Source organism: Wolbachia endosymbiont (group A) of Cydia strobilella (assembly GCF_964026745.1).
GTDB classification, from domain to species: domain Bacteria; phylum Pseudomonadota; class Alphaproteobacteria; order Rickettsiales; family Anaplasmataceae; genus Wolbachia; species Wolbachia pipientis.
Genome location: NZ_OZ034694.1, coordinates 288,358 through 346,028 on the forward strand (window position 1 = coordinate 288,358; position 57,671 = coordinate 346,028).

Sequence of the window (57,671 nt, forward strand, 5' to 3'; positions counted from 1 at the left end):
AGTAAAACATCTAATAAGTGAAGGAGCAGATGTTAATGCAGTTAAAGGTTTGCATACTTCTTTATATTGGGCTGCTAAAAATGGTCATGTTAGTATAATAGAAGTTCTATTAGATAATGGAGCAGATGTTGCTCATGTCAATTATTCTATGGAACGTGATGTGTTGACTCTATTACAAGAAAAAGAAGCTGAATATTGCAAGAGCTCTTTACATCTGGCTGCTAGGCTTGGCAACTTGAAAGAAGTAGAAAATCTATTAAGGGAAGGAGCAGATGTTAATGTAAAAAATGATAAAGGAAAGACTCCTTTACACTTTGCTGCTGAAAGTGGTTATCAGCAGGTGGTGCAAGCTCTATTGGATAAAGGGGCAAATGTTAATGCGAAAGATAAAAATGAAAAAACTCCCTTAAATTTAGCTAAGGCAGAAGAAATAAAAACTCTATTGCAAAACGCAGAAAAAACTGATGATGTTAATCCAGTATTGCAAGATGATGAAGAAGAAAGCCAAGTTTCACAAAATGCTGATTTATTTGAGGCTATTAAAGGAGATAATATTAATGAAGTAAAGCGTCTAATAAGCGAAGGAGCAGATGTTAATGCATTAGATGGAAACCGATTTACTCCTTTACGGCATGCTATTGCCAAAGGAAACAAAGATATGGTCTCGCTTTTAATTGATAGCAAAGCAGATGTTAATGCACAGTCTGAAACTGGACGCGCTCTTTTACATGTTGCTGTTGACGAAGCCAACAAAACGCAACCACTCGATACAAGCATAATAGAAGCTCTATTAAAAGTAGAAGGAATCAACGTTAATGCAGTAGATAAAGATGGAAAGACTCCTTTACATGAAGCTGCTAAAAGTTACAATCAGCAAATAGTAACAGTTCTATTAGAAGCAAAAGGAATTTATGTTACTCCACTAGATAATACTCGCAGCACTCCTTTAAATCTTGCCTCTCAACAAGGCAGGCAACATATAGTAAAAATTCTAGAAGAAACGCAAAAGGACATCGAAGCTTTGTATTCAGCCGTTAAAAGTGATAATTATGAGGAAGTTCAAAGTCTATTAAGTAAAAAAGTAAACGTTAATTCAATAGACAACGATGGAAAAACTCTTTTACATTTTGCTGCTAGAAAGGGCAATGTAGAAATAGTAAGAGCTCTAATACAAACAGGGGCAGATGTTAATATAGCAAATAAAGATGGAAGGGTTCCTTTATTTGAAGCTGCTTTCTATGGTCATAAAGATGCAACTGAAGTTTTATTAAATAATGGAGCAAAGGTTGATACAGTAATGGAATCACTTCTTCAGAGTATGATGGAATATAATTACAATAGTAGCCATAAAGATATAGTTAAAGCTTTATTAAACAAGGGAGCAAATGCTGATGCAGTAGATTCATATGGACATACTCTTTTGCATTGGGCTGCTAGAGAAGGTTATACGGATATAGCAGAACTTTTATTAGAAAAAGGAGCGAATGTTAATATACAAGATAACGATCTATGGACTCCTTTACATTTTGCTACAAAAAATAAAGTGTTTATGGGTTATGCAGATCGTCCAGCAAACGCCTCTGCGGAAACAGTAAAATTCTTAATAAAAAAAGGAGCAGATGTTAATATAGAAAATGAAGATGGAAATACTCCTTTCAAATTAGCCACTGATGAAGGAATAAAAACTCTATTGCAACCAGCAGAAAAATCTGATGATAGTTCAGCGGGTGGATCATCGACAGATAGTGAAGGGGGTCAAGAGGAAGAAAAACGAGTAGGTGATGATACTGAACTACAATCAGATAATAGCAAAGAAGGGGAAAAAACCAGCACCACCAGTGCAGAACAAGGAACTGATGTACAAGACAACGATGTAGGTCCTGTTGCTTCCACAGAACCTGCACAAACAGAAGAACAGCCGAGCTCTTTTTTTGGTAGTTTGTTTAGTATACTTATGAGAGGTTGTCCGGAAACAAGTAAAAGGCTATAATATCTGAAATTTTAGTACGGGGTAAAGATGAGAAAAAAGTATCCAACAGATCTAAGCGAAAGGGAATGGGCAAGAATAGAAAAACACTTCAGAGTATCATACAAGAAAGGAGGAAGGCCGCCAAAGTATAGCAAAAGAGAAATATTAGAAGCAATTTTCTATGTATTGCGTACAGGGTGTCAATGGCGGTATTTACCAAATGATTTTCCGCTATGGAAGACTGTGTATGAGCAGTTCAGGCAATGGAAGAAGCAGGGAATTTTTGAGAAAATGAATTATGAAATTACAAAATATAGTAGAAGAAAAATAGGAAGGAATGAGCAGCCGAGTGCCTGTATAGTAGATAGTCAATCTGTAAAGACTACAGAAAAGGGGGGATCAAAGGCTATGATGGAAGTAAAAAAGTAAAGAGTAGAAAAAGGCATATAATTACAGACACTCAGGGTTTTATACTAGGTTGTTACGTAGGCGCTGCTAACGAAAATGATAGAGATGGTATTAAAATAGCATTAAACAATATGAGAACAAAATATACTAAAGTTAAAAAAATGTGGGCTGACATGGGATACCAAGGAAGAAATTTAAAGAATCACATAAAGGAAGAATATGACATAGATATTGAAATTGTTAAAAGGCCTCCATGTAGATTTTGGGTGCACAAAGATACGCCACCTGAGCTACTACCAACAAGAGAACAAGGGTTTAAAGTACAGCCAAGAAGATGGGTTGTAGAAAGGACTTTTGCTTGGGTTAATAGGAATAGAAGGCTATCGAAGGAGTATGATTTACTCACAACATCCACTGAGAATTTCATATACCTAGCTATGAGTAGGGTTATGTTAAAGAGGGAATATGCTTGAATTTACTAGTTTCCGGACAACCTCTAATTTAAATTTAGGTGCACTTAGCCCATTCTGGTGATAACAAATTGGAATAGATAAGATATGATAACTAACTCTTCTGCGAGTATATAGTTTTGCCGGACACAACAGTACGTACTACGTGTCCTTTTACTTTGCGACCATCGAAAGGAGAATTCTTTGATTTACTAGCAAAGTTGTCAGTTTTAATTTCCCATTCATGATTGAGGTCAACTAAAATTAAGTCTGCAGCAAGGTTTTTTTGTATACGACCACGTGGTATGTGTATTATATCTGCAGGCTTATATGTCAATTTTGCAAGCACATCAAGTAGACCCATTTGCCCACTGTGATAGAGTTCAAGTGAAAGGGGCAGCATTGTTTCAAGACCAACAATACCAAATGCAGCATTTTCAAGTGGTAGATCTTTAGAACTACGATCATGCGGAGCGTGATCAGTTGCAATGCAATCAATCACACCTGTCTTTAAACCTTCAACCATAGCTAAACGATCTTCTTCAGTGCGAAGCGGCGGATTCATTTTTGCAATTGCTCCATGTTGTTTTACTATATCTTCAGTCAAAGTGAAGTGATGAGGGGTTACTTCGCACGTAACATTTAATCCCAAATCTTTTGCACGTTTAATAGCATCAAGTGAATCTTTTGAAGAGACATGTAGAATATGGTAGTGCACATTTTCCATATCCTTCATTAGCAGTATATCACGATTTACCATAACCGATTCTGACGCACTCAAGATCCCCTTTACTCCCAATTCTTCAGAAATTTTACCTTCGTTGATTGCGCCACCAGCAGATAAATTTAAATCTTCTGCATGTTGAGCAATAGGAACATTCAGCATACTTGAATAAAGCAGCGCCTGTCTCATAATCATTGGGTTCATAACTGGCATGCCATCATCGGTGAACCCAACCGCACCTGCTTCCTTTAAAAGTGCCATTTCAGTCAGGTGTTCTTCCGAAGTGGTGATTTTAGCGTAAAATTCAACGTTTACATGTGAAGTTTCAAGTGCTCTATATTTCAAATATTTAGCCAAAATAACGCTATCAATTGCTGGAACAGTGTTTGGCTGACAAACTACAGTTGTAACTCCCCCCGCAGCTGCAGATTTGCTGCCTGTATATATAGTTTCTTTATGTTCCTGGCCTGGTTCACGAAAATGTACGTGAATGTCAATAAGGCCTGGCATTAGAACAAGCCCTTTACAGTCTATTGTTTCATCAACTCCACTTGTTGAAAATAATGATTCACCAAAGTCAACAATTTTATCCCCTTCAGTCAATAATGAACCTTTTATATCAAGTTTAGTTTCCGGGTCGATAATACGAGCATTAGTATACGCAATTTTATAGCCTTCCTTTTGCCCTGTTTGCAACAAATCCCAAGTTTGAGTCATTATATTTGAGTATCGATTATAAAATAAATCTAAAGTTTTTTTAATAAAACACAACCAAATTAAAACACAGACTAAGAGCTGTCTTGAATTAAAGTGCTTTCATTATCCTAAAGATTTGGTTCTTATAACCTAGTTAGCTCAGTTTTAACGTTAATGTGTGAAGCTCTGAGTTCTGTTGAAGGATTTTCCAGCTGAATATCTAGCTCATTCTGTATGTTCGATAAACAAATTAAAGCTGAATCAAAAATTTCATCACACTGCTTTGCTTCATGTATATCATCAATTATTTCCTCGAATTCTTCCACATCATCCATTTCTTGCGGCGCACTTTTTAATATCGCTTTTATTTGGTTTAAGTTTTGACGAATTTTCTCCTGATATCCAACAATTCTCTCTTGATATATATCAATCATTTTTTGACATGCGTTGCCTCTAAATGGATGTTCTTTTTTCTCTTTTATGTAAGAATTTTGAAAGTCTTTACAGTTAAGGATTGCTTCTCTATGTTTTTTTATGTCATTAATTGCGCTGATTATCGACTTATCTATTTTCTTTAAATTTTCTTCCCGTTCTTCTCTTTTAATTATACTTTTGGATTCATTTTTTATCTGGTTCATTTTGTCATACAGGTTTCTGCATCCTTTGTAAGATGCCATTGGTTGTAACATTCCTTCTTTTACACCTTTATTGTAAAAATTCTTCAACTCATCACTTGATAGTATTGTTATAGCATCTTCCCTTTTACCTTGTGATTTAGGATACTTTTTATTCAATAAACTAACATGATTTAACAAGAAATCTCTAACTAGCCCTTCTTTTTTTACTTCGGATAATCTTTCTAGTGTTTCTATATATTTCAGAGTTTCCGCAAAGAGCTGTCCACCAGAGGGAGCAAATCCTTGAAGTGATTTACTCTGTGCTTTACAAAAATCGGTTTGTAAAAAATCTTCAGCTTGTTTTTTTATTACTGAAAGTTCATTAAAGGCTTTTTCTGGATTGATTTTTCTCAAAATACTAATAGCTTTTCTAATCGCTTTTTCTCTCTTTTTATTATCTTGCTTTTCATTTAATATGAGATGTTCAGTTTTGGTAAAAGCATTACCTTGATCACTCTTTGCAATGTTACAAACGATGTTTTTTACAACTTCTTCGGTTGCTGCATAATCTATTTCTTTTGCAAAGCAGTCAACAAACGATTGCCAAACTTTTTTATTAACAAGTTTACTTGTCTTATTTTCAAAATCTTCTATATCTTTGAATCCTAAAATAGTATAGAGATTTTTTTCGATTATTGGTTCGGCATGTTGTTTTGCCACTTTACCTTTTATATTGAATGGAAATTTACTAATCTTAGTTGTACCCACAATGTTACCTCAATATTAACGCTATCTATAAAAGTATAAAGATTTAATATTTAATTTTTAATTAATACTAGTACAGCTAACTACGGGAGCATTATGCTAGCATCAATTAACACTTTAACTTCTAACTTGTCATCAGTAATATTGTTTATATAAAAACTATAATTTTTTATGCCTGAACTTGGGAATATATTGCTATTGCTAGCCTGCTTATTGTCTTTGACATATTTGTTTTTACCGCTTAGTTCTTGTCGGTTTATTACCACTGCCATATTTTTTTGTGTATCAGCGTCAATGGCTATTTTGATCTACTGCCACATTACAAATGATTTTTCACTTGAAAACGTATACTACCACTCACACACAACAAAACCTTTGATCTACAAGATTTGTGGTGTTTGGGGAAACAAAGAAGGGTCCATGTTGCTTTGGACCTTAGTGCTTGTCATGTATTTATTACTAATGGATATTTATATACCTTCTGTCATCCCAGTCTCTTCTTCTGTCATCCCAGTGCCCAGACACTGGGATCCAGACAATTTAATTGCAAATGAGTACATCAAATGGCAGTGTAATAAAAACTGGATTCCAGTGTCAAGCACTGGAATGACACCAGAACGAACTAATGGTAGTAAATTAAAAAAAATATCTCTTATCACTCATGGGCTGATTTGCTTTTGTTTTTTGCTGTTCACTTTAATTGAATCCAGCCCCTTCACTAAAATGCCAGGCATTGAAACAGATGGATTGGGTTTTAATCCGATATTGCAGGATATAGGCCTTGCTATTCATCCACCGATATTATATTTGGGGTACCTTGGATTTAGCGTTCCTTTTTCGCTCTCTATAGCTGGATTAATTTTAAATACTGAAGGAAATGTTTGGGCTAAAATTGTCAGGCCTTGGGTACTTATTTCTTGGTCGCTGCTCACTTTGGGCATCAGCTTGGGTAGCTGGTGGGCATATCGCGAACTTGGGTGGGGTGGATTTTGGTTTTGGGATCCAGTGGAAAACGTTTCTTTGATGCCGTGGCTAATTGCAGTAGCGCTGACACATTTGTTGCTCGTGGTACGGAATTTCAATGTTTTAAGGAACTTTGCTATTTTACTTACGCTTACAACTTTTATATTGAGTGTGACTGGAACATTTCTAGTCCGCTCAGGAATACTTACCTCAGTGCACACGTTTGCAGATGACCCAAGATATGGACTATATATATTAGCTCTACTTGGTGTAATTACAGTCAGTAGCTTAGTAATATTTGTAGTATTTACGAGAAAAAATCACACGCCTGCGATGTCATTCCAATGCTTGACACTGGAATCCAGAAAGAAACTTGCTACTCAAGTGACAGAGGGTAGAAGATTCTTTTCACGCTTTACGATGATACTGATGAACAATTTATTATTCATCACTGCCTTTTTCATCGTGTTCGTTGGCACTTTATACCCTACAGTGCTTGAGTATTTAACCGGTGAATTAATTTCAGTTGGAGCACCATATTACAATTCTTTATTTAACTCTATTGCACTAGCTATTCTAGTGCTCACCATGATCGGGCAATACTGCAGTTGGCAGGGAAATAGTCTATTGCCAATATTCCGTGAATATAGATTTTCATTCTGCAGTGCTGCAGCTATTTTGCCGTTTATCTTTCACATGGAGCTAATAATTGTGCTATCAATTACTATCTCCATAGCATTATTAATCTTTGTTTTAGAAGCATACAGTAAAAGAATTCGTTTATTTAAGGTAGCATTTGGTGAATCAATTTTATTAGCAAGAAGAGTTTCTAAGTCCTACTATGCAATGATGCTTGCTCATGCTGGAGTGGCAATTCTAGTGCTTGGTATAGCTTATTCAGTTGGTTGGCAGGAGAAAAAAGAAAATTACTTAAAAATAGGGGATAGCATAACAGTCAATAAATTTAAAGTTACTTTACGCAATATTGAGCTAATAAAAGAAAAAAATTTCCATGCAGTGAGGGGTACAATGGATATCAGGAATTTGCTGAATAATAAGATATTAGGTGAAGTAACTCCTGAATATAGATTTTACCTTGCGGAAGGTCAGAAAAATGTTGAAAGCAGTATCTACCACAATTTGCTTTCTGATATTTATGTTGTAATTGGAGAGATTGATAAGAGTAAGAGCAAAATCGCAGCCAAAGTGCACTATAAACCTGGAATGTCTATAATCTGGCTTGGATCCTTTCTTATCGCTTTTGGTTCGCTCCTTGCTGCTTTTCCTTTTAGTGGACGAGCAAGGATTGTCTAGCTGTCGTGGATTTTATTAACAACGCTCCTAGGTCCAGAGTGCAACGTATGAGAAATTACCGAGCTATAGATACTGATTTGCAAAGGTTAGAACCAAAGAAAGTTATATTTTTTTATTGACAGACCTATATATTACGATATTCACTAAGGGATTAGTGAGTAATGGTTATACAATATGAATGGTGGGGTATCAGGCAAGGAAAAAGTTATACGCACTCCTTTCGATTTTAAGGAGCCTTACAGCGATTGGCGTCAAATTTTTAAACGTCCTAATCAACAGTGTAACCCTTCCAACTATGATTCGTCGAGCGAAATAAATGAACACGATATAGAAACTCAAAAGATTGAAGAAGGTGATGGCCATGATTCAGGTATTAGTTCCGATGATGAGGATGACCGGACAACTTATACAGCAGTACAATTAACTAATGATTCTCTTGATAGCCAAAGATATACAGGAATATGCATTCCAACACCAACTGATGGTTGGGTAGGTGAAAATAATCATCAGACTGGTTTATCAGGTGATTTGCCAGACGTGAGTAATAATCCACAAATTTTTGAAAGTACTGATTCAGTACAGCTAGATAATATTGTTTTTAGCAATCTAATTCAGCTTTCCTTGATTAGTCAAGAGCATAATTCTACCTGCAATGATCATGTAATTTGTGATTCAGGTCACAATTCTGACGATGAGGATCAGATTCCAGAGGACTTTCCTTCAAGGAAACGAGTACGATCGATTGAAATTGATCAGTTTGAACCGTTGTACAAGAAGAGGAAAATAGAAGCACAAAATAATCAAAAATATACAGAAAATGTATGTAATCCAACAAATGGTGGTTTGTTAGGTGAAAGTGATAATCCACAAACTTTTGAAAGCGATCCTTTACAGCATGGTAGTAATGGTTTAGGTTATAACTTCAATGGTTATAGTCAAGCAACTTATAGTAAATTAAGTGCTTCAGATCAAGAAGAGGGTCAAGGCTATTCTTTAGGTGGTTCTTGTGAAAATAAAGAAAATTTGACAAAGGGCGCTGGTGGTAGTAATCAGACTTTTGAAGGTGAACAGAAAAGCTCAGAATTTCCGAAAGTTGACAATTGGTCAGATAGTGATGGGAACTCAGAAGATAGTTCGGACTCAAAAAAGGGTTCGTACTATAGTTCAGGTAATCTTGATTCAATGGAGTTAACAGATGATTTGGATTCAGAAAATGATCGGGACCTAGAAGATGATAATCCTTTTCTAAAAGACTCACTTTTTATGAAACTAAAAATGTCGTTAGAGGTTGTCCGGAAACTAGTAAATTCAAGCATATTCCCTCTTTAACATAACCCTACTCATAGCTAGGTATATGAAATTCTCAGTGGATGTTGTGAGTAAATCATACTCCTTCGATAGCCTTCTATTCCTATTAACCCAAGCAAAAGTCCTTTCTACAACCCATCTTCTTGGCTGTACTTTAAACCCTTGTTCTCTTGTTGGTAGTAGCTCAGGTGGCGTATCTTTGTGCACCCAAAATCTACATGGAGGCCTTTTAACAATTTCAATATCTATGTCATATTCTTCCTTTATGTGATTCTTTAAATTTCTTCCTTGGTATCCCATGTCAGCCCACATTTTTTTAACTTTAGTATATTTTGTTCTCATATTGTTTAATGCTATTTTAATACCATCTCTATCATTTTCGTTAGCAGCACCTACGTAACAACCTAGTATAAAACCCTGAGTGTCTGTAATTATATGCCTTTTTCTACTCTTTACTTTTTTACTTCCATCATAGCCTTTGATCCCCCCTTTTCTGTAGTCTTTACAGATTGACTATCTACTATACAGGCACTCGGCTGCTCATTCCTTCCTATTTTTCTTCTACTATATTTTGTAATTTCATAATTCATTTTCTCAAAAATTCCCTGCTTCTTCCATTGCCTGAACTGCTCATACACAGTCTTCCATAGCGGAAAATCATTTGGTAAATACCGCCATTGACACCCTGTACGCAATACATAGAAAATTGCTTCTAATATTTCTCTTTTGCTATACTTTGGCGGCCTTCCTCCTTTCTTGTATGATACTCTGAAGTGTTTTTCTATTCTTGCCCATTCCCTTTCGCTTAGATCTGTTGGATACTTTTTTCTCATCTTTACCCCGTACTAAAATTTCAGATATTATAGCCTTTTACTTGTTTCCGGACAACCTCTTAACTCAAAGTAAACAGGATCTGATTGATAAATGCTGTGGGGAGGTGAGAGGTATAACAGAACAAAATGAACAAAAAGGTATAAAAAATACTCCAGAAAGTATTAAGTGCATAGTAGCTAAATACTTAGAAAAAGAAGTAATGTTAAATTTAAAATGTAGTTGTTGTAACAAAACTGTAACAAATACAGTATTTGAAGAAATAAAAGATCTTACTAGTGGTAGTCATATAAGTAACAGAAGTAACACTTTTGTATTTGATAACTTTCCCTATCAAAGTAAAGATAAAAACTGTAACAAAGAAAGTAAAGGTCAAAACTGTAACAAAGAAAGTGAAGATCAAAACTGTAACAAAAAAAATGAAGTGTCCGAAGAGGACATTATCAAAAGCATTGTTAGTAATTTATTGTTAGAAGGTGGGAAAGTAAAACGCCATAATTTTTTCGATGGGAATGAGTTTGAGCAGATAGTTACTTGTAATGGATTTGATGATGGTCTTTCTGAGAAATGTAAGGAAATTGAAAGCAAGCTAAAAGGTTTAGCATATGAAAGTATTGTAAACAAAAGCAAGCAGACTCAAAATGTATTAGGAGTAGACAAGGATAATAGATATTTTTGTATAGAGTACTCGCAAGATAGTATTGTTGAAGTTGCAGAAATCCTAAACAATGAAAAAGCCAAAGACTTAAATTTAAGAGTTGGCATACTCAAAATTGGAGAAAGTATAGTAAGAGTTGAAAATGTAGAAGAAATAGGGGGAAAAAGAAATTACATGGATGTCTCAAAAGGTGGTATTGAAATGTCTTTTACTACTGAGGTAGGAGAGATAAGTATTTATCTAAGTCCTAGTGAGAAAGGCAGCAATAAAATAAAAGTGGAGATTGATGGGGAAAACAGAGCAAGGCTTAATGAGTTAAAAAATAGGGGAAAAAGTTTAGGGGAAAACTGTCTTTTAGGAGGAAAAAGTGTTGAGGAAGCTATAGAGCATGAAAGTTTTGAAAGATATGGCAGTGTACCTAACACTGCTATGAAGGAACCTAGCTTAGGTTGCGTTGCTAACATAGCAAAGGGGGGATAAGCTTGCAGAGATAAAATGATGGGCCAAATTGGCAGTATTTCGCTTTTGTAATGTACTTCAAAATGGTAGTATGCAAGCTAGATAGAACTTAATTGACAGACAAGAATTAACTGATGGAAAAATTGACATAATCAAACAATCACAGAATAAACTAGTGAATTTTTTGAAAAGTATATAAAATTCAAGTTTAAGTAAATAGCATGGCACTTAGACTCATTCCAGACAACCTCGATATCAAGTTTAGTAAATATAGGGATTTGACTGCATTAATTAGCATTATTCTTATCATCTTTTCAATATTCACTGTTGTGCTGCGTGGAGTGAACTTAGGCATAGACTTTGCAGGCGGAATTTTGATAGAGATAAAATCTTCAGATGAGAATCACTCTATTCTCGATGCATTAAAAGAAAATGGTTTTACAGTGCAGAGTTCAAAAGCGGGTGATAATTTAGTCATGCGTTTTAAAGATGAAGGAGATGAAGATAAAATCAAAAAGATAAAAAGCATACTAGAAGAAAAGCTGGGGAGCTCAATAAGCTATCGTAAAATAGACTATGTTAGCCCACAAATAAGCTCAACACAAATATTTGAAGGAATGTTATCCATGTTGATCGCGATTGTTGGAATATTTTTTTACGTTTGGTTTAGATTTAATTGGCAATGTGGATTCAGTGGAATAACAGCACTGATTCATGACGTGATTTTAACTGTTGGTTTTATTAGCCTAACTGGCATTGAGTTTAATATTTCATCAGTTGCAGCTCTCCTTACTGTCATTGGTTATTCAATCAATAACTCAGTAATTATATATGATCGGATTCGAGAGTATCGCAGGAGTGGTAAAAGTGGGCGGATGAGTGAGGTAGTAGATGCAAGTATCAACGCTACATTATTTCGCACTATATTAACTTCTGGTACAACCCTTCTTGCTGCTCTTCCTTTGGTATTAATCTGCACAGATGCAGTGAGAGACTTCAGCTTGATCATTTTTTTTGGTATTTTGATTGGCACTTGTTCTGCAATATTTATTTCTGCTCCTATATTGACCTACAGAGCTTTGATAAGTAGATTGTAGAAGTGTTTAGTCGCGGTATAATATCAACTTATTATCTCTTATAGTGAAATGAAAATACCTTAAAAAGCTCATTCCAAGTAGTGAATGAGACATAGAATGAGTGTTAACGCTTGCCTGTACATCATTAATCAAAAAATTTCCTATTTTAACTTGAGGTATTTGAACCACTCCAGCTTTTATTTGACCTTTCGCAGTTTCATATATTTTAAAATCCTGAACATTTTGTAAGTTAATACCAACATGTAATGCGTCTTTTTGTGATAGAACAATATCGGTTGCTCCAGTATCAAGCAAAAACGTTATATTGCGATCATTGACTTGAGCCTGAATATAAAAGTGTCCATCATATGACTTCGTAAATTCAATACTTCCACTATTCTGACCGCTATTTTGAATTCTTCCTTTATATGGTAAAAAAGTACTGAGAAATCTGTCGCTTAGTTTGTCCCTTTGTGAATCAATAAGCATTGCAGTAGTGGCTATTATTAGCAACCAAATAACTAGATTTTTCACCGCGTTCATATTGTTAAAATTTGAAGCTATTAAAATAAATTTTAAAGATCAGCGTTAAAAGTTATTATTAAAAATAAGTAAATTTCATTGTTTTAGTACAATATTTAGTATACACTTTAAGAAGATATGTTTGATTTAATTTCATGTCAGAAGCAAAAAGTTTAATTTTGGCAGCTATCCTTTCCATGTTAATCATGGTGTCTTGGCGTATTATTTATGATAATTTTTTTAGTACAAACCAAAACCAGCCATTGATTGAAAATATTGAACATATCGAATCTTTTAACGACCTTGCTCCTATAATATACCAAAATCGTTCTGAAATTATTAATTCTACTCGAGAACAGAGGGTTAGTTTAACCAATAACATGATTAAAGGATCAATTTCTCTGAAAGGTGCAAGGTTTGATGACTTAATTTTAACTAATTACCACTTAGAACCGAGTTCTTCTTCTCCACAAGTGGTGTTACTGTCACCTGCAGAATCAAAAGATGTATATTTTGCAGAATTTGGGTGGCTCGATCCGAGTAACAAGATTAAAGTTCCAGATTCTAAAGCAGTCTGGCGAGCAGATAAACTTAATCAAAAAGAGGTCAATTTATCTTGGGACAATGAGAATGGCATTTTATTTAGAATGAAAATTAACCTCGACGATAATTACATGTTTAAAGTTGAGCAAGTTGTTGAAAATAATACAAAGGATAATGTAGTTTTGGTTCCTTATGGTAAAATTAACCGTAAACGTGACAATATCAACGAATCTTATTGGATATCCCATGAAGGAGTACTGGGTGCATTTGATAATAAACTAGAGGAGTGGACATATAAGGATATTTCCAAAAAACATTTAATAAAAGCAAGCACGAGTGAAAAAAATTGGTTTGGTTTTGCTGATAAATACTGGCTCACAGCCATCATACCTGAAAAATCTGATAAAATAAATGTAAGCATTAAACACACAAACGTTAATAATACTGATAAATTCCAAGTAGATTTTGTCAAACCTTACAAGAGCATACTTCCTGGTGCAAGCGTTTCTAATGTGAATTATTTTTTTGCTGGAGCAAAAAAGTTGAATTTACTGGATTCTTATAAGGACACTCTCAATATACCCCTGTTTGATAAAGCTGTAGATTTTGGTGTTCTTTACTTTATAACTAAACCAGTGTTTTTACTGCTTGAATATTTTAACTTCGTTTTAAAAAATTTTGGCTTAGCAATATTATTGCTGACTTTAGTAATCAAACTTTTGATGCTTTCCTTATTTAATAGATCATATATTTCGATGTTTAAGGTAAAAAGCCTGCAGCCTGAATTAACTCGTATAAAAGAGTTGTATAAAAATGACAGCTTAAAGCAGCGTAAAGAGACAATTGCATTGTTTAAGAGAAACAACGTAAATCCAATGTCGAGCATTTTTCCCATGCTAATACAAATACCGGTATTTTTTGCTCTATATAAAGTATTATTTGTTACTATAGAGATGAGGCATGCTCCTTTTTTTTTATGGATTAAGGATCTTTCAGCTCCTGACCCAACGAACATCTTTACATTATTTGGGTTGTTTAATTATAACTTTCCTATTTCTATAGGCATTTTACCTATAATTTTCGGTGCCACCATGATAATTCAGCAGAAGCTAAGTGAGAAAGATCAAACCAGTAAAGATGATATTCAAGTAAATGTTATGAAGTTTTTACCTTACATTTCTGTCTTTATTTTTTCTTCTTTTCCTGCCGGCCTGGTAATATATTGGATATTTAGTAATATTATAACTCTAATTCAACAGTCATTAATAAAGTTGTTTTTAACAAAAAAAGTGGTAGTAAATGTCGAGAATACTAATAGTTAATTCGATTTATTATACTGAAATAGCGAACCTTTTGCTTGAAGGTGCAATTGATAAATTAAAAGGCAGTAATGCCAGTTACGATGTAGTTGAGGTTCCTGGTACATTTGAGATACCAGCTACAATTCTTTTTGCAGTCAAGAGTGGGCATACTAATTATGATGGTTATTTAGCTCTTGGGTGCGTAATTCGCGGTGAAACCGATCATTATCAATATGTTTGTAAAGGAGTAATTGAAGGCTTAAATGAGGTTGTTATGCATTATGCAATACCCCTTGGTATGGGTGTAATTACCGCTGACAGCAAAGATAAAGCACTAGTTAGAGCTGATAAAAACAAAAAGAACGTTGGTGGCCATGCAGCCTCAACTGTTTTGCGTATGATAGATTTACACAATAAATTAAAATAATGGAGGAAAAACCAGTAGATAAAAAGTGGCGCATAAAAAGAAGCACGGCAAGATTTCTTGCTGTACAAATTGCTTATTCAAATATTTTCGTAGGTTACAACAAAAGCACTTTTAAACTGGAAAATTGTGAGCTTAAGGACTACATAAATAAGTTGAAAGATATATTTGAATGTGAAGAATTTGAACATCAGTTCTTAGAAAACTTGTTATATAAGGTTATAAAAAGCAGTGAAGAATATGATAAAATAATAGAGTCTTATTTACACCCAAGTTGGTCCCTTTCACGGTTAAATCTTATAAGCTTATCTATTTTGCGTGTTGCAATATGTGAGTTAGCTAATTGTGATACGCCAGTTCCAGTTGTCATTAATGAATATACTAACATTGCATCTGATTTACTTGATAAACCAAGCGAAATTGGTTTTATTAATGGGTTATTGGATAAGGCAAAAGATGCAGTTAAATTAAATAAAAATCCTTAGCAATTATAGCCAGCAAGCACAAGGTGTCATCCGAGTAGCTGCTGTATGAACATTGTCTACCAGATCCCAGTGCTTGACACTGGAATGGCTTTGTTGCATAGCAACTGAAAAAATCTGGTGGCTACTGACAAAATTCATTATAAAATAGCCATTTAACCTTGAAAGAAAAAATATGCCACAAAAAATGAGGGTCAGTAACCATAGCGAATATAACAAATTTCTAGAAAAAAGAGGAAATATTTTTCATTATATCAACGAAGCCATAGAAAAGTGGTACGAGAATGGTCCAAAAATACCAGGTGGCAACAATATTTATAGCGATAAAGTTGTAATTTTGGTGCACATAATAACTTGTTTATTTAGAATAGGCCTGAGGCAAACAGTTGGGTTTATAGCAGGATACCTTGAGCAAATTGGGAAAAATTTGCAAGTTATCAGCTATTCACAATCATCAAGAAGGTTTAAGAAACTCAATATTAAGATCAATGATTGCAGAATTGATAAAAATAATATGGAAGATATCGAAATTGCTATAGACAGTACAGGAATTAGTATATACAACAACACTCCTGGTCATAGCAAAGAAAATAGCGAAGATAGAAAGTATCGCAGCTATGAACAGACAAGAAAATTGCATGTAATGTTGAATACAAACAGCAAAAAAGCCATAGCTGTAAAATACAGTAACGGTGTCTACTCTGATCACTATGGAGCTTGTGATTTGCTAAAAGAAGTCGATTTTCAGTATGTCATAAAAGTACTATATGCAGATAGGGCATGTGATAGGCACAAGTTTTATAAGTTGTGTAACGAATATGATATAAAGACAAAAATTCCACCAATAAACAATGCGGCAGAACATCCAGAAATAGATTATATGTCTGACAGGAATGCTGCTATTAGGTTAATAAAATTATACGGTGAAGATGGCATGAAAGAATGGAAAAAAGAAGTAAATTATGGGAAAAGATCTTATATTGAAGGGTTTTTCTCAAGATTAAAGCAAATATTCGGATTTAGTTTTAGGAATAAATCTGAGATAAATCGAGAAAAAGAACTGCTAATCAAATGCTATTTGCTTAATAAATTCACTGATATTGGTATGGCTAAATTTGAGATAGTTACATGAATTTACCATAAATCACCATCTCATAAAGTGTGATGCAACAAAGCCATCCCAGTGTCAGCTACTTGGATGACAAGAAAGGGAGCACTGGAATGACATTATCTGTTGTGCAATTTACCTTCAAAAATGAATGTTTGTACAGTTATGTGTCAAGCACTGGGATGACAAGAAAGGGAACACTGGAATTTTTGTTTCAGCATTAGCCATGCATCTAAACAGATACGTTGCCTTGAGAATCGCAACATCCATGCAGTTATGCGCGTAACACTAAAAATCAAAAAAAACAAAGAGGCAGACTTAATCTACCTCTTTTATTTCACTTGGCTATACTGTCTGTTGTTGAGAAGCAACTTGTTCAACAATAAGCGAGCCTAAATAAGTGTTAACCTCTTTAGCGCCCTCTTTTTCTAAACCTAATGTTTTATTCCATTCTGTTTTATCTACTGTCTCGAACTTACCTTCTTTGTTTTTCACTTCTAGTGAATCTATCTCGAAGAGTGAAGTATTGCCTAGCTTATTGGTAAACTGATTAATATCAACAATAATACGGTAGTTCTTGCCTTCTAAGCTGAAGTCTATATAATGTTTATCCTTTTCTACCTGACCTTCTTCATCTTTAACTTGGTTATTCCTTGCAATTTCCCTAAATGCGTCTTTTGTTACTAGCAACCCATCCTTAATAACCTTCAGAGCTTTCAACTCAGATATTTCGTTATTTTTGCTGATAGCATATATTGCTAAATAAGTCAGCGCAGCAGCAACAAATGCTAAAACGCCCATTCCAAGTGGTGTAGCTGCAAAAGCTGCTAGCTTGCAAGTTGAAGGCCTCCAAAGCGGTGTTGAAAGTATTGCTAATCCACCTATAACGTATATAGCAGTAAATGCAACAAATACAGTGTTTGCTTTGTGGAGCTGGCCACAATGATTTTTGAAAGTTAGCATAAACGACTTCATTTAATAAAATATTAATATGCTTAAATTGTGTATAAAAGAACTGTCATAGTCAAGCTTTTTCGTAAGCTACCTGCCGCTTGAGCCAAAGCCCCCTGCATTGCGACCGGTTTCTTCTGCGCAGAATTCTTCTCTGTCATCCCAAATTACCTGAGATACAGGAGAAATAAGGATTTGTGCGATTCTATCTCCTCTTTTTATTTCGTATGGCTGATTACTTAGATTAATTAGACAAATTTTAACTTCACCTCGATAATCAGAGTCTATAGTGCCCGGAGAATTTAAGACAGTGATTCCATGTTTTGCAGCAAGACCAGAACGTGGGCGGATTTGCCCCTCAAAACCGTTTGGTATTGCAATCACAATTCCAGTTGGAACAAGTAATCTTTCAAGTGGATTTAAAACAGCAGAATCATTCAATGCAGCATAAAGATCCATGCCAGCACTCTGCGTAGTTGCATAACATGGAAGAGACAAGTCTTCTCCGTGTGATAATCTTTTTATTTCTACTTTAATTTTACTTCTTTGCACTCCAATTTACCATCTATGAAGACTCAATTATAGCATGTAAATTGTATCTGCAAAAGTGATAAATGTTACATCGTAAATGATGTCATTCCAGCGCGTGACGCTAGGCCATAAAATTCCTTGACAAGTTTAGTGCTCCTTTTTTTGTCATCCCAGTGCCTCTATGATGTCATTCCAGTCTGGAATCTAGTCCTTATTATGCAGCCACTTGGTTGAAATTAAGTCTTCTGGATCCCAGTGTCTGGGCACTGGGATGACATCATAAGGGCGCTGGGATGACACCCTGACAACCGTCATCCCGCTACTTGTTAGCGGGATCTAGAGATACCGCGAATGAATCGCGGTATGACGTAGATTGTTGTCATTCCAGTGTCAGCTACTTGAATGACACCCTCTTGGTATTCGTGTAGTTGCAAGCAGTATAGCTATAAATCACTCACAATCGATATGCTTGAATTACTCTCAGTAAATAAATCAAGCATAATGTTAGGTATTCTACCATCAACTATGTGAACAACTCCAGCACATTCCTCCGCCATTTTAACGTATGCCATAAGCCTTTCAATAAATTTTTCCCCTTTAATTTTCCCACAATCAATCGATGCATTTAAATTTTTAACAGATATCTTCCTGCCACCAATTTTATCTATTTCTTCATCTGTGTCACTCAAGATTATCATTTTAGATGCAGAAACTGCGATTGCGATTGCGCTTGCAGTGCTATCGGCATCAATATGATATGCTTCCCCATCTTTTCCATGACCAATTGGTGCAATAACTGGTATAAAATCTGATTCTTCAATAAAAAATAATATATCAGGATTGATTTCAGTGGGTCTACCGATGAACCCCATGTCTAATATCTTTTCGATATTATTTGATCTATCTTCTCTAAGCGTAGCGGTTATTTTTTCGGCTTTAATTAAGTTACCATCTTTTCCACATAATCCAATAGCTGAACCACCAGCAGAATTTATATACTGAACAATTTTTTTATTAACTGAACCACACAGTGCCATTTCAATGATTTTCATAGTGTCTTTGTCTGTAAGTCTGATACCATTCACAAACTTACTGTTCATATCCAGCATTTTTAACACTGAGTTAATTTCATATTCTCCGTCATGAATTATTACCGGATTTATACCAAGCTGCTTCAACAAGACAACATTATGCACAAAAGTATTAAATAGTGTTTCATCTAAGATTATTGTACCACCGCATTTAATGACAAAAGTCTCGCCTACAAAGCTAGGTATGTTAGATAGCACTTCAAGTAATATTTCTGCTTTTTGTTCAAATGATACCTCACCCTTTAAAAATTCACTACTCTTCATTTTTTTATCTTGTAAACTTGAAAAACTCATCTCTTACCTTGGTTATTTTATGCTTAACACGGATGCTCATTTGATGAATTGACACATTCTCATTATTAATCCATTTTTGAATATCTTCTATAACAGCACCTAAGCTTTTTTGACTTACTTTATCTATTTTTGTTAGCACAATGTTAAAGTTAATGTTATTATATATTAACCAATAAATGAAGTCTTTGTCTATTTCTTTTAATCCTACCTTGCTATCTATCAACACAAACACTCTTCTTAGATTTTCTCTTTGAATTAGATAATACTCAATTAAGTTTAAATATTGTATAATTTCCTCCTTGCCTGCATGAGAGTAGCCATACCCTGGTAGATCAACAAGTCTGAACTTATCATCGTACATAGAGTAAAAATTTATTTGTCTAGTGCATCCAGGTTTAGAGGAAACTCTGGCAGCTTTTTTGCTGTTTATCAGTAAGTTGATCAGACTGGATTTTCCTACATTTGATCTACCAGCAAACGCAATCTCTGGAGCCGACTCATTTGGTAATGATTTTATGTCCGAAGCTCCAAATATGAAATTGCAGTTTGATGTTATCTGTTTTGCCATTATATTCAACTAGAAGGTAGTAGGTATATTATAGTGTTATTGCTTGATATAAGAAATTTTTTATTTCAGTATATATTACTTAGCTAGATCTGTGCTATATGGATATGGAAAATAATTTACAAGACTTAAAGAAAAAATTTAATGATATAGAGAGGAATTTGGAAAATCCTACCAATTTAAGTCAAAAAGAATTCATTACCCTTTCAAAGGAATACTCTGAGCTCAGGCCAATAATCAAGATAATTGATGAATATAACACGCTGAAAGAGGAAATTTCAGACTTAGAAGAAATAATGAAAGATGAAAACAGCGAAGGTGATATAAAAGAGTTAGCAAAAGAAGAATTTTTCGAAAAGCACAAGGTATTATTACCAAAAATAAAAGCAAAATTAAAGTTAGCATTATTGCCCAAAGATGAAGATGACTCAAGAAATGCAATATTAGAAATTAGAGCAGGTACAGGCGGAGAAGAAGCAGCATTATTTGCAGCAATGTTATTTCGTATGTATCAAAAATATGCAGAAAGAAGAAATTGGAAGTTCGAGCCAATAAGCATTTCTAATACAGGTATAGGTGGCTATAAGGAAGCTTCTGCACTCATTAATGGAACAGAAGTTTTTGCAAGGTTGAAATTTGAATCAGGGGTGCACAGAGTACAGAGAGTGCCAGAAACTGAATCCTCAGGAAGGTTGCATACCTCTGCCGCTACTGTTGCGATATTACCTGAAGTAGAAGAAGTTGACTTTAAAATAGAAGAAAAAGACTTACGAATAGATGTTTATAGATCCAGTGGTCCTGGAGGGCAATCAGTGAATACAACTGACAGCGCAGTAAGGGTCACCCACTTGCCAACAGGGATAGTTGTGATACAGCAAGATGAAAAATCGCAGCACAAAAATAAAGCTAAAGCGCTCAAAGTATTGAGGGCAAGGCTATACGAAATTGAAAGACAAAAAAAAGAAATGGAAAGGTCAACAATGAGGAAAAGTCAGATTGGCTCTGGTGATCGTTCCGAGCGCATAAGAACATATAATTTTCCACAATCAAGAATAACAGACCACAGAATTAATCTAACTTCACATCGGCTAGAGCAGATTATAAAAGAAGGTGAACTAGATGAATTTATTGAGGCATTAATTTCACGCAATGAAGCAGAAAGATTGGCCGGGGAAAGTTAATCGCTCACATCTGTAAAAAGATCATTAATTATACCGGATCTTTTAAAAACAATAAACAGGCAGTAAAAACAAGTTCTAGTACTATCGCGGATAGAACAAGAACAGCTACACTAATTGTTTGACCATTGTAAACGTAGCTTGTTAAGCCGATAAAAATAGCCATGATAAAAGCTCTAATGAACGAGACTGCAGAAGAAACCGTACCTTTAATTTCAGGGAAAACATTTATTGATGCATTAAAAATCACTGCCTGGCAAATTGCACAACCGATAGAAAAAATAATCATAGACAGTGTTACTAAGTAGAAAGAGTGGGGTACAATTATACTGAATATTACAAGCAATAGAGACCCAATAGCACCCACGCTCGTGCCAGAAATTACACACCATATTTCTCCAAGTTTCTGCAAGATTTTGCCAGCAAATAGACTAATGAGTGAGAAGCACCCAACTATTGCACCTTGATGTAGTGCATAAATAGTGCTAGATAAACCAAAAGTCTTCATATACAGAAAAGGTCCACAAGTAATGAATGACATATAAGCGGCAGAAAAGAGGCTTGACATCAAAGACAACGTAACAAACCTCGGATTAGATAGTAGTTTTCTGTAATCTTTCATCGTTTTTTTCAAACTGAAAATATCGCGGTCCTTTTTTGTTTCTGGTAACGCTAAAAGCAGCAAAACCCAAGAGATCAAACAAAGTATTGCAACAGTTGCATAATTACCACGCCATCCTACAATTTCATTGATGAAACTGCCTAACACTGGCGCAATTGCCATGACAACTGTTAGAACAGAATTCATGATTCCAATAAATTTCACCGCTTCGTCACCTTTATAGCTGTCTGCAACGATTGCAAACACAACTACAGATGTGCTGACACCAATGCCCTGAACAAAGCGAGAGATTAAAAGCCAAAAAATCGACGGTGCAAAAACATAACCAACAGCGCCGATTAATAACAAAGTGTTACCTATGATCATAATTCTCCTTCTGCCGTAGCATTCAGACAATGGACCGAAAAACAACCCTCCTATGCAAAAGCCTAAAAAATTATAAGCAATAGTTAATTGAATTGTTCCTTCTGATACGTTAAAATAGCGCACCATATCAGGAAAACTAGGTACGGAAATGTCAATTTCAATGAACTTGGCAATGAGAGACAGGATTAACAGAAATGGTAGTAACATTTGAGATTTTTAATTAATGAATAAAAATATCACATTTAAAGCGTTGAAAGAAAACATTTTTTACTGTTATTAAAATGGTTAGAAACACCTCATGTGAAGGAATGGTGGATAAATTGGACACTAGGGTTAATTAAAGAAAAATATGACAACTATGTTAAAGCTCTTACTCTCTGTCCTAACTTTACTTATTTCCTCTTACTTTTTCAACAGTCCGTCTAAATTACTACAAGCAGTTTAATTTTTAGTAAATATGTCATTATTCAAAAATATGCAAGAAGCTTTACAGAAACTTAACATAATTTTATCATAAAAATGTCATTCTTAAGTCCTATGTAAAAACAAATTTTGGCACTAATTTAATTAACTATGAGCTGGATAAATTGGAAAATAAATTTTGTTTACTTTTACAATACCTTAAGATCTAATATCACTTTATCAGTCAAAAGTATCACAATAGGCTAGTATGTTCTTTACTCTTTTCTTAAAAATATTACCTATTTATATTACGATATTTATTGGTTATTTAGCAGGAAAATGTCTTAAAATTGATAGAAACACTATATCTCAAATACTCTTTTATATAGCTAATCCAATAGTGATTTTATATGGAGTCTCTCATACAGAAGTTAACTTAAAAGTAATTTCTCTGCCGATTTTGATATGGTTTATAGGTAGCACTATGTCCTTATCAGTGTATTATCTTTCTTCTTTTTTATTTAAGGATAACACAAGAAACATATTAGCATTTAGCTCGGGCAGCACAAGTATGGGTTATTTTGGCCTGCCGATTGCCATGGCTTTATTTGATGAAGATTCAGTATCTGTATATGTTGTTTGTTATATAGGAATGGCGCTATTTGAAAACAGCTTAGGATTTTACATAGCTGCAAATGGTATTTATACCGCAAAAGAATGCATATTAAAGTTGTTCAAACTTCCTTCGCTTTATGCGATGGTTCTGGGCTTCTTTTTAAGTATATACGATATACAAATACCTACTTTTTTAACAGATGTTATGATGAATATTAGAAGTACATTTGTCACATTAGGAATGGTGCTACTTGGAGTGAGCATTGCGAATATTGCAAGCTTTAAAATAGATTGGAAGCTTGCTTTGATCACTATTACAGCAAAGTACGTATTCTGGCCACTGTTTGTTTTAGGAATTGTCCTTTTAGACAAGCATGTTATAGGTATATACGATGAGAGCATATATAAAGCACTGATGTTGCTGGCTATTATTCCAGTTTCTGGGTCCAGTATAATACTTGCTAATATTTTGAATTATCAACCAGATAAAGCTACTCTGTTGCTTCTAATCAGTACTGCAGTGGGACTGTTTTATGTTCCACTAATAATATCATTATTTTTTACTAAACTTGTTCCTTTTTGATCAAAAAATTAAGCGCTTGCACAACCATTATTTGGGTAACAACACAAGACATTGATAAAACTTGAATTTATAGCTAAAGCAACTTCTACAATTTGGTAACCCGTCATCCCGCTACTAGTTAGCGCCGCGGCGGTAAATTGACCTTACCCAGAAAAAGTAGAGAGAAAGTTAAGACGTTTTTGGAGTAAAATAAAACGTTTTTTCAAAATATGACAAATAGAAGAGAATATACAGCAGAATTCAAATTAGAAGCTGTTAAGCTGGTTAAAGAAACAGGTCAAGCAAGTACAAAAATAGCAAAAGATCTAGGTATAGATGGCAGTATGTTAAGTAAGAAAATATGATGGAAAAATGTCTGGAGCATACGCATTTCCAGGCAAAGGCTCCTTATAACAAAGAAAGATTTGATCTAAAAAAAGAACTAACAAGAGAAAGAGACATCTTAAAAAAAGCCCTGGGCAAAGAAAAAGAGTAAAGTATTCTTTTATATAGAAATTGCTATAAAACACAGGAACTATGTAGGGTTTTGTACTGGTGGTATTGGTTGCTAAGGAAAAAAGCAGTAAAGAATTAGCAAAAGAAGGGCTTCTAGCAGATATTCAAAAAATAATCAAGCTTCTAAATGCAGATATGGAGCCCCTAAAATTCACGCTGAATTAAAAGCTTTAGGCAAAAATTAAAACAGTACAAAGTGTTATGCAAGAAAATGGCATTAAAGCCAAGTTTAGACGAAGGTTCAAAAATAAAAAACAGCAAATAAGCAACCGAGTTGTGGCTCCGAACACATTGGATCAAAATTTTACTACTGATCAGCCAAATAAAGTTTGGGATTACCTACATAAAAACTAAAGAAGGTTGTTGGCGGCAATAATTGACCTATATTCACGCATGGTGGTTAATGAGTAACATGATAATTAGTTATAGATTCTTTATTGATGGCCGTTGATAAACGCAAACCCGATAAAAATCTGCTGTTACATAGCGATCAAGGGTCACAGTATACCTCTCAAAATTACCAATTTCTATTGAATACAAAAAACATCATTTCCAGCATGAGCCATAAGGGCTGTTGTTACGATAACTCTGTTGCAGAAAAGTTCACTTAAAAGGGAGCTGCTTATTGATACTTCTCGCTCAACAAACCAGAACTACCATATTTGAATACATAGAAATCTTTTATAACAAATAACGTAGACATTCTACTATTAACTATTGCATTCCTGCACAATTTATTCTCATGATAAAAACGTCTTAACTTTCTCTCTACTTTTTCTGGGTAAGGTCACCTCTTTAGGTGCTCCTTTTTTCTTTCTTATACACACAAAAATCATATAGAATTGTAAATACAGCTTTTTTATTCTGATGCTTTTCAATTCTATAGCTCTGGTTGTCTCTCTATTACTATTTTTCTACATTATCGTAAAAAAACTGAGCGAAAAGAAAGCAAACCTTGAGGGTAATTTATGTAAATTAGAGCAAGAACTTCAAGAAACAAAGCAAACTTTGCTTACGAAGAATGAAGAAATAGTTGATTTAAGGGTCAAAAAAGCAGAACTTGAAGTAACTCTGCAAAAAGAACGTGAGGAAAAGAAAAAGGAAATAGAATTACTAACAAAAGCAGAGGAGAGATTAACAAACACTTTTAAAGCGCTCTCTCTTGATGCTTTGCAGACAAATAACAATAATTTTCTGAACTTAGCAAAGGAAGTAATCGATAGTAAATTAAAAGAAACGGAAAGCGATTTCAAAAAAAGACAAGCAACGATCAACGAAGTTGTAACTCCAATAAAAGAAAAATTAGAAAAATTTGATAATGAAATACGCGAGCTGGAAAAAGAGAGGGTAGGGGCCTATGAAGGTTTAAAGGAGCAAATTGGAGCGCTGATGAACCAAACTTCCAGCCTTGCTAATGCCTTGAGAAAGCCTCACATCAGAGGAAAGTGGGGTGAAATGCAACTCAAAAGGGTGGTAGAAATGGCGGGAATGATTGAATATTGCGATTTTTTTACTCAGCCGTCAGTGGTTGATAAAAACGAGGATAATTTATTGCGTCCTGATTTAATAATCAAAATGCCATCTGGAAAGCAAATAATAATAGATGCTAAAGTGCCGCTTGATTCTTACATGGATGCTATATCACAAAATGATTTGCAAATACAAAAGGAGAAATTAAAGAATCATTCCCTGGCAATAAAAAAACACATAAATGATTTGGGTAAAAAAGAGTATTGGAATCAATTTGAAAATACGCCAGAACTTGTGGTGCTTTTCTTAACAGGGGAGGGGGTTTTTAGCGCAGCACTGGAATATGAGCCTGCTTTGATAGAGATTGGAGTGGAAAAAAAAGTGATCATTGCAACACCGATCACTCTAATTGCGTTGCTGAGAGCAATAGCGTATGGATGGAAGCAAGAGATGATAGCTGAAAACGCAAAGAAAATCAGTGAACTAGGTCATATTTTATATGAGCGCATTTGCACAATGGGTGAAAACTTTGATAATTTGCGCAGGAGCTTAAAAAGTGCTGTTGATCATTATAATAAAACTGCTGGCTCTCTTGAAGCAAGGGTGTTTCCTGCTGCTCGAGAATTCAATAAGCTTGGTATACATGCAAAAAATAAAAGTTTAAGTGCTGCAAAGGAATTAGAGTCTTTACCACGCAGTTTACATACTGAGGAGCTGAAAGTAGATTAGGCATCTTAACAGGGAATGTTCAAAAAAGTGTGTCAAACCAAAAAAAAAGTAATAAATTGATATAAAAAAAATGGAGGTTTGACAATGAGTCAGAAAGTAGTAAACAGAACTACCGGTTTGGTAGATTACAAAGAACTGGAAGCAAATATACTGTCATCAATAAGGGAAGGCAGACCATTAACAGGAAGGGATGGAGCATTTACACCATTTATAAAAAAGCTGCTGGAGGCAAGTTTGGAAGGTGAAATAGAAAATCACTTATTAGCTGAAAGTGAAGAGAGGGTTTGGTTGGAAGAAGTGGAGTAGCGAATGGATATACAAAACGCTGGGTCTATATTCAGACTATAGAATAAGGTATTACAAACCGAAAGCATCACCAGCACAATATGTTATAAACTTTGGTAAAGAATCTGCTAGGAAAGCGTAGTGCGGATGCTGCGTTTGACGAGGCGGGAGCTGGAAACGTTAACATGGGAATTTGGATTGAGGCCTATTGTGAAAACAATGGATCAGCCACCAAACCCTAAAGTAGGCGCGCCAGTTCTTGACCCTACATATTTTTTTGAAGGTTAAATCCAGCTTAGGGTCGAGAAACTTAGATAAAGCCATAGCCAAAGTGTTTAAAAATATTAATAATTATACACACAATTATTCAACCATATTTTTGAAGATAGCTATGCCGCCGCGGTATCTCTTAGCCGCTAACAAGTAGCGGGATGACGATTGTTGGTAAATCTAAGTCAGTTTAGCTATAGGCAGCAATTTTCTGTATTTATTTTAAATTGAAGGAAGCTCAAATGAAAGATCATGTTTTGCTAAAAATCACAGAATGCAGTCTAACAGTGAACGGTTACGCTTTTGATCAAAAATGTTGTATAGTACACAATCAATTTTTCTGGATCCAAGTAGTCAAGGCACTGCCTTTGTGTTTGAGGCAAAATCGGCTATAACACTTAACATACTGCCTTTGCAAACAAATGTTCGTACAGTTATGTGTCAGCTACTTGCATGACGCCATTGCCTGAACGGGTACCAATGATTACCTATCAATCTCACCAAAAACTATATCGAGTGAGCCAATAATTGCTGCAACGTCAGCAAGCATGTGTCCTTTTGCCATAAAGTCTAAGGCTTGTAAATGCGCAAAGCCAGGTGCTCTTATTCGGCACCTATAAGGTCTATTGGTACCATCTGAAACTATATACACTCCAAACTCACCTTTTGGTGCCTCAACAACTGCGTAAGCCTCACCTTCTGGTACGTGATATCCTTCTGAATAGAGCTTAAAATGGTGAATCAGAGCTTCCATAGATTTTTTCATCTCTGCTCTTGACGGTGGAGAAATTTTTCTATCTTCAGTTTTTATTTGCCCTTCAGGCATTTTCTCTATGCACTGCTTCACCAAACTGATAGATTGCCTAATCTCTGCCATTCTAACTAGATAACGGTCATAACAGTCGCCATTTTGGCCGATCGGTATATCAAAATCTAGTTGATCATATATCTCATATGGCTGGCTTTTTCGCAAATCCCAAGCAAGCCCAGCAGCGCGCAACATTGGGCCACTAAAGCCCCAATCAAGTGCCTGTTTAATTGATATTTCACTAATTCCTACAGTGCGTTGCTTCCATATCCTATTTTCTGTTAAAAGTTCATCAACATCGTCTATATATTTTGGAAATTGCTCTATAAACTTTGCAATATCCTCAATCAAATCTTCTGGAACATCTGCTGCAATTCCACCTGGCCTGATGTAAGCTGCGTGAAACCTTGCACCTGAAGCTCTTTCGTAAAATTCCAGTATTTTTTCTCTTTCTTCAAAGAGCCATAAAAGAGGGGTCATTGCTCCAACATCAAGTGCTTGAGAAGAAACGTTCAGTAAATGATTTAGTATTCTCGTCAGTTCACAAAACAAGACACGTAAATACTTTGCCCTAATTGGCACTTCACATTGCAACAATTTCTCCACACAAAGTGAATATGCATGCTCTTGTGACATTGGTGATACGTAATCAAGGCGATCAAAATAAGGCAAAGCTTGAAGATACGTTTTATGTTCTATTAATTTTTCAGTACCGCGGTGCAAAAGCCCAATATGGGGATCTGCCCTCTCGATCACTTCACCATCCATCTCTAAAACAAGACGCAACACTCCATGTGCAGCTGGGTGCTGAGGTCCAAAATTTAACATCATTGTCTTTAGATCGGGCATGTCCAGTAGTTTAAGATATTAAAATTGTATAGGCTAAAGTGCGCTCAAAGTCAATAAACTTCTTGCATAGGCTACAACTATCATTCAATAGAAACAAAAACTTTTACAATGGCTAATAAGTGTTGGTAAAACCAAGTCACTTTAGCTATAGAATGACAAAAAAGGTTTGCATTAGCCAAATTTTTAGTTGAAGTAGCATAAGAGGTTAAAGGAAAAGCTTTGTGTTAATGGATTCATTTCAGGTATAGTATAGATAATACCACAATACTTATAAAATGGATCATGTTGTTAATGCGTATAATAGACTTGACACTCCTATAGTCAGGGGAGAAGGGGCATATCTTTTTGATAAAGATGGTAAAAAATATTTAGATTTTGCTGCAGGTATTTCTACAACTTCTTTAGGGCATTGTCATCCATACATTACAGATAAGCTGAAAGAGCAATCGAGCTCATTATGGCACTGCTCTAACATTTTCACTATTCCCGAGCAAGAAAGGCTTGCCGAGCGTTTAACAACCCTTACTTTTGCAGATAAAGTTTTTTTCTGCTCAAGTGGGCTTGAAGCAACAGAAGCTGCAATGAAGTTTATTCGTCGTTACTTTTATTCAAAAGGGCAAGCAAAACGTAATCGTATTATTACAATTGAAGGAGGCTTTCATGGCCGCAGTATTGCTGCAATTTCTGCTGGAGGCAATGAAAAATCACGCGAAGGTTTTGCTCCGCTCCTTTCTGGTTTTGATAAAGTGCCAAGAAATGACATTAAAGCATTAGAAGAAAAAATCAACAATGAAATAGCTGCTGTATTTTTAGAGCCCATACAAAGCGAAGGTGGAGTATATCCACTAGACGTAGAATATCTTCAAAAAGTAAGGGAAATAACAAAAGCTCAAGGAATAATTTTGTGCTTTGATGAAGTGCAGTGCGGATATGGACGCATCGGTTCTTTATTTCATTATCAAAATGTCGGCATTGAACCTGATATGCTAACCTGTGCGAAGGCTATGGGTAACGGTTTTCCTGTAGCTGCATGTTTAGTGAAAGATTATATAGCAGAAGCAATTACTCCAGGAACTCATGGATCAACCTATGGTGGCAATCCACTTGCCATGACTGTTGGTAATGCAGTGCTCGATATAATGCTAAAAGAAGGCTTTTTTGATCATGTTAAAAGAATTAGTAAATATTTAAAAGAAAAGCTGTTGCTTTTAGCTAAAGAATTTCCTGAGATGATTTTAGAAGTTCGTGGAGAAGGGTTACTAATGGGAATAGAACTAGCAACTCTTGTAGCTGATAAAATTATTAGTCGATCTCTTGATAAAGGTTTAATAATAACTAGGGTTTTAAACAACAAAGTAGTAAGGGTAACCCCACCACTTATCATTGAGGATGAGCATGTGAACGCAGCGTGTAATATGCTTTATGATTTGTTTTTTAAGATTAAAGGTATATAAAATTCGGCAATATAAATTCAGGCTTGCAAATGCCTCTCATAACATGTAAAATTAATTTTATTTTTTATCACAATAACATCGTACTTTAATGGATTGGTTATTGGTCTTAGTATCATCAGCAATTTTTGTTTTGTTAGTTTTATCGTTTTTGTTCTCAGGAGCAGAAATAGGCTTAACCTCAATTAGCCGTTCTCGAGTTAATAAGCTAAAGCTAGACGGTAACAAAAAAGCCAGGGTAATAGATCGCTTATTAAATAGGAAAGAATTGACAATAGGAACGGTATTGCTCGGCAATACAATTATTAATATTACTTGCTCTGCTTTATTTACAGCAATATTTATCAATCTTTTTGGAAATGAGGGCATTCTCCTATCAACAATTATAATGACATTTTGTATTTTATTGTTCTGCGAAGTTCTACCAAAAACTTATGCTATTCAAAATCCTGAAAAATTTGCATCATTTTCTGCTTATTTTGTATTGTTTTTTGTAAAGATTTTTTCTCCATTGACACTAGGTATTCAATTTATTGTTAACCTCATCCTAAAATTATGTGGGCTGCATAAAGATAAGGAAGTGATATCTGCAGCGGATGCAATGCGTAATATGATTACTCTTCACCGCAGTGAAGGAACTATGTTGCAACAGGATTTAGATATGCTAAGCAGCATACTTGATTTGGCTGAGACAGAGATATCACAAATTATGACCCATAGAAGAAACCTATTTTCTCTTGATATAGATCGGAATAAAGAAGAGTTAATAAGAGAGATTTTAACCAGCAGTCACAGTAGAGTACCTTTATGGCAGAAGGAACCAGATAACATTGTAGGTGTAATTCACGTGAAAGCTCTAATAAATGCTTTGCGTGAAAAGAATAATAAAGCGGAAGAAGTTGACATTACCCAAGTTATGTCAAGGCCTTGGTTCATACCAGAAAGTACACCGCTCAGCGTGCAACTTCACAACTTCCGTAAGAACAGGAAACACCTTGCATTTGTTATTGATGAGTATGGAGCACTGCAGGGAATTGTAACTCTTGAGGATATACTGGAAGAAATAGTTGGAGAAATTTCGGATGAACATGATTTGATTACGGAGAATTTTATAAAGAAAATATCTGATAATATGTATCACATAGAAGGAAAATCTACTATTAGGGACATTAACAGGCAGTTATACTGGAATCTCCCTGATGAAGAAGCTACAACTCTAGCAGGTATGATTGTGAATGAAATAGAGCGCATTCCTGACGAAGGCGAGGAGTTTTCCATGTATGGTTTTCGCTTTAAGATTTTAAAAAAAGATAAAAATATTATTACTGTTGTTGAAGTGCAAGTAAAAATTGGTAATATTAGTGGCAGCAATTAATTAGTGGAGTTTCATGGAAGATACAGTAAAAATAACGGCTGAAGAGTTGAAGGGTTACATAGAGAGAATCGAAAAACTTGAACAAGAAAAGAGGGATGTGCAAGATCACATTCGTGATGTATATGCAAAAGCCGCAGATGAAGGTTGGGATATAAAAGTGATGAAACAAATTATTAGGCTGAGGAAGATGGATGATGATGACAGAGAGGAACAAGAAATATTGCTTGATACCTATAAACGTGCATTGGGAATGAGCTACGAAGAAGAGTTAAGTGAATAGCAGAATTGTAATTGGAATAAGTGGAGCATCTGGTTCTATTTACGGTGTGCGTATTTTAGAAGCGTTGAAAGACGTCGATTATGAAACTCATTTAGTGATAAGTCGTGCTGGGAAAGTAACTTTAGCTCACGAGATTAAAGAAAAACTTGAAGATATTACATCACTTGCAGATTTTTACTATTCTGAAGAAAAGATTGGAGAAAAAATAGCAAGCGGCTCATTTAAAACCTCAGGGATGATTGTAGCACCATGCTCTATGAAGACAATGTCTGAAATCGCATCAGGTGTTACTTCCAATCTATTGACAAGGGCTGCAGATGTAACGCTAAAAGAAAGAAGAAAGTTAGTTCTTATGGTGCGAGAGTCACCACTGCATCTTGGGCATTTACAAAATATGTTAAAATTAACGGAGATGGGAGCAATTATTGCTCCACCAGTGCCTGCTTTTTATATTAAACCGAAATCGTTGGATGATATTATTAATCATTCTGTTGGCAAAGTATTGGATTTATTTGATATCAAATTACCCGACTTTAAGGAGTGGCAAGGAAGTGACAATTATTATTGATGGTAAAAAAATAGCAAACGACCTATGTGAGAGGCTATCACAAAAAATTGATATTTTAAAGAGAGAGTATAACATTTTTCCTTGCCTGAAAGTAATTCTCATGGGTAGCAATCCAGCAAGTCAGGTTTATGTTCGCAACAAACAGAAAAAAGCAGAATCAATAGGCATAAGTTCTGAGACCATTGTTTTGCCTAATAATATTTTAGAAGATGAATTAATTGAAAAAATCAATGAATTAAATGAAGATCCATCTGTGCATGGCATTTTAGTGCAATTGCCTTTACCAAATCATATTAGTGCAAGCAGAGTAATTAACACAGTAAGTGTTGAAAAAGATGTAGATGGCTTTCATGATGAAAACGTTGGCAAATTAGTTAAAGGTGAAAAAAACTGCCTTATACCTTGCACTCCTAAAGGTTCTTTGCATTTAATTAAGTCAATTGAAGAGAACCTTTCCGGTAAAAACGCAGTGGTAATTGGTAGGTCAAATATCGTGGGCAAGCCAATGTTTTACCTGCTATTGCAAGAAAACTGCACTGTCACCATCTTGCATTCACAAAGCAAGGATTTAGCTGAATATTGCTCTAAAGCGGATATAGTAGTTGCAGCAGTCGGAAAGCCAAATTTTGTTCAAGCAGACTGGATAAAGAAAGGTGCAATAGTGATCGATGTTGGCATAAATAGCGTTAACGTAGGAAAGCTTGTAGGTGATGTTGACTTTGAAGGAATAAAAGGGAAAGCCAAAGCTATGACCCCAGTACCCGGGGGCGTTGGCCCAATGACCATTGCATTTCTAATGATGAACACTGTTATTGCTGCTTGCTTGCAAAAGGGAGTTGATGCTTCTGATTTCATTAGTTGAGGTATGAAGAGGAAAGCTATATGAAGATAGAATGTACCATATCACAATTAATAAAAAATTGAGATTTTTGAAATTCCTCAGTAGTCAAATTTATTAAATATTTAGGATCATCATCTATTCTTTTTTCTCTACAAGTATAGCTAAAGTGGCTTAGGTTTACCTACAATTTGAAAAACAACAAATTCGTCATTCCGCTACTTGTTAGCGGAATCTATGCTGAGATACCGCGGCGGTATGACGTAGGGAAACCTTTCTTGGGTTAGCTATAGTTAGTGGAATTGCAAAGTTTCTAGGCATAAAAAGCTTTGAACCTAATATATGAGCCAAACTTGATTTTCCAACCGTAGATACACCTGTAATAAAAATAATAGTCTTCATTTTGTGAATTTACTTGCTATATGAACTATCGGAGAAATTTTTTTATAGTTTATAGTATCTGACCTTACCCAGAAAAAGTGGAGAGAAAGTTTGGAATGTTTTTCACAAAGAGAATGATGAATCAAAATGCTCAGGAATGCAATAGTTAATAGTGACGTTGTTTGTTATAAAAAATTTCTATGTATTCAAATATTGCAGTTCTAGTTTGTTGAGCAGAGTGTTGTGAAGTATCAATAAGTATTTCTCTTTTCAATGAGCTAAAGAAGCTTTCCACAACAGAATTGTCGTAACAACAACCTTTATGACTCATCTATGTTTTTTATGGATAAGAGATATTGATAACCTTGCGAAGTATATTGTGAACCTTGATCACTATGTAATAGTAGATTTTTGGCAGGTTTACGCTTGTTAACGGCCATTAATAAAGAGTCCATAACCAATTGTTTATTTATTGAACTGCTCATTAACTACCATGCGTGAATATAGATCGATTATTGTTGCCAAATATAGCCATCCTTCTTTGGTTTTTATATAAGTAATCCCATACTTTATTTGGTTGATCGACAATAAAGTTTTGGTCTAATATATTGGGAGCTACTGTCCGTTTGTTGTTTCTTAATTTTAAATTTTCTTCTCAATATAGCCTGAATACCATTTTTCTGCATAATACTTTGCACTGTTTTTAAGTTGCAACTTTTACCCAAAGCCTTCAATTCAGCATGAATTTTAGGAGCTCCATATCTACATTTAGAAACTTGATATATTTTTTGAATAGCTGCGAGTAGCTCTTTATTTGCTGATTCTCTACTGCTTATTTTTCTTGTGGTCCACTTATAGTAGCCACTAGCAGAAAATCCTACATAATTCCTGTACTTTATAGCAGTTACTATATAAAAAAATATTTTACTCTTTTTGACTGGCCAGGGCTTTTTTTTAAATGTCTCTTTCCCTTGTTACTCTTGCTAACTCTCTTTGTAAATCAAACCTCTCTTTGTCGTAAGGAGCCATGTTACCTCTACCTGGAAATGCATCTGCTGCCGACTTTTTTTCGTTGTGTTTCTTTATCCATTTTCCTAATAAACCACCCTTTATTCCTAAATCCTTTGCTATTTTTGTAATTGTTTGACCTGTCTTTCTTTGTTCATTTGCCAGTTTAACAGCTTCCAATTTGAATTCTGCCGTATATTCTCTTGCCATTTCTAATCCTCCAAAATTTTATTTTACCCGAAAAAACTCCTTTCTTTCTCTCCACTTTTTCTGGGTAAGGTCAATATACCAGTGCCGAAAATAGTTGACAAAGATTGTGTATACTTATTACAATTGTTTGGGTACCAGAAGTTTTTACGGCAACAAAGTATGCACTAACTATAAGTAAGGAAGACTTTAAGCAGGCAATAAAAAAAATGAAGTAACGTTTAAAAGAGATTGAAGGAGAGAAGAAAAAGGTAAAAGGGAATACGGCAGAAAATGAATCTTATTACAAATAGCATAAAGGGCTTTTATTCTAGTGTTAAATCGGACCTAGATTGGCAAGCCAAACGTAGTCTTATTAGAACATTAGTAAAAGAAGTCAACATTGATCTTGATAAAGTAGATGTAGTATTTAAGATCAAAGAACTTGAAAACCCCGCCCAGAATGGACAAAATCAAAAGATGGTACATTGTCTAAGGGGTCTGGGCACTGGGATGACATCTTTTTTCTTGGTACAAATTACTCTTATGTCTCAATATTTGTACAGTTGTGTTATCGGCTGTTTGATGTTTACAACGCAGAAAGTTCATACGGTTGTAAGTCAAGCGGTAGGATGACAAGATTTTGCAAGGGTATTTTTTTTATAGGAGATTAATATGGAAATTTTTCTTGATAGCGTTGATTTAAATGAAATTAAAGGACTAAAGGAGTTCATTGACGGCATAACAACTAATCCTTCTTTAATAGCAAAGTCCGGGCGTAAAGATAAATACGAGGATTTAGTGCGTGAAATATGCTCTATTATAAAAGGGCCTGTTAGTGTTGAAGTTGTTGCAGATAGCCATGAAGAGATGATCACAGAAGGTCTGAATTTAGCAAAAATTGCTGATAATGTTGTGATCAAATTACCTCTTACACATGAAGGATTAATTTCTTGTAAAAAGTTATGGACAGAGCATAAAATACCTGTTAACATCACATTATGTTTTTCTCCTGGACAAGCACTGCTTGCCGCTAAGGTCGGTGCTTGTTTTATTTCCCCCTTTGTTGGTCGCCTTGATGATATAAGCTATGATGGCTTATCGCTAATAGAAGATATATGTACTATATATTCTAATTACGGTTTTGATACTAAAGTTCTTGTTGCATCAGTGAGAAGCCCAGCGCATGTAATAGAAGCTGCAAGGCTTGGTGCTGATTCAATTACTGTGCCAGCAAAAGTACTTAGACAATTAATTAATCACCCACTTACTGACCAAGGGCTAGCAATATTTGAAAAAGACTGGGGTGTAAAATAATAAACGGTTACAAATGAACATAAAAATTGGCGTATCCGTTCAGGCAATGGCGTCAACTTAAGAGCCTTCATTAGCAAACTCTCCTAAAGACATGATGGCGTTTGCTACCTTATTGCGGCTGCCCTGGTCGAATTTTAACTTTATAGCTAACCCAAGAAAGGTTTCCCTACATCATACCGCCGAGGCGCTAACGAGTAGCGGAATGACGAATTTGTTGTTTTTCAAATTGTAGGTAAACCTAAAGCTATAGAAAAAAAGAAGAACCAGTTTCTTAGGTTTTCATTGACATAATCCACTTCATATGCCATAATAAAATTTTATATCTTGGAGAAAAAAATGCAGGGGTTAGGTCAAATACTAATAGCAGTCAATTGTAGCCAAAACCTGAACAAGGATAATATAGCCGATAAAATAAAAGCTGAAATAGAGGCTAAGTCCAATGAAAGAAATTTAGGAACTATAGAAAAATTTCTTAAACGGTGGGAAAAAAATAATTTTGATCTAAAGAAATTTCCATGTGGTGATTTACTACAATTCGCAGCTAAATTTAATTGTGCAAAATTAGCAGAGCATTTGGTGGCAAATGGTTTTGATATTAATGACGGCTTTCCTTTGCATTGTGCTGCTCAGCACGGACATACACAAGTAGCGGAAATCTTACTTGCAGAAAAAGCAGACGTTAGCATGCAGGACCGAAAGGGATTCACTCCCTTAGATTATGCTGTTCACCTTGGGAATAAGATAGAAATGGTAAGGCTTCTGTTAAGGGCAGGAGCTACTAATGTACAAAATGGATGTGGATTTACTCCTTTGCATCATACTGCTGAGTGTGGATATGTACAAATGGTGGAAATCCTACTAAAAGAAGGAAGGACAGATGTTAATGCGCAAGATAAAAAAGGAAGAACTCCTTTGCATTATGCTGCCAGACATGGGCACACACAAGTAGTAGAAGTTTTGCTAGAAAAAGGAGCAGATGTTAATCTACAAGGCAAAGATGGAAAAACTCCTTTGCATTATACTGCTGAGAACGGGTATACACAAATAGCAGAGGCTCTATTAAAAGGAGGGGCAGGTGTTGATGTACAAGATAAAGACGGAAGGACTCCTTTATATTATGCTGTTTATTACACTCATGGTGAATATCCAAGACTAAATTATCAACATCCAAAAGTAGCAAAACTTCTACTAAATTATGGTGCAGATCCATCATTTATTCATAGACCTAAAGCTATAACAGCAGGAATTACTGTTGGTGTTATATCTGCTGTTGTAGTTCCACTAGTACTTGCCTATGCCACTGCATTACCTGCACTAGCAATAATTGGAATTACTGTAGCATCTGCACTGATAGTTGGTAGTATTACCTATGGAGTTACATATAAGTCATCAGAGTATTCATTAAACAGTAAGCTAAGTGAGGTTAGCTGCAGTAATGTTGATGGAAATAAACAAACTGTACAACCATAATTATTAATTCACCACAGTAACCGCGCCGTGGCAGTGTTTGTACTTCTTTCCAGAATTACAAGGGCACTTGTCGTTTCTTGAGACTTTGGGAAGTCTGCTATTTCTAGCAGAATGTAATCTATTGCCTATCTCTTGGTTGTCTGCCAACTTAAAGTGCGCTAGGCGATGAATGGTGAGTTCCTTCCATTTTTCAAGCATCGACTCAAACATCAAGAAAGCTTCGCGTTTAAATTCATTCAGTGGATCTTTCTGCCCCATAGCACGTAAGCTTATGCTTTGTCTTAGGCTCTCTAGAACTGAAAGGTGTTCCCTCCATAAATGATCAAGTGTCATTATCATCATTTGCTTCACGATCGTATTCCACAAATCTGTAGTGTGCTGACTGTTGAAATATTTTTCTTTCTCAGTAAAAAATTCTTGTATCTTATCATTTACATAATTCAAAGCTTCTTGTTTATTCAAAAACTTTGCCAAGTCTTCTTTATCAAGCGTTATTCCATACCTTGTATGGAATTCTTTGACTATATCTTCAATATAATCCTCATAATAGCCACTTTGGATTATACCTTCTACTACGCTCTCATTTACTTCGCTATACACTTCAAACAAATCATTAATTTCGTTGCCTAAGATATTGTTTCTCTGCTTAAAAATAACTTTACGTTGGTTATTGATTACGTCATCAAACTTAAGTAGAGATTTCCGCACGTCATAGTTTCTAGCTTCAACTTTCTTTTGCGCTTTCTCGAGTGCCTTATTGATCCATGGATGATGAATAGCTTCGTTATTCTTTAACCCTACTTTTTGTAAAAAGCTTCTCATTCTATCAGAACCAAATATTCTCATTAGGTCATCTTCGAGCGATAAAAAGAACTTAGAAAGTCCAGGATCCCCCTGACGACCAGAACGGCCGCGTAATTGATCATCTATTCTCCTGCTTTCATGTCTTTCGGTTCCAACCACACATAAACCACCAGCTTTTATAGCAATTTCCTTATCTTTTTTTACTCTTTCAATTATTTCTTGATATTTTTTTTCTCTTTCATCAGCATTTTTTATTTTCTTGAGCTCTACCTTTGCGATCATTTCAGCATTTCCACCAAGCTGAATATCAGTTCCACGCCCTGCCATGTTAGTTGCTATAGTGACACTACCTGGCACCCCAGCTTGCGCTATTATGTACGCCTCTTGTTCATGATAACGAGCATTCAATACTGAATGCTTAAGAGAATGGCTTTGCAAAAGCGCAGAAAGCTTCTCAGAGTTTTCGATGCTCACCGTGCCAACAAGGACCGGTTGAAGGCGTTTGTGGCATTCTTCTATAAACTTCAACACAGCATTAAATTTTTCCTTTTCTGTACCGTAAATTTCATCATCAATATCAACTCTTTTTACAGGTACATTGGTTGGAATTTTTACTACATTTAATCTGTATATATCACGAAACTCTTCTGCCTCTGTTGCTGCTGTTCCAGTCATTCCGGAGAGTTTATTGTACATACGAAAGTAATTCTGAAATGTAACCGATGCTAAAGTTTGGTTTTCATGCTGAATTTCAAGATTCTCCTTCGCTTCAAGTGCCTGATGAAGACCATCGGAATATCTCCTGCCCTCCATCATACGCCCAGTAAATTCATCAATAATCACTACCTTGCCATCCTTTACTATATAATCTTTATCAGCAGTAAACAGCTTATGTGCACGTAATGCTTGGTCTATATAATGAGTCATTATCATGCTGTCAGTATCATAGAGCGAGGAATTTTCAGGAATGAGATTGTATGACCTCAGTAGTTCCTCCACTCGTGAAATACCATCTTCAGTCAAGAATACCGTTCTACCTTTTTCATCTACTTCATAATCATAGTCAACTAATTTGGTTACTATTTTATTGATATGCTTATATATCTGATTGTTTTCCTCAACAGGGCCAGAAATAATAAGCGGAGTGCGAGCTTCATCAATGAGTATTGAGTCCACTTCATCAACTATTCCGTAGTGAAAGCCTCTCTGAACCATGTCTTCTTGAGAAAATTTCATATTATCTCGCAGGTAATCAAAGGCAAGTTCGTTATTTGTAGAATACACGATATCTGCACTGTAAGCCTCTTTTCTCTCCTCATCCGTCAAATTATTCGTAATGAATGCAACAGAAACCCCAAGAGAGTTATATAATTTGCTCATCCACTCCGTGTCTCGTTTCGCAAGGTAGTCGTTAACAGTTACGACGTGCACGCCTTTCCCTTCTAAGGAATTTAGATATGCTGCTAAAGTTGCAACGAGTGTCTTTCCCTCTCCTGTTTTCATTTCTGATATCATGCCACTGTGGAGTACCATTCCACCAATTAGCTGAACATCAAAGTGTCTCATGTTAAGAAACCTTCGGGAGGCTTCGCGCACAACCGCAAATGCAGGTACGAGAAGATCATTTAACGTTTTCCCATTTTTCAATTCTCGTTTGAATTCTTCAGTTTTACCAGCAAGCTCCTCATCAGATAAGCTCTGCATTTCCGCCTCTAGTGCATTAATTTGCTGAGCAATTTTTCTGAAGGATTTTATTATCTTCTTATTTGTTGATCCAAATATCTTTCTTATAAAAAAGAATGACAACGTAAAAATAAAAAATATAAGAATGGCTGTCAAAATTAGCGGAGAATCTAGCATAAACTTAAGTAAAGTCTTATTTAATATGAGATTATATTACTAAATGCAGCCTGCGGCAATTACATATTAGATTTGGGGAGTCTTTGGAAAGTCTTTTTTAAATCAAGAATTAAGAGTTTGCCAGGCAATTCCTACCCTCGAAGGCCTTTCTATCAACACATAAAGACTCTATTGCATTATTTTAGGTGTTTGGTAATCTTTAATTCTAGATCAAACAAATTTATAGCAGCCTGTATGAGGTAACTAGTTATGCACGGTAATATCTACCAGCTAAAGGTATTGATGCTATTTTTGCATCGAGGAGTGCTCTATCAGCACTCTTTTCGCTTAGGTACAGAAATAGAAGAGGCCAGAAAATTCGATGATTTAGTATTTGAATGTACCCAAGGTAGTAAGAAAGTATACCGTTTTTTGCAGGCTAAACACACACAAGATGAAGATAACAAGAAAATTGGAGTAGGGAACTTACTTACAAAAGATAAAAGTGGTGAGTTTGGATTAGCAAAGTATTTTGTTTCTTACCTAAAGATCAAAAATAATCAAGATTTTGCAGATGGTAACCTGAAAGATTTTATTATCTGTACTAATATCGATTTTGATCTGGATCAAAGTACAGCACAAAACACAGTGAGGAAATTGAAGGTAAAAACTTCAGGACCAAACGAGAAAATAGAAATTTTAGTTGAAGTAATCGACACTAGTGATGTCTTTTTTAAAGACGGCGGCACTAGATATAAGTTCTCTTGTACTCACGATAACATGATTTCAATAATGCAACCGACATTTAAGGGTGCTGTGGAAGAGACGATAAAAGAATTAGAAGAGGAGATAGAAAAACTTCAAAGTAAACCAGATCAGGACTCAAAAAGGAAATTGGAAAGAAATCAGACGTGGCAACGTGAATTTGGACGAATGATGAATGAAGGTAGGTTGGAAGACAATATAAAAGAATTTTTTGACAAATTAGTATTTGCAGTAAATCAGCCTAATGAAATAAAACTAGCGGATATTATCAAAAGTGAGCTAGGTGAGCAATTTAATGATATTGACAGAAAAAATGTTTACGCTCGCTTCCAAGAAAAAATGCTAGATTGGCTGAAAGAAAAAGGGAGACGTTTTCTTACACATGAAGACGGAAGAGAATTCTTTCGCAAGATGAAAGAAGAAATCTTAGGAGGCTTTCGATTTGAGGTAAGAAACCCAGTAGGATCGTTTACTGGAAGAAAAACAGAGCTAGAAAAACTGCATGAGTCAATACAAGAGAGTCAAGGTGTAGCCACAGTAATATCGCAACTGGTTTCTATTAGTGGGTTGGGAGGAATAGGTAAGACTGAGCTGGCCAAAAAATATATTGAAGAACACAGTAAAGATTATGACAACAATATTATATGGATAAAAGCTGAAACCCATGAAACCATGGTGCAGTCTTTTCTCAGGTTAGCTAGAGATCCTTTAGGCATTCCTACAGAAGATAGGGATATTGAATCTATTGTAAGAGACATATACGCTTTTTTCGCCAAGAGAAAAAGTCTCTTTGTTTTCGATAATGCAGAAGAATATAGAAGTGAAGGTCAAGATGCTGGTATTAGTCAATTCTTACCGTCCCACTTTTTATCATCTGATGATAATAAACCTAGTGTTTTGATTACCTCTCGTAATCAGAAATGGGGAGATATAAAATCATTAACATTGGGTGCATTTACTGAACCAGAATCAATAGACTTTATTAGAAAAGCATTAGGTATAAAAGATGGGTCACAAGAAAATGAAATAAAGAATTTGGCAGAAACATTACAGCATTTTCCTTTAGCTTTGCAGCAGGCAGTTGCATACATAAAAGAAAGGGATATAGCATTAAAGAATGTAGGCTTGAAGTTTGAAATTAGTGATTATTTAAAGAGATACAAAGAGGAAGCAGAAAAATTACTTGATTTTAAGTTTCCTAAAGACAGCGACAATAGCTACACCAAGACAACTTTTATAACCTGGAGAATTACTATTGATAAAATCAAAGATAACCCAGAGTATGGTCAGCAAGCCAAAGAAATTTTGGATATCATTGCCTATATTGCTCCTGACAACATTCCTGCAAAAATGTTTTTAGGGGTAGAACGCAATGAAGAAAAGTTAGGTGATGCTATCCAACTACTTAAACAATATTCAATGATCAACTCAGGAGAAGAGCAAAGTTCAGTCAACGTTCACAGGTTAGTGCAGCAAGTAACAAGAATAGAGTTAGAAAAGCAAGGCAAAGAAAAAGTTGTGAAAAAGACTTTTGAATTACTGAAAGAAAGCTTTCCTTATGACAGTGACAAATTAGAAGATTATGCTAAGAAACGACAATTATTACCACATTTAGAAGCGTTCTTATCACATATAGATAATTGGCTAAAAGAAAACCCTTTGAAAAAACAAACAATAGAGAAGGATTATCTAGGAGATTTATTAATATGGATGGGTGATGGATACCGTGACTTGGGTAATTCCAGAAGACAAAAGGAGCTGTTTGAACGGGCTTTAGTAGTTCAAGAGAAACATTATGGGCCTTATCACTTTCAAGTTGCTATAGCACGGGCAAACCTAGGTAACGCTTATGGGGATTTAGGTGATCATAAGAAAGAAAAGAAGTTACTTGAGCATGCTTTACCTATTCTTGAGAAACATTATGGACATGATCATTCTCAAGTTGCTATTATACTGATAAACCTAGGTAACGCTTATGGGAGCTTAGGCGATCCTCAGAAACAAAAGGAGTTGCTCAAACGGGCTTTAGCAATTCAAGAAAAACGTTATGAACCTGATCATTCTCAAGTTGCTATTATACTGACAAACCTCGGTATTGTTTATGGGGATTTAGGTAACCATGAGGAAAAAAAGGAGTTGCTTGAACGGGCTTTAGTAATTCAAGAGAAACATTATGGGCCTGATCATTTCCAAGTTGCTAGCACACTAATAAGTCTCGGTACCGCTTATAGGACTTTAGGTGATCCTCAGAAAGCAAAAGAGTTGCTTAGACGGGCTTTTACAATTCAAGAGGAACATTATGGTTCTGATCATTTTCAAGTTGCTATTACACTGATAAACCTCGGTATCGTTTACGGTACCTCAGGTGATCCTCAGAAGCAAAGGGAGTTGCTTGAACAGGCTTTACCTATTCTTGAGAAACACTATGGCTCTGATCATTTTCAAGTTGCCATTGCACTGACAAATCTAGGTAATGCTTATGGGGATTCAGGTAATCCTAGTAGGCAAAAGGAGTTGCTTGAACAGGCTTTACCTATTCTTGAAGAATACTATGGTTCTGATCATTTTCAGGTTGCCATTGCATTGGCCAATCTAGGTGATGCCTATGGAAATTTAGGTAATTCTCGGAAAGCAAAAGAGTTGCTTGAACGGGCTTTAGCAATTCAAGAAAAACATTATGGACCTGATCATTTCGAAGTTGCTAGAACATTAGTGAGCTTCGGTACCACTTATAGGACTTTAGGTGATCCTCAGAAAGCAAAAGAGTTACTTGAACAGGTTTAGCAATTCAAGAGAAACATTATGGCTCCGATCATTTCCAAGTTGCTATCACATTGACAAACCTAAGTAACGCTCATGGAGATTTAGGCAATCTTCAGAAAGCAAAAGAGTTGCTTGAACGGGCTTTAGCAATTCAAGAGAAACATTATGAGCCTAACCATTTTACAGTTGCTATAATACTAAAAAACCTAGGCGGAACTTATGGAGACTTAGGTGATTCTCAAAAAGCTAAAGAGTTGTTTGAACGGGCTTTACCTATTTTTGAGAAACATTACGGTCCTGATCATCTTGAAGTTGCTAAACTATTGGCAAACCTAAGTATTACCTATGGGGATTTAGGTAACCCTCAGAAAGCAAAGGAGTTGCTTGAGCAGGCCTCATTTATTCTTGAGAAGCATCATGTCCATGATTACTTCTAAAGTTGTTGAACTATGGGAAATTCTAGGCCCCGCTTATGGGGCTTCAGGCAGTCCCCAGAAGGCACAAAAATTTCTTGAGCAAGCTTTGCCTGTTTTTGAGAAATATTATGGCCGTGATCATTTTAAAGTTGCTAAAGTACGAGTGAGTCTCGGTAACGCTTACAAGGATTTATGTAACCCTCATAAAGCTAAAGAGCTGCTTGAAAGGGCTCTAGCGATTCAAAAGAAGCATTATGGGCCTGATCATTTTGAAGTTGCTAGAACACTAGCAAATCTAGGTAATGTTTACAGGGATTTAGGTAATCCTCAGAAAGCTAAAGAGTTGTTTGAGCGGGTTTCACCTGTTTTTGAGAAACACTATGGTTCTGGTCATATTCAAGTTGCTAAGCTACTGGTAAGCCACGGTGGCACTCATGGGGATTTAGGTGACCATAAGGAAAAAAAGGAGCTGCTTGAACAGGCCTTTCCTATTTTTGAAGAACATTACGGCCCTGATCATCCGGAAGTTGCCAAACTACTGGCAGACTTATGTGAAGTTTATGGTACCTTAGGTGACCACAAGAAACAACAGGAGTCGTTTGCACGGGCTGTATCTATCTTTAAGGAACATCAGAGTCCTAATCATTTCTGAAGTTGCTAAACTGCTGGCAGAATTAGACAAAGTTTAGGTTTTGAGCAATACTAGACTAACAACAACTCATTTGAGCTACACTTCCAAAACTAATCTGTTTGGATCTTCTATGTAATTTTTTATTTTAACGAGGAAAGTTACTGCTCCTTTGCCGTCAACTATTCTGTGATCGTAAGAGAGAGCAATGTACATCATAGGTCTGATTTCTACTGCATTACCAACAGCAACTGGCCTGTTTTGTATTGAATGCATTCCAAGTATTCCAGATTGCGGAGGGTTTATTATCGGAGTGGAAAGAAGTGAACCGTATACTCCACCGTTTGAGATGGTAAATGTTGCACCTTCCATTTCTGATACTTGTAATTTACCCTCACGAGCTTTTTTGCCAAGAGCAACTAAAGTCAACTCAATTTCTGCAAATGACATCTGATCGGCACCCCGAATAACTGGTACAACAAGACCTTTATCGGTGCCAACAGCAACACCTACGTCATAGTAATGTTTATATATGATTTCATCGCCTGAGATTTCAGCGTTAATTTCAGCAATTTCTTTCAATGCTTGCACCGCTGCCTTTATAAAAAACGACATAAAACCAAGTTTTATTCCATATTTTTTTTCAAAGGCGTCCTTATATTTTGCTCTTAGATCCATGACATTCTTCATGTCAATTTCATTGAACGTGGTCAGTATTGCAGCAGTATTTTGCGATGCTTTCAAACGAGCGGCAATTACTTGCCTTATTTTGCTCATTTTTACTCGTTCCTCTCTTTGCTCTCCATTTACTACACTTTTTGGCAATTCATATTGTTTTATTGCAGGTTGTTCAGCTTTGTTCATATGGCCTATCACATCTGCTTTTGTTATTCTGCCTCCCATGCCAGTTCCTTTGACGCTTTCTGCACTGATTGCATTTTCTTCCATAATTTTACGAGCTGATGGAGCATCTTTTTTAGCAGCACTTTCGCTTTTATCTTCTTTTCTCGCTTCCTCTTTTACTTCTCCCATGGAAAGCTTCGCTAACAATTGATCAGGACTTATTACATCATCTTCTTTTATAAGAAATTCAGTTATTTGCCCTGAAGCTTCTGCAGTTAATTCGAGTGCTGTTTTGTCAGTTTCAATTTCAAAGATCAAGTCATCTACTTTTACTGCTTCTCCAATACCCTTCTTTATTTTTACTATACCTTCTGTAACTGATTCACCACCAAGAGTTTTTGGTGCTCTGATTTCTATAATTTTGCTCATAAAACAACTTCCGTATAAAACTTTCTATAGATTTATACATGAAAAGAGACATGTAATAAACTAATAAATTCATTGAGGCTCTTATCATTTAGAAGTGGACAACAACTCCCAAATGTCATTCCAGCGTGTGACACTAAGTCATAAAAATTCCTTGACAAGCCTCGCCAGCTCCCTTATCATGAAAACGAAGCTATTTATTTATCTTCTCTGTACAGATTAAATGACAAAAAAACTCAACGTATCTGGCGTCTCATGTTTAATTTTTTGCACTATGTGCACTCTATGTCTTTATCAAATTTCTAGGTTTTTACCTACACAAGCTGAAATACGCTTATAAAGCATTTAAAACATTAAAAAACGCCAACTTAAAAGATGGATAGTGAATAACTAGCTACCCTAGGGTTTCTTTTGCCTTTTTTTCTGTTTAGTAAATTTCTTAATGTTTATAATTTAGATTAGTTGCAGCTTAAAAGCAGCTGAGTCGTGGTTATTAGACGTTTAGAATAAAAAAACGCCATACTTGAAAGTATAATGTAAGTAACTAGCCAACCACGGGGCTTCTTTTGCCTTTTTTTTCGCTTGGTAAATTTTTTAATATTTATAGCTAAACGACAACCGTCATCCCGCTGCTTGTTAGCGGGATCTAGAGATACCGCGAATGAATCGCGGTATGACGGTTAAATAATTCGTCATCCCGCTACGTGTTAGCGGGATCTAGAGATACCGTGACGGTATGACGGTTCGCGGTGGTATGACGATAAGGTTTATACCTTGTCATGCAAGTACTAGAATCCAGTAAGCTTATTTATGCATATAAAAGGTTATTATTTTGTAAAGTCAAAGTTGCTTTTGGTTTTAAGTTAAAGTACAATAAATGCAAAGGTTTATATAATGAATTAAACTGGATCCAAGTAGTCAGCTACTTGAATGACATCAGACAAACAATCGTACACATGCTAGTCAAAATAGGTACCAGAGGAAGCAAGCTTGCAGTTGCCCAGGCTTTGGAAGCAAAACAAAAGTTGCTGGATTCTTTTCCTAACTTATCTATTGAAATTGTTAAAATAAAAACTTCTGGAGATAAGTATGCAAACGCAAATCTTGCTGAAATAGGAGGCAAAGGATTATTCATTAAAGAAATTGAGACTGAATTGCTCGAAAATAATATAGACATGGCAGTTCATTCGCTAAAAGATATGCCTGCGTTTTTCTCAGGGGGTTTAACAATTCCTTGTGTTTTAGAAAGGCTAAGTTCATGCGATGCGTTTATTTCTCATAAACACAATAGCCTTGAGTCTTTGCCACAGCAGGTTACTATTGCCACTTCTTCAATAAGAAGAAAAGTTCAGTTGTTAAATGTTAGACCAGATTTAAATATAGTACCGCTACGTGGAAATGTAACAACCAGATTGCAAAATCAAAGTTTTGATGGAATAATTCTAGCTGAAGCAGGACTCATAAGATTAGAAAAACATCACTTGATTACAGAGGTATTGCCACCAAAAGTTATGTTAAGTGCAGTGGGGCAGGGGGCGGTTTGTATTCAATGTAGAAGGAATGATGTAAAAATTATCGATCTTTTAGAGAAAATTAATAATAATATGTCTTTTATAGGAGTGAAATCAGAGCGCAGTTTTATGAAGACAGTGAATGGTTCATGTTTTACACCACTTGCAGCTTTGGCTGAATATGTGAGCGAAAATATGCTACACCTTCGTTGTATGTTAGCAAGTGGAAAAAATATATACTTCACTGAGCGCACTTCATTTATAGAAGATGCGGAGAAAATGGGTATGGATGCAGGATTAGAGTTGAAATCAAAATGCTTATAAGCTTACCTAAAGTACGTGGAATCTATCGTTATGATGTCTTAATGTCTAAAGCGACGTGGTTAAATGTTGGTGGACGAGCTGATGTATTATTTAAACCATGTGATATTGAAGATTTAACATACTTGATTAAAAATACTGAACTGCCAGTTAGCGTTATTGGTGCAACATCCAACATAATAGTGCGAGATAGTGGCATTCGAGGAATAACAGTAAAATTAGGTAAGGAGTTTGCATATATTAAAAGTAAGGGTAACAACTCTATTGTAGCTGGGGGAGCTGTGCTGCTCAGCAACCTTGCTCACTTTGCGGGAAATCAGCAGATTAGTGGGTTGGAGTTTCTAGTTGGAATTCCAGGAACAGTTGGTGGCGGAATAGAAATGAATGCAGGTGCATATGGTAGTGATATCGCAAGTGTTGTACAATCCATAAAAGCAGTGAATCTAGAGGATGGAAACCTATATGAGTTCTCCAACGAAGAAATGGGGTATTTTTACCGTGGACATAGCCTAAAAGGAAATTGGATTTTTGTTGAAGCTGAGTTTAAAGGAGTAAACTCAGAGTATGAGCTTATACTGCAAAGGTTAAAGGAAGTTATTGAGAGGAAAAATAAAAGCCAGCCAATAAGAGGAAAAACTGCTGGGTGCATATTCAAAAATCCAAAAAACTACCGAGCATGGGAGTTAATTGATAAATCTGGCTGCCTAGGGTTAAATATTGGTGGAGCTAGAATCTCTAAGAAACATTGTAACTTCTTGCTCAATTACGATAATGCAACTGCATCTGACTTGGAAAACCTTGGCAACAAAGTAAAAGATGCAGTAAAGGATAAATTTAATGTTGAACTTGAGTGGGAAATAAGGGTTTTGGGTAGCTATTAGATAGTTTTTATAGCTTATGTATATTCGTTCAGGAGAACGGCAAATAAGGTAAACAAGTAATCTAAAAAAATAATCATAGAGAAACCGTGAGGTAATGTGGTTAATCTTGTAGAACTTTGCAAGAATCTAGAGAGAAAAATAGCAAAGTTATACCAATTCTCATTATTAGTGAATCAAATAAGCGATATTGTAGAGTTATTTAATTGTGGAGTGAGAAAGAAAGGCAATAGTATGGCTTTTTTTCCATTGTTATCTATCCGTTTATTGTGCAGTGGGAATTGGTATTAGCTGAACGGACACTATTGTTATACTATATCTTATATACAATTGTGCAATATGGACAATGGCAACAAATTTACTAGCGAAATTCAGTGATTTATGATTGATAATTAAAGTTCTTAATTAGTAACCGTTCACACTTAATTCTTCAATCTCACTAATAGAAAGGCCAGTAAATTTGACAATAGTGTTGACATCAACATTGTTAGCCAGCATTGCTTTTGCGACTTCGATTTTTCCTTCGATTTTTCCTTCCTCTTTACCGATTTTGATGCCTCTTTCTTCGCCAATTTGGATGCCTTTTTCAGTAGCAAGGTCAAGTCTGTATTCAAGAATGGCTTCTTCTTTCCGTAGATCCATTATTCTTTCTTCATAAGCTACTAAATCTTTTTCATTCCAGCTAAACCTGTCTAATTCATCGTAGGCTAACTTTATTATTGGTGCTTTTTCTGCTATTTTCCTTAAGTCTTCTTCCGTAGTTTCATCTGCATATTTGAAGAAAAATAACCAACGATCCACTATGCTTTCTAGCTGTTCTTCCTTATTCTTAGGAAATTTAGGTAGTTCAATAAATACAAATTGAAAATCTTTTAAGTCATGCTCATTGGTTTTCTCATCTCTTATAGTGTGGCTGGATATATAATCAAGCTTATCAGGAAATAAATTACAATTAGAGATAGCAATAAAGAAAACCTTCTTTAAATCAATGTACTTACCAGATTTATCAGCTTGCCTTGAGTAAGCCTTAGCAGCATATAGTTGAGCTCGTTTTTCGAAGCCTTTATCGCGAGTGAGCTGCATTTCAATCACATACCTAGCCCCACTAGAGTCCCTGCAAAGAACATCAACTATACTTTGCTTATCAGAGGCAATTTCAGGATCCATTATAGTACTGAGGAATTCCACTTCTTGTATAGTATTTATCTCGGTAAACCCTAAAATATCATTCAAAAAATGTATGAGAATATTCTTATTTTTTTCAGTGCCAAATATTTTTTTGAAGGTTAAATCCAGCTTAGGGTCGAGAAACTTAGATAAAGCCATAGCCAAAGTGCTTAAAAATATTAATAATTATACACTATTATTAACAATTATTCAACCATATTTTTGAAGATAGCTATGCCGCCGCGAACCGTCATACCGCCGCGGTATCTCTAGATCCCGCTAACAAGCAGCGGGATGACGAATTACTTAACCGTCATACCACCGCGAACCGTCATACCGCGATTCATTCGCGGTATCTCGGCATAGATTCCGCTAACAAGTAGCGGAATGACGATTGTGTATCGTGTTTTGCTAAAAATCACAGAATGCAGTCTGGTTACCTTAATTAGAAGTTTAGCTTTAACTTTAAATGGACTACTCAACCGTGACAGACTTAGCTAAATTTCTTGGACAATCTGCATCTAACCCTTTTTTTGCTGCAGTAAAGTAAGCAAGGAATTGCATAGCAACACTGTAGATGATTGGAGAGATAAAATTATCAGTGTCTGGAAGTTGCACCACATCTGCGCAAACTCCCCTTAGGAATGGCGCTCCTTGTTTATCACTGAAGGCAATTACTTTGCCTTTTCTTGCAATAATCTCTTGTATATTAGATAGCGTTTTAAAGAATAAATCATCATAAGGGATAATTGCTATAACAAGCACAGTAGAGTCTATTAAAGCAATAGAACCATGCTTCATTTCTCCCGCTGCAATACCAGTTGTATTGATATATGAAAGCTCTTTTATTTTCAATGCGCCTTCCATTGCAACTCCGTATGAACTTCCTCTGCCGATTAAAATAACGTTATTGTGTTCTAATATACTGCCCGATATATGTTGTATTTTCATCACATTCAAAACGTGCTCAACATACTCGGGAATAGAGTTAATAGCGTTGCTTAGCTGTTTTATTCTCTCTCCACCCAGTACACCTTTTATTTTTCCAAGCTCCACGGCAAAGCATGCTAAAGTTGCAAGTTGCGCAGAAAAGGTTTTTGTTGAAGCAACACCAATTTCTGGCCCAGCAAGAGTATGTAACACAATATCTGAGATCTTTTCAATGCTGCTGCTAAATGTATTAGTTATACTAATGATTGTTTGCTTCTGTGATTTTGCATAACGCAGCGCTTCTATGGTATCTGCAGTTTCACCAGATTGAGAGATAAATAACCCAATGCTGCCTTCTTCCAGCTTGACGTTGCTATACCTAAATTCTGATGAGATTTCTAGATATACTCGAACTTGAGCGACATTTTCCAGCCAATACTTTGCTATTAGCCCAGCAAAATAAGATGACCCGCATCCAACTATAGTAATGTAACTCAGCTCAGAAAACAATTTTTTGTTAGCAAATATTACCTCTTTATATTGCTTGTAAAATTGATTTATTGTTTTGTTTAATGCACGCGGTTGCTCAAAAATCTCTTTTAACATGAAGCTAGGGTAACCATTTTTGCTAATTAGAAAATCACTTGGACTACTATTTTCTATACTGCGTTTAACTTGTGTACCATTGTTGTATATACTAACTCCACTAGATTTTATCACTGCAATGTCATCATCTTCCAAATGCGATATTCTTTCCACAAATGCACTTAAAGCATTAGAGTCAGATGCAGCAAACACTGTGTTACAGTTATAGCCTATTGCTAAAGGCAAATTTCTCTTCGCAACAAATAAGGCGTCTGGATATTCTGCAAATAATAAGACCAAGGCAAATGAGCCATATAAGTTGTTTAAACACTTAAATAGAGAATCAATTGGCGACAATCCTTCATCAAGATATAAGGTTAGCATGTTTGGTATGATCTCTGTGTCAGTGTCAGTATGGAATGACATGCCCCTTTCTTCTAGGCCCTTTTTTAGCAGATTGTAATTCTCAATTATGCCGTTATGAGCAACAACAACATTATTTGTACGAATGGGGTGAGCATTTTTAAGGCCTGGGACTCCATGTGTAGCCCAGCGAGTATGTGCTATACCAACTGTACTGTGAGACATCTTGCTGTCATCAACAACTTCACATAACCTTTCGACTTTACCTTCTGATTTTTTGACTTCTATCTTACCTTCGTTATTTATGATTGCTATACCTGAGGAATCATATCCCCTATATTCCAATTTTTGTAACCCAGTTAGTAAGGTTGGTATTACTGAATCACCGCTACTTACTACACCAAATATTCCGCACACAAATGGATCACCAAACAAACTTTTTTCTAAACATGTTAAGCATTTTTGCCTTTATTACTGGTTGATTTATATTCTTTTTATCATTCTTTCGATTTTACCTTTTTAATTGGTTTAGCTGCTACTTTTTGAGTTTCTTTGCTTAAAACCTCAGATATAGCGGACTTTAGAACTTTTATCTCAACTTTTGGTGCTATTTCTATTATAAATTGTGCATTTGCCTCATCAACTTTATTAACTTCACCTATTATTCCACCAGAAGTAATGACTGTATCACCACGTTTTATTTGATCTATCATCTTTCTATGTTCTTTTAGTTTTTTTTGTTGCGGGCGAATAATGAGAAAATAAAATACCACAAATATTAAAATCAGTGGAATAAAACTAGCAAAAGATGCGCCGATACTTGATGTATTGCTAGTTGCATCTGCTGCAAAAACTTCAGAAATGAGCATATTTAATCCTAATTGTTAATGATAAAAACAAACCTATTTAAGTATTAATTACAATACCATGCCATGTCAAGTTTGGTGAAGGCGTTTCTCAATACCGGCAATAATACTGCGAATTCTAAGTTATGCTAAAACTAATATGGCGGGAGTGATGAGACTTGAACTCACGACCTCATGCGTGACAGGCATGCGCTCTAACCAACTGAGCTACACCCCCCTAATTTCTTTTTAGCATTTTCGGGCTTCAACTTTAAAGCTAATAAACATGTTGCCCTTTGTCAATATTTTTTGTTTGCGCTTTGCTGTCTTTTCTATTACTATGTAAATAATTTAATTTCACACATGGCTTGTACAAGTAGTCCCATTAGGGTTATGCCATGGAAGATAAACTATTTGGAGGAATGATATATGACAAATTTGCCTAAAGTCACTGTGCGTGATTTAGCTGAATCTGGTGTACATTTTGGTCACAAAATTAGTCGCTGGAACGCAAAAATGGCTCCATACATATATGGAGTGCATCAAGAAAATCGTATACATATAATTGATTTGCGAAAAACACTACCATTGCTACAGGTGGCCATGAAGGCTTTATATGACGTTGCATTTCAAGGTGGTCGCATTCTATTTGTTGGTACAAAGTTTCAAGCTTTTGATATTATTGCAAGTGAAGCGATTCGTTGTGGTCAATATTATGTGAATCATCGTTGGCTTGGTGGTATGCTTACTAATTGGGGCACTGTTTCTTCTTCGATAAAAACCTTGATGCAATATGAGAAAATATTAAATGACGAGGATAGCATTTTAACAAAGAAAGAATTGGGAAACATTGAAAAGAAAAAGCAAAAGCTTGATAAGGCGCTTGGCGGTATTAGAGAAATGGGAGCAATTCCTGATATCTTATTCATCATTGATACTAATAAAGAGCATATAGCGGTTAAGGAGGCTAAGAAGTTAGGAATTCCAATAGTTGCAATACTTGATACTAATTCTGATCCAGATGGTATTACTTATCTAATACCTGGAAATGATGACTCAAGAAAATCAATAGAGCTCTATTGTAAATTAGCTACCGACTCTATATTAGCTGGAATAGAGTCTAGTCTAGCAAAATCTGGAGTTAAGATTGATGATATAAGGGGTGATGAGTTTATTCAAGAAAAAGAAGATGGTATTGTGCAAACTAAAAGGAGACGTAGTAAAGTTTACAAAGAAGAAGAAAGGGAGGTAGTAACAAATGAAGATGAATCCAGATGATATAAGAGAATTACGTGATAGAACAGGGCTTGGCTTAAGTGACTGTAAAAAAGCATTAGAAGAATGTGATGGTGACATTAAGAAAGCCGTTGATAAGTTACGTACAATAGGTCTTGCTAAAGCTGACAAAAAATCTGATAGAGTAGCTTCAGATGGGCTCGTTGCTATGTGTTTGACTGAAAATTGTGGTGTATTGATTGAACTCAATTGCGAAACCGATTTTGTCGCAAGGAATGAGAAATTTATAGAGTTAGTTTTAAATTTAGCATCAATTGCTCATCAAGAACGCTGTACTAGCGTTGATGAGTTAAAAAATGCCAAGTATGAAAGCATTGGCACAGTGCAGGAAGCTATTATGAATGGTACGTCAGTTCTTGGTGAGAAGCTAGAGTTAAGCAAGCTTTGTTACTTAGAAGCTAAGGATGGAGTTATTGCTGGCTACGTACATGGTGATGTGTGTGGCTTAGGTAAGATTGGTGCTTTAATTGCATTGCAATCATCTGGTGATAAGGCGAAGCTACAAGAGATTGGGAAACAAATAGCTATGCATGTAGTTGCTATGAAGCCTGAAGCTTTGTCTATAGATGATTTAGATCAAATGAAGTTGAACAACGAACGTTCTATAATTGAAGAGCAAGTGAGGAGCTTAAATAAACCTGAAGAAGTAGCAAAAAAAATAGTAGATGGACGAATGGCTAAGTACTATGAAGAAGTTGTTTTACTGGAGCAAAAATTTATAAAGGATGATAAGATGAAGATTTCTGATTTTATAAAATCAAGCGAGTTGAGTGCTGTTAAACTCTCTAATTACAAGTTACTTGTTTTGGGTGATGCAGATTAAATAGCAAAAAATGTTTATTTCAACAAATGAAAAAAGCGAAATAAAATATTCCAGGGTGTTATTTAAAATCTCTGGTGAGGCTTTGATGGGATCAAAGCAATTTGGTCACGATATGGAGACTATAGGTGAGTTATCTAAAGGCATAGTTGAAGTTTGTAATCTTGGAGTTCAGGTATGTATTGTTGTTGGTGGTGGTAATATCTTTCGTGGCACATCTGCGTCTTTAAGTGGTTGTGAAAGAGCAAGCAGTGATTATATTGGAATGCTTGCAACTATAATCAATGCTTTAATTTTACAAAACTTTTTAGAAAAAAATTTAGTAGCTTCTAGGGTATTATCTGCAATACCCATGGCCACTGTATGCGAACCTTACATCAGAAGGAAAGCTATTCGTCATTTAGAAAAAGGTAGAGTGGTAATTTTTGCAGCAGGCACAGGCAACCCATTTTTTACTACAGATACAGCTGCAGCCTTACGTGCTGTTGAAATGAATTGTGATGTTATTCTAAAGGGTACGCAAGTAAATGGTGTATACTCCGCTGATCCGAAAAAAAATGAGGATGCTGTAATGTATGATAGGCTTTCTTACACGGATTTATTGACTCGTGATTTAAAAGTTATGGATGCATCAGCAATTTCACTTGCTCGTGAGAATTCTATTCCAATTATAGTTTTTTCTTTGAAGGGAGAAAAAATAGTCAATATTATTAAGGGTCAAGGTACTTATACTATAGTTTCAGATTGTAAACAGTAGGTAATTTATGTTAAATGAAATAAAAGCTAAAACAAAAGAAAGAATGCTAAAAACTATTCAGTCCTTTCATGATGATATTAAAGGCGTACGCACTGGTAGAGCTAGTGCATCTTTGCTTGATGGTATAGTTGTAAACATCTATGGTGGGCATCAAAAGTTAAATCAAGTTGCAGGCGTTTCGGTTATAGATAACAAAACCCTATCAATTAAAGTTTGGGACATTAGTGTTGTAGGTGAAGTGAAAAACGCTATATTAAATGCTAACCTGAATTTAAATCCTGTTGTCGAGGGTAGCACCATACGTATAGCTCTTCCGGACTTGACACAAGAAACCCGTGAAAAATTAGTGAAATTATTGCATCAGTTTGCTGAAAATGCACGGATTGCCATTAGAAATATACGTAGAGATATTATGGAAGAAACAGAAAAAATGAAGGAAAATAAAGAAATCTCAGAAGATGATTTTCATGGTGCTAAGAAGGAAATACAAAATATTACTGATGATAATATAAAAAAGATTGATGGTGAATTGTCCATCAAAGAAAAGGATATACTGAATCACTAAATGATATGGAGAAAGCTTACATAGCAAATGATGTCATTCCAGTGTTTGACACTGGAATCCAGTCTTTACTATACAACTATCTGATGCACTTGTTTGAAATCAAATTTCCTGGATCCCAGTGTCGGAGCACTGGGATGACACCAATTTTGCATTCAAGTATCAACTATTGGTGTCACTACAGTAACTCTCTTCCTGTCATGCAAGTAGCTGACACCTTCCAGGTGTCCATTGAAATCCAAAAAATTTCACTCAAGTCAAAATTAGGTTAAATTTAAATGTTGAATCAAGAATCTTTACCGAAACATTTAGCAATTATTATGGATGGTAATGGTAGATGGGCGAACAATCAAGGAAGGGTAAAAATTGATGGTTATAAAAAGGGCAGTGAAGTTGCATACGATATTGCCAAGTATTGTACGGACTTAACTATACCCTACTTAACTTTGTATGCATTCTCTATGGAGAATTGGCTTAGACCTAAAAACGAAACTGACTGTCTATTTGATTTATTTTACTCCGTTTTAACTAATGAAGATAAAGTCAATTTCATTTACAATTGTAACATTAAGTTGAATTTTATTGGCAATTTAAGTCTGTTACCCAGTAAAATATTGGATCAAATTAAAAAAGCAGAAGAAATGACACATAAGAACGATGGTTTATTACTCACTGTGGCAGTCAGTTACGGAGCAAAGCAAGAAATTACACAAGCTATAAGCAATATTATAAAAGAAAATATTGCTTATGTATCAGAAGAGGAATTTGAAAAATTTCTGTATACTAAAGATTTGCCAAAATTGGATTTATTAATTCGCACTGGCGGCGAAAAAAGGTTAAGCAACTTTTTATTATGGCAAGCAGCTTATGCTGAATTGTATTTTTGTGATACTTTATGGCCTGATTTTTCTTGTCAAGATTTGAGTAAAGCATTAGAAGATTATACAAAAAGAGAGAAAAAATATGGTAGATAATAATTTTATAATTAGAATGTTGTCCTCAATAGTAATATTATTCATATTTTCCTTTGCTACATATTTCAGTGATTTATCGTTTTACCTATTGATTTTTTCGATAGCAGTTTTATCTTCTTTTGAATGGTATAATCTAACCCAGGGAAACAAAATTTTATACGTTTTTGCATTATTATTGATTGCACTACCAAGCGCCTCATTAATATATTTATATAATCTACCACAGGGAAAATACGCATTAGTATGGTTCGTCTTAACCATTTGGGGAATTGACGTTACTGCCTACCTGTTTGGCAAGAATTTTGGTGGAGCTAAAATTTGCCCAATTATTAGCCCTGGAAAAACTTGGGCAGGACTTCTTGGTGCGATTTTAGCTGGAGTAGTGTGCACAATTTTTGGATCAATATTTTTTGGTCTATTTTCAATTTTTTATTCTCCAATCATTGGCCTTGCAATTGCTATTCTAGCGCAACTTGGCGATTTCACTGAGTCGCTTGTTAAAAGAGCTTACGGTGTTAAAGATAGTGGAAATATGATACCTGGCCATGGGGGAGTGCTCGACCGTATGGACAGTTTCATTTTT

The 57,671-nt window shown here is 35.4% G+C and carries 59 protein-coding genes, 1 tRNA gene and 1 pseudogene (2 of these 61 only partly in view); 40 read left to right on the forward strand and 21 right to left on the reverse strand.

The annotated features are described in order from the left end of the window. Both AAGD76_RS01385 and AAGD76_RS01390 read left to right on the forward strand, forming a co-directional pair. A protein-coding gene (locus tag AAGD76_RS01385; RefSeq protein WP_341820263.1) for an ankyrin repeat domain-containing protein crosses the window boundary here: on the forward strand, positions 1 to 1,990 show its 3' portion. 518 nt of this gene lie to the left of the window's left edge; only the last 1,990 of its 2,508 coding nucleotides appear in the window; its start codon lies beyond the left edge, outside the window; it ends in the stop codon at positions 1,988 to 1,990. Positions 1,991 to 2,017: 27 nt separating this feature from the next. Beyond that, a protein-coding gene (locus AAGD76_RS01390; RefSeq protein ID WP_341820157.1) for an IS5-like element ISWpi1 family transposase occupies positions 2,018 to 2,850 on the forward strand; the annotation gives its coding sequence in 2 pieces (ribosomal slippage) (positions 2,018 to 2,387 and positions 2,387 to 2,850; 834 coding nt in all). 91 nt (positions 2,851 to 2,941) lie between these two features. Here AAGD76_RS01390 and AAGD76_RS01395 read toward each other — a convergent pair. From AAGD76_RS01395 to AAGD76_RS01405, 3 genes are all read right to left on the reverse strand, one after another. Beyond that, on the reverse strand, positions 2,942 to 4,267 hold the full coding sequence (locus AAGD76_RS01395; RefSeq protein WP_022626228.1) for a dihydroorotase: 1,326 nt from the start codon (positions 4,265 to 4,267) through the stop codon (positions 2,942 to 2,944). A 122-nt stretch (positions 4,268 to 4,389) separates the two neighbouring features. Further along, positions 4,390 to 5,631, reverse strand: coding sequence for a hypothetical protein (locus tag AAGD76_RS01400; protein WP_006279654.1), 1,242 nt, complete (start codon positions 5,629 to 5,631; stop codon positions 4,390 to 4,392). 80 nt (positions 5,632 to 5,711) lie between these two features. Further along, the gene (locus AAGD76_RS01405; RefSeq protein ID WP_022626229.1) at positions 5,712 to 5,900 is read right to left on the reverse strand and encodes a hypothetical protein; all 189 of its coding nucleotides are present in this window, start codon (positions 5,898 to 5,900) and stop codon (positions 5,712 to 5,714) included. Positions 5,901 to 5,922: 22 nt separating this feature from the next. On the opposite strand from AAGD76_RS01405, the gene AAGD76_RS01410 reads away from it, so the two are divergent. Both AAGD76_RS01410 and AAGD76_RS01415 read left to right on the forward strand, forming a co-directional pair. Further along, positions 5,923 to 7,905, forward strand: a complete 1,983-nt coding sequence (locus AAGD76_RS01410) for a heme lyase CcmF/NrfE family subunit (RefSeq protein WP_341813900.1) — start codon at positions 5,923 to 5,925, stop codon at positions 7,903 to 7,905. A 174-nt stretch (positions 7,906 to 8,079) separates the two neighbouring features. Further along, the gene (locus AAGD76_RS01415; protein ID WP_341820264.1) at positions 8,080 to 9,234 is read left to right on the forward strand and encodes a hypothetical protein; all 1,155 of its coding nucleotides are present in this window, start codon (positions 8,080 to 8,082) and stop codon (positions 9,232 to 9,234) included. Here the strand turns inward: AAGD76_RS01415 and AAGD76_RS01420 are convergent. Then, positions 9,214 to 10,046 (reverse strand): IS5-like element ISWpi1 family transposase gene (locus AAGD76_RS01420; protein WP_341820157.1). Its coding sequence is split into 2 segments (ribosomal slippage): positions 9,214 to 9,677 and positions 9,677 to 10,046, totalling 834 coding nucleotides; the frame shifts between segments, so codons are not numbered across the junction. The two genes, AAGD76_RS01415 and AAGD76_RS01420, sit on opposite strands and share 21 nt — an antisense overlap. 104 nt (positions 10,047 to 10,150) lie before the next feature. On the opposite strand from AAGD76_RS01420, the gene AAGD76_RS01425 reads away from it, so the two are divergent. Continuing rightward, positions 10,151 to 11,182: a hypothetical protein gene (locus tag AAGD76_RS01425; RefSeq protein ID WP_341820265.1), complete on the forward strand. Its 1,032-nt coding sequence runs from the start codon at positions 10,151 to 10,153 to the stop codon at positions 11,180 to 11,182. A gap of 200 nt (positions 11,183 to 11,382) precedes the next feature. Further along, positions 11,383 to 12,258 (forward strand): protein translocase subunit SecF, encoded by an 876-nt coding sequence (gene secF / locus AAGD76_RS01430; RefSeq protein WP_341820266.1) that lies wholly within the window; start codon positions 11,383 to 11,385, stop codon positions 12,256 to 12,258. A gap of 6 nt (positions 12,259 to 12,264) precedes the next feature. Here the strand turns inward: secF and AAGD76_RS01435 are convergent, their stop codons facing one another. Beyond that, a complete protein-coding gene (locus AAGD76_RS01435) occupies positions 12,265 to 12,780 on the reverse strand; it encodes a TIGR02281 family clan AA aspartic protease (protein ID WP_006279648.1) in 516 nt (171 codons plus the stop codon). 134 nt (positions 12,781 to 12,914) lie between these two features. Between AAGD76_RS01435 and yidC the strand changes: the two genes are divergently transcribed. The 5 genes from yidC (at position 12,915) to AAGD76_RS01460 (ending at position 16,841) form a co-directional block, all read left to right on the forward strand. Then, positions 12,915 to 14,624 carry a membrane protein insertase YidC gene (gene yidC / locus AAGD76_RS01440; RefSeq protein WP_341820267.1) on the forward strand — a complete coding sequence of 570 codons (1,710 nt, stop codon included), beginning with the start codon at positions 12,915 to 12,917 and terminating at the stop codon, positions 14,622 to 14,624. Next, positions 14,602 to 15,030, forward strand: coding sequence for a 6,7-dimethyl-8-ribityllumazine synthase (locus tag AAGD76_RS01445; RefSeq protein ID WP_006279647.1), 429 nt, complete (start codon positions 14,602 to 14,604; stop codon positions 15,028 to 15,030). The genes yidC and AAGD76_RS01445 overlap by 23 nt, the downstream gene beginning before the upstream one ends. Beyond that, on the forward strand, positions 15,030 to 15,512 hold the full coding sequence (gene nusB, locus AAGD76_RS01450; protein ID WP_007549265.1) for a transcription antitermination factor NusB: 483 nt from the start codon (positions 15,030 to 15,032) through the stop codon (positions 15,510 to 15,512). Before AAGD76_RS01445 ends, nusB begins: the two co-directional genes overlap by 1 nt. Before the next feature lie 172 nt (positions 15,513 to 15,684). Beyond that, positions 15,685 to 16,641 (forward strand): IS5 family transposase, encoded by a 957-nt coding sequence (locus AAGD76_RS01455; RefSeq protein ID WP_264329805.1) that lies wholly within the window; start codon positions 15,685 to 15,687, stop codon positions 16,639 to 16,641. Between the two features lie 32 nt (positions 16,642 to 16,673). After that, a complete protein-coding gene (locus tag AAGD76_RS01460; RefSeq protein WP_167471207.1) occupies positions 16,674 to 16,841 on the forward strand; it encodes a hypothetical protein in 168 nt (55 codons plus the stop codon). Positions 16,842 to 16,962: 121 nt separating this feature from the next. On the opposite strand, the gene AAGD76_RS01465 is transcribed toward AAGD76_RS01460, so the two are convergent. The 4 genes from AAGD76_RS01465 to yihA form a co-directional block, all read right to left on the reverse strand. Next, positions 16,963 to 17,580, reverse strand: coding sequence for a hypothetical protein (locus AAGD76_RS01465; protein WP_246165642.1), 618 nt, complete (start codon positions 17,578 to 17,580; stop codon positions 16,963 to 16,965). A gap of 78 nt (positions 17,581 to 17,658) precedes the next feature. After that, positions 17,659 to 18,120 carry a dUTP diphosphatase gene (dut, locus tag AAGD76_RS01470; protein WP_006279458.1) on the reverse strand — a complete coding sequence of 154 codons (462 nt, stop codon included), beginning with the start codon at positions 18,118 to 18,120 and terminating at the stop codon, positions 17,659 to 17,661. 422 nt (positions 18,121 to 18,542) lie between these two features. Further along, positions 18,543 to 19,454, reverse strand: coding sequence for an acetylglutamate kinase (argB, locus tag AAGD76_RS01475; RefSeq protein WP_341820552.1), 912 nt, complete (start codon positions 19,452 to 19,454; stop codon positions 18,543 to 18,545). Between the two features lie 4 nt (positions 19,455 to 19,458). Further along, positions 19,459 to 20,052: a ribosome biogenesis GTP-binding protein YihA/YsxC gene (yihA, locus tag AAGD76_RS01480; protein ID WP_010962460.1), complete on the reverse strand. Its 594-nt coding sequence runs from the start codon at positions 20,050 to 20,052 to the stop codon at positions 19,459 to 19,461. A gap of 98 nt (positions 20,053 to 20,150) precedes the next feature. Between yihA and prfA the strand changes: the two genes are divergently transcribed. Further along, entirely contained in the window at positions 20,151 to 21,230 is a 1,080-nt protein-coding gene (prfA, locus tag AAGD76_RS01485) for a peptide chain release factor 1 (RefSeq protein WP_007548640.1), read from the forward strand. Positions 21,231 to 21,258: 28 nt separating this feature from the next. Here prfA and AAGD76_RS01490 read toward each other — a convergent pair whose 3' ends face one another. Beyond that, positions 21,259 to 22,422 carry a multidrug effflux MFS transporter gene (locus AAGD76_RS01490; protein WP_264329806.1) on the reverse strand — a complete coding sequence of 388 codons (1,164 nt, stop codon included), beginning with the start codon at positions 22,420 to 22,422 and terminating at the stop codon, positions 21,259 to 21,261. A gap of 463 nt (positions 22,423 to 22,885) precedes the next feature. On the opposite strand from AAGD76_RS01490, the gene AAGD76_RS01495 reads away from it, so the two are divergent. The 7 genes and pseudogenes from AAGD76_RS01495 to AAGD76_RS01520 all read left to right on the forward strand — a co-directional run bounded on the left by AAGD76_RS01495 (position 22,886) and on the right by AAGD76_RS01520 (position 27,521). Next, positions 22,886 to 23,815, forward strand: a complete 930-nt coding sequence (locus AAGD76_RS01495; RefSeq protein WP_141456821.1) for an AEC family transporter — start codon at positions 22,886 to 22,888, stop codon at positions 23,813 to 23,815. A 209-nt stretch (positions 23,816 to 24,024) separates the two neighbouring features. Then, positions 24,025 to 24,159 (forward strand): IS3 family transposase, encoded by a 135-nt coding sequence (locus AAGD76_RS01500; protein WP_007548354.1) that lies wholly within the window; start codon positions 24,025 to 24,027, stop codon positions 24,157 to 24,159. Next, positions 24,156 to 24,290, forward strand: a complete 135-nt coding sequence (locus AAGD76_RS01505) for a hypothetical protein (protein ID WP_007548353.1) — start codon at positions 24,156 to 24,158, stop codon at positions 24,288 to 24,290. The genes AAGD76_RS01500 and AAGD76_RS01505 overlap by 4 nt, the downstream gene beginning before the upstream one ends. Positions 24,291 to 24,735: 445 nt before the next feature. Next, complete coding sequence (locus tag AAGD76_RS06400; RefSeq protein ID WP_338062968.1) at positions 24,736 to 24,921, forward strand: DDE-type integrase/transposase/recombinase; 186 nt, start codon at positions 24,736 to 24,738, stop codon at positions 24,919 to 24,921. A gap of 256 nt (positions 24,922 to 25,177) precedes the next feature. Further along, positions 25,178 to 26,509 carry a DNA recombination protein RmuC gene (gene rmuC, locus AAGD76_RS01510; RefSeq protein ID WP_038199773.1) on the forward strand — a complete coding sequence of 444 codons (1,332 nt, stop codon included), beginning with the start codon at positions 25,178 to 25,180 and terminating at the stop codon, positions 26,507 to 26,509. Positions 26,510 to 26,593: 84 nt separating this feature from the next. After that, a pseudogene (locus tag AAGD76_RS01515) lies at positions 26,594 to 26,788 on the forward strand (IS256 family transposase); the annotation flags it as partial. A gap of 589 nt (positions 26,789 to 27,377) precedes the next feature. Then, a complete protein-coding gene (locus AAGD76_RS01520) occupies positions 27,378 to 27,521 on the forward strand; it encodes a hypothetical protein (protein ID WP_153296793.1) in 144 nt (47 codons plus the stop codon). Positions 27,522 to 27,548: 27 nt separating this feature from the next. On the opposite strand, the gene AAGD76_RS01525 is transcribed toward AAGD76_RS01520, so the two are convergent. Beyond that, a complete protein-coding gene (locus AAGD76_RS01525; RefSeq protein WP_010962676.1) occupies positions 27,549 to 28,721 on the reverse strand; it encodes an NADH-quinone oxidoreductase subunit D in 1,173 nt (390 codons plus the stop codon). 275 nt (positions 28,722 to 28,996) lie between these two features. Here AAGD76_RS01525 and AAGD76_RS01530 point away from each other — a divergent pair, with 275 nt between their 5' ends. The 5 genes from AAGD76_RS01530 to folD all read left to right on the forward strand — a co-directional run bounded on the left by AAGD76_RS01530 (position 28,997) and on the right by folD (position 33,257). Then, the gene (locus AAGD76_RS01530; protein ID WP_341820268.1) at positions 28,997 to 30,175 is read left to right on the forward strand and encodes an aspartate aminotransferase family protein; all 1,179 of its coding nucleotides are present in this window, start codon (positions 28,997 to 28,999) and stop codon (positions 30,173 to 30,175) included. 88 nt (positions 30,176 to 30,263) lie between these two features. Then, entirely contained in the window at positions 30,264 to 31,547 is a 1,284-nt protein-coding gene (locus AAGD76_RS01535) for an HlyC/CorC family transporter (protein ID WP_010962674.1), read from the forward strand. Between the two features lie 13 nt (positions 31,548 to 31,560). Beyond that, positions 31,561 to 31,827 carry a DUF2312 domain-containing protein gene (locus tag AAGD76_RS01540; protein WP_010082293.1) on the forward strand — a complete coding sequence of 89 codons (267 nt, stop codon included), beginning with the start codon at positions 31,561 to 31,563 and terminating at the stop codon, positions 31,825 to 31,827. Further along, complete coding sequence (locus AAGD76_RS01545) at positions 31,820 to 32,395, forward strand: UbiX family flavin prenyltransferase (RefSeq protein ID WP_010082294.1); 576 nt, start codon at positions 31,820 to 31,822, stop codon at positions 32,393 to 32,395. The genes AAGD76_RS01540 and AAGD76_RS01545 overlap by 8 nt, the downstream gene beginning before the upstream one ends. After that, a complete protein-coding gene (gene folD / locus AAGD76_RS01550; RefSeq protein WP_209472766.1) occupies positions 32,379 to 33,257 on the forward strand; it encodes a bifunctional methylenetetrahydrofolate dehydrogenase/methenyltetrahydrofolate cyclohydrolase FolD in 879 nt (292 codons plus the stop codon). Before AAGD76_RS01545 ends, folD begins: the two co-directional genes overlap by 17 nt. Before the next feature lie 523 nt (positions 33,258 to 33,780). Here the strand turns inward: folD and AAGD76_RS01555 are convergent. The 4 genes from AAGD76_RS01555 to AAGD76_RS01565 all read right to left on the reverse strand — a co-directional run bounded on the left by AAGD76_RS01555 (position 33,781) and on the right by AAGD76_RS01565 (position 34,832). Continuing rightward, positions 33,781 to 33,945, reverse strand: coding sequence for an IS3 family transposase (locus AAGD76_RS01555; RefSeq protein WP_080717614.1), 165 nt, complete (start codon positions 33,943 to 33,945; stop codon positions 33,781 to 33,783). Beyond that, complete coding sequence (locus AAGD76_RS01560; protein ID WP_156768661.1) at positions 33,935 to 34,099, reverse strand: DDE-type integrase/transposase/recombinase; 165 nt, start codon at positions 34,097 to 34,099, stop codon at positions 33,935 to 33,937. Before AAGD76_RS01560 ends, AAGD76_RS01555 begins: the two co-directional genes overlap by 11 nt. An 84-nt stretch (positions 34,100 to 34,183) precedes the next feature. Next, complete coding sequence (locus AAGD76_RS06405) at positions 34,184 to 34,537, reverse strand: IS3 family transposase (RefSeq protein WP_080717636.1); 354 nt, start codon at positions 34,535 to 34,537, stop codon at positions 34,184 to 34,186. Positions 34,538 to 34,568: 31 nt separating this feature from the next. Beyond that, on the reverse strand, positions 34,569 to 34,832 hold the full coding sequence (locus AAGD76_RS01565) for a transposase (RefSeq protein ID WP_341820137.1): 264 nt from the start codon (positions 34,830 to 34,832) through the stop codon (positions 34,569 to 34,571). Between the two features lie 270 nt (positions 34,833 to 35,102). Between AAGD76_RS01565 and AAGD76_RS01570 the strand changes: the two genes are divergently transcribed. The 3 genes from AAGD76_RS01570 (at position 35,103) to AAGD76_RS01580 (ending at position 37,595) form a co-directional block, all read left to right on the forward strand. Then, positions 35,103 to 35,444: a hypothetical protein gene (locus tag AAGD76_RS01570; protein ID WP_213862869.1), complete on the forward strand. Its 342-nt coding sequence runs from the start codon at positions 35,103 to 35,105 to the stop codon at positions 35,442 to 35,444. Positions 35,445 to 35,483: 39 nt separating this feature from the next. After that, on the forward strand, positions 35,484 to 36,125 hold the full coding sequence (fsa, locus tag AAGD76_RS01575; RefSeq protein WP_007552982.1) for a fructose-6-phosphate aldolase: 642 nt from the start codon (positions 35,484 to 35,486) through the stop codon (positions 36,123 to 36,125). Between the two features lie 336 nt (positions 36,126 to 36,461). Continuing rightward, on the forward strand, positions 36,462 to 37,595 hold the full coding sequence (locus AAGD76_RS01580; RefSeq protein WP_155968458.1) for an ankyrin repeat domain-containing protein: 1,134 nt from the start codon (positions 36,462 to 36,464) through the stop codon (positions 37,593 to 37,595). Between the two features lie 3 nt (positions 37,596 to 37,598). Here the strand turns inward: AAGD76_RS01580 and secA are convergent, their stop codons facing one another. Continuing rightward, positions 37,599 to 40,259, reverse strand: a complete 2,661-nt coding sequence (gene secA, locus AAGD76_RS01585; RefSeq protein WP_341820269.1) for a preprotein translocase subunit SecA — start codon at positions 40,257 to 40,259, stop codon at positions 37,599 to 37,601. A 249-nt stretch (positions 40,260 to 40,508) separates the two neighbouring features. Here secA and AAGD76_RS01590 point away from each other — a divergent pair, with 249 nt between their 5' ends. Genes AAGD76_RS01590 through AAGD76_RS01600 form a run of 3 tightly spaced genes read left to right on the forward strand, consistent with a single transcriptional unit; the run spans position 40,509 to position 44,834 of the window. Then, on the forward strand, positions 40,509 to 43,787 hold the full coding sequence (locus AAGD76_RS01590) for a tetratricopeptide repeat protein (protein ID WP_341820270.1): 3,279 nt from the start codon (positions 40,509 to 40,511) through the stop codon (positions 43,785 to 43,787). Between the two features lie 50 nt (positions 43,788 to 43,837). Beyond that, positions 43,838 to 44,203, forward strand: a complete 366-nt coding sequence (locus AAGD76_RS01595) for a tetratricopeptide repeat protein (protein ID WP_341820271.1) — start codon at positions 43,838 to 43,840, stop codon at positions 44,201 to 44,203. After that, positions 44,190 to 44,834 (forward strand): tetratricopeptide repeat protein, encoded by a 645-nt coding sequence (locus AAGD76_RS01600; RefSeq protein WP_065094675.1) that lies wholly within the window; start codon positions 44,190 to 44,192, stop codon positions 44,832 to 44,834. Before AAGD76_RS01595 ends, AAGD76_RS01600 begins: the two co-directional genes overlap by 14 nt. Before the next feature lie 75 nt (positions 44,835 to 44,909). On the opposite strand, the gene odhB is transcribed toward AAGD76_RS01600, so the two are convergent. After that, positions 44,910 to 46,082 (reverse strand): 2-oxoglutarate dehydrogenase complex dihydrolipoyllysine-residue succinyltransferase, encoded by a 1,173-nt coding sequence (gene odhB / locus AAGD76_RS01605; protein ID WP_010962667.1) that lies wholly within the window; start codon positions 46,080 to 46,082, stop codon positions 44,910 to 44,912. 953 nt (positions 46,083 to 47,035) lie between these two features. Between odhB and hemC the strand changes: the two genes are divergently transcribed. From hemC to AAGD76_RS01620, 3 genes are all read left to right on the forward strand, one after another. Beyond that, positions 47,036 to 47,914, forward strand: coding sequence for a hydroxymethylbilane synthase (gene hemC / locus AAGD76_RS01610; RefSeq protein WP_341820553.1), 879 nt, complete (start codon positions 47,036 to 47,038; stop codon positions 47,912 to 47,914). Continuing rightward, a complete protein-coding gene (gene murB / locus AAGD76_RS01615) occupies positions 47,905 to 48,792 on the forward strand; it encodes a UDP-N-acetylmuramate dehydrogenase (RefSeq protein ID WP_209472776.1) in 888 nt (295 codons plus the stop codon). Before hemC ends, murB begins: the two co-directional genes overlap by 10 nt. Before the next feature lie 96 nt (positions 48,793 to 48,888). Next, a complete protein-coding gene (locus AAGD76_RS01620; RefSeq protein ID WP_070356842.1) occupies positions 48,889 to 49,080 on the forward strand; it encodes a hypothetical protein in 192 nt (63 codons plus the stop codon). Between the two features lie 114 nt (positions 49,081 to 49,194). Here the strand turns inward: AAGD76_RS01620 and AAGD76_RS01625 are convergent, their stop codons facing one another. From AAGD76_RS01625 to AAGD76_RS01640, 4 genes are all read right to left on the reverse strand, one after another. Then, complete coding sequence (locus AAGD76_RS01625; RefSeq protein WP_213862864.1) at positions 49,195 to 50,115, reverse strand: Rpn family recombination-promoting nuclease/putative transposase; 921 nt, start codon at positions 50,113 to 50,115, stop codon at positions 49,195 to 49,197. A gap of 315 nt (positions 50,116 to 50,430) precedes the next feature. After that, positions 50,431 to 52,251 (reverse strand): glutamine--fructose-6-phosphate transaminase (isomerizing), encoded by a 1,821-nt coding sequence (glmS, locus tag AAGD76_RS01630; protein WP_341820554.1) that lies wholly within the window; start codon positions 52,249 to 52,251, stop codon positions 50,431 to 50,433. A gap of 80 nt (positions 52,252 to 52,331) precedes the next feature. Then, positions 52,332 to 52,703, reverse strand: coding sequence for a preprotein translocase subunit YajC (gene yajC / locus AAGD76_RS01635; protein ID WP_010081840.1), 372 nt, complete (start codon positions 52,701 to 52,703; stop codon positions 52,332 to 52,334). 137 nt (positions 52,704 to 52,840) lie between these two features. Then, positions 52,841 to 52,917: transfer RNA gene (locus AAGD76_RS01640), tRNA-Asp, on the reverse strand. Between the two features lie 191 nt (positions 52,918 to 53,108). Between AAGD76_RS01640 and rpsB the strand changes: the two genes are divergently transcribed. The 7 genes in view from rpsB to AAGD76_RS01675 are tightly spaced (at most 16 nt apart) and all read left to right on the forward strand, a layout consistent with a single transcriptional unit that may run on beyond the window. Next, positions 53,109 to 53,957: a 30S ribosomal protein S2 gene (gene rpsB / locus AAGD76_RS01645; protein ID WP_010962661.1), complete on the forward strand. Its 849-nt coding sequence runs from the start codon at positions 53,109 to 53,111 to the stop codon at positions 53,955 to 53,957. Then, complete coding sequence (gene tsf, locus AAGD76_RS01650; RefSeq protein WP_070356839.1) at positions 53,938 to 54,798, forward strand: translation elongation factor Ts; 861 nt, start codon at positions 53,938 to 53,940, stop codon at positions 54,796 to 54,798. Before rpsB ends, tsf begins: the two co-directional genes overlap by 20 nt. Positions 54,799 to 54,814: 16 nt before the next feature. Next, entirely contained in the window at positions 54,815 to 55,552 is a 738-nt protein-coding gene (gene pyrH / locus AAGD76_RS01655; RefSeq protein WP_369800793.1) for a UMP kinase, read from the forward strand. Between the two features lie 7 nt (positions 55,553 to 55,559). Continuing rightward, entirely contained in the window at positions 55,560 to 56,117 is a 558-nt protein-coding gene (frr, locus tag AAGD76_RS01660) for a ribosome recycling factor (protein WP_010962658.1), read from the forward strand. Positions 56,118 to 56,122: 5 nt separating this feature from the next. Next, a complete protein-coding gene (locus tag AAGD76_RS06410) occupies positions 56,123 to 56,386 on the forward strand; it encodes a hypothetical protein (protein WP_010962657.1) in 264 nt (87 codons plus the stop codon). A 6-nt stretch (positions 56,387 to 56,392) separates the two neighbouring features. Next, complete coding sequence (uppS, locus tag AAGD76_RS01670; RefSeq protein ID WP_006279327.1) at positions 56,393 to 57,088, forward strand: polyprenyl diphosphate synthase; 696 nt, start codon at positions 56,393 to 56,395, stop codon at positions 57,086 to 57,088. Next, positions 57,078 to 57,671: the 5' portion of a phosphatidate cytidylyltransferase gene (locus AAGD76_RS01675; RefSeq protein ID WP_010082212.1), read on the forward strand. It continues 33 nt past the right edge of the window; only the first 594 of its 627 coding nucleotides appear in the window; it begins with the start codon at positions 57,078 to 57,080; the stop codon falls past the right edge of the window. Before uppS ends, AAGD76_RS01675 begins: the two co-directional genes overlap by 11 nt.

Excerpts from the sequence above, each read along its gene's own strand:
- AAGD76_RS01395 (WP_022626228.1), bottom strand. The coding sequence starts at position 4,267 with ATGACTCAAACTTGGGATTTGTTGCAAACAGGGCAAAAGGAAGGCTAT.
- AAGD76_RS01405 (WP_022626229.1), bottom strand. The coding sequence starts at position 5,900 with ATGGCAGTGGTAATAAACCGACAAGAACTAAGCGGTAAAAACAAATAT.
- AAGD76_RS01410 (WP_341813900.1), top strand. The coding sequence starts at position 5,923 with ATGGCTATTTTGATCTACTGCCACATTACAAATGATTTTTCACTTGAA.
- AAGD76_RS01415 (WP_341820264.1), top strand. The coding sequence starts at position 8,080 with ATGAATGGTGGGGTATCAGGCAAGGAAAAAGTTATACGCACTCCTTTC.
- secF (WP_341820266.1), top strand. The coding sequence starts at position 11,383 with ATGGCACTTAGACTCATTCCAGACAACCTCGATATCAAGTTTAGTAAA.
- AAGD76_RS01435 (WP_006279648.1), bottom strand. The coding sequence starts at position 12,780 with ATGAACGCGGTGAAAAATCTAGTTATTTGGTTGCTAATAATAGCCACT.
- yidC (WP_341820267.1), top strand. The coding sequence starts at position 12,915 with ATGTCAGAAGCAAAAAGTTTAATTTTGGCAGCTATCCTTTCCATGTTA.
- AAGD76_RS01445 (WP_006279647.1), top strand. The coding sequence starts at position 14,602 with ATGTCGAGAATACTAATAGTTAATTCGATTTATTATACTGAAATAGCG.
- nusB (WP_007549265.1), top strand. The coding sequence starts at position 15,030 with ATGGAGGAAAAACCAGTAGATAAAAAGTGGCGCATAAAAAGAAGCACG.
- AAGD76_RS01455 (WP_264329805.1), top strand. The coding sequence starts at position 15,685 with ATGCCACAAAAAATGAGGGTCAGTAACCATAGCGAATATAACAAATTT.
- AAGD76_RS01460 (WP_167471207.1), top strand. The coding sequence starts at position 16,674 with ATGCAACAAAGCCATCCCAGTGTCAGCTACTTGGATGACAAGAAAGGG.
- AAGD76_RS01465 (WP_246165642.1), bottom strand. The coding sequence starts at position 17,580 with ATGCTAACTTTCAAAAATCATTGTGGCCAGCTCCACAAAGCAAACACT.
- argB (WP_341820552.1), bottom strand. The coding sequence starts at position 19,454 with ATGAAGAGTAGTGAATTTTTAAAGGGTGAGGTATCATTTGAACAAAAA.
- yihA (WP_010962460.1), bottom strand. The coding sequence starts at position 20,052 with ATGGCAAAACAGATAACATCAAACTGCAATTTCATATTTGGAGCTTCG.
- prfA (WP_007548640.1), top strand. The coding sequence starts at position 20,151 with ATGGATATGGAAAATAATTTACAAGACTTAAAGAAAAAATTTAATGAT.
- AAGD76_RS01490 (WP_264329806.1), bottom strand. The coding sequence starts at position 22,422 with ATGTTACTACCATTTCTGTTAATCCTGTCTCTCATTGCCAAGTTCATT.
- AAGD76_RS01495 (WP_141456821.1), top strand. The coding sequence starts at position 22,886 with ATGTTCTTTACTCTTTTCTTAAAAATATTACCTATTTATATTACGATA.
- AAGD76_RS01500 (WP_007548354.1), top strand. The coding sequence starts at position 24,025 with ATGACAAATAGAAGAGAATATACAGCAGAATTCAAATTAGAAGCTGTT.
- AAGD76_RS01505 (WP_007548353.1), top strand. The coding sequence starts at position 24,156 with ATGATGGAAAAATGTCTGGAGCATACGCATTTCCAGGCAAAGGCTCCT.
- rmuC (WP_038199773.1), top strand. The coding sequence starts at position 25,178 with ATGCTTTTCAATTCTATAGCTCTGGTTGTCTCTCTATTACTATTTTTC.
- AAGD76_RS01520 (WP_153296793.1), top strand. The coding sequence starts at position 27,378 with ATGTTGTATAGTACACAATCAATTTTTCTGGATCCAAGTAGTCAAGGC.
- AAGD76_RS01525 (WP_010962676.1), bottom strand. The coding sequence starts at position 28,721 with ATGCCCGATCTAAAGACAATGATGTTAAATTTTGGACCTCAGCACCCA.
- AAGD76_RS01530 (WP_341820268.1), top strand. The coding sequence starts at position 28,997 with ATGGATCATGTTGTTAATGCGTATAATAGACTTGACACTCCTATAGTC.
- AAGD76_RS01535 (WP_010962674.1), top strand. The coding sequence starts at position 30,264 with ATGGATTGGTTATTGGTCTTAGTATCATCAGCAATTTTTGTTTTGTTA.
- AAGD76_RS01540 (WP_010082293.1), top strand. The coding sequence starts at position 31,561 with ATGGAAGATACAGTAAAAATAACGGCTGAAGAGTTGAAGGGTTACATA.
- AAGD76_RS01555 (WP_080717614.1), bottom strand. The coding sequence starts at position 33,945 with ATGAGTCATAAAGGTTGTTGTTACGACAATTCTGTTGTGGAAAGCTTC.
- AAGD76_RS01560 (WP_156768661.1), bottom strand. The coding sequence starts at position 34,099 with ATGAGCAGTTCAATAAATAAACAATTGGTTATGGACTCTTTATTAATG.
- AAGD76_RS01565 (WP_341820137.1), bottom strand. The coding sequence starts at position 34,832 with ATGGCAAGAGAATATACGGCAGAATTCAAATTGGAAGCTGTTAAACTG.
- AAGD76_RS01570 (WP_213862869.1), top strand. The coding sequence starts at position 35,103 with ATGAATCTTATTACAAATAGCATAAAGGGCTTTTATTCTAGTGTTAAA.
- fsa (WP_007552982.1), top strand. The coding sequence starts at position 35,484 with ATGGAAATTTTTCTTGATAGCGTTGATTTAAATGAAATTAAAGGACTA.
- AAGD76_RS01580 (WP_155968458.1), top strand. The coding sequence starts at position 36,462 with ATGCAGGGGTTAGGTCAAATACTAATAGCAGTCAATTGTAGCCAAAAC.
- secA (WP_341820269.1), bottom strand. The coding sequence starts at position 40,259 with ATGCTAGATTCTCCGCTAATTTTGACAGCCATTCTTATATTTTTTATT.
- AAGD76_RS01590 (WP_341820270.1), top strand. The coding sequence starts at position 40,509 with ATGCACGGTAATATCTACCAGCTAAAGGTATTGATGCTATTTTTGCAT.
- AAGD76_RS01600 (WP_065094675.1), top strand. The coding sequence starts at position 44,190 with ATGATTACTTCTAAAGTTGTTGAACTATGGGAAATTCTAGGCCCCGCT.
- odhB (WP_010962667.1), bottom strand. The coding sequence starts at position 46,082 with ATGAGCAAAATTATAGAAATCAGAGCACCAAAAACTCTTGGTGGTGAA.
- hemC (WP_341820553.1), top strand. The coding sequence starts at position 47,036 with ATGCTAGTCAAAATAGGTACCAGAGGAAGCAAGCTTGCAGTTGCCCAG.
- murB (WP_209472776.1), top strand. The coding sequence starts at position 47,905 with ATGCTTATAAGCTTACCTAAAGTACGTGGAATCTATCGTTATGATGTC.
- AAGD76_RS01625 (WP_213862864.1), bottom strand. The coding sequence starts at position 50,115 with ATGGCTTTATCTAAGTTTCTCGACCCTAAGCTGGATTTAACCTTCAAA.
- yajC (WP_010081840.1), bottom strand. The coding sequence starts at position 52,703 with ATGCTCATTTCTGAAGTTTTTGCAGCAGATGCAACTAGCAATACATCA.
- rpsB (WP_010962661.1), top strand. The coding sequence starts at position 53,109 with ATGACAAATTTGCCTAAAGTCACTGTGCGTGATTTAGCTGAATCTGGT.
- tsf (WP_070356839.1), top strand. The coding sequence starts at position 53,938 with ATGAAGATGAATCCAGATGATATAAGAGAATTACGTGATAGAACAGGG.
- frr (WP_010962658.1), top strand. The coding sequence starts at position 55,560 with ATGTTAAATGAAATAAAAGCTAAAACAAAAGAAAGAATGCTAAAAACT.
- AAGD76_RS06410 (WP_010962657.1), top strand. The coding sequence starts at position 56,123 with ATGGAGAAAGCTTACATAGCAAATGATGTCATTCCAGTGTTTGACACT.
- uppS (WP_006279327.1), top strand. The coding sequence starts at position 56,393 with ATGTTGAATCAAGAATCTTTACCGAAACATTTAGCAATTATTATGGAT.